Genomic DNA, 57671 nt, shown 5'->3' with positions numbered 1-57671 from the left:
TTCAATGTGGGAGATGATCACGTTGATTCGCCGGGAGCGGCCTGAGTTAGCGGCCAAGTTGCCTAAACATTTACTGCCTAGCATTTTAGTAAAGGCACTGGCACCGTTCAGTCGGTCTGTACGTGAGGCGGCGCTGACCCTGAAGTTGGGCCATCGGGTCAGCAATCAACGGGCACGTGACTTGCTGGGGTGGACGCCCGTGAGTGATAATCAGACGGCCGTTCTAGCAGCAGTCGACAGCTTGCACCACATTGGAACTGTCTAAAAAACAGCGGACCCGGAAATTTTCGAGTTCGCTGTTTTCATACTTCTATTAGATTAGTCGGCAAGGACGTGCGCAAATTCTGCGCCTAACTGTTGCGCAGAGAAGGCGTAGGGGGCTAAGGCGTCGTCCGTGTTTTTGAACTGACCGTTGTCGTCCAAGGCGTCCTTTTTCAAATCGATGCGGAGGTTGTTGGTCATGATGGGCATTTTCAATCCCCGGACCACCAGTTGCATGCCCAGGGCCGCTTGAAAGCCACCGTGACCGCCGTAAGAAACCAGGCTGACGGGCTTGCCGCGCCATTCCCAGTAGAGGGTGTCGAGGGCGTTTTTCAGTGGTGCCGGGTAACCCCAATTGTATTGTGGAAACAGCAGGATAAAGGCATCATAACCCTGAATCAACGCGCTCCATTGCTTGGTGTGCGCCAGTTCGTACTGGTTGTCGGAAGGCATGGCGGCCTCATCCAGGAAGGGCAGGTCGATGGTTGCTAGGTCAATGAGATCAATATTTAGGCCGTCGTGGGCCACGTTTTGTTGGAGCCAGGTCGCGATGCTGGGACTGATTCGACTGGGACGCGTGGAGCCAATGATTAAGCCAATTTTTTTCGTCATAAAGGGTCTCCTTAAAGTTAATGGTGCAATATGCACACATCTTAGCATGGTTCTGGTATAATGGCAACATGGATAATGAAATTTTTGAAGCACTCTTTGAAATCGTGACGTTTTTCAATCAGCCCCAGCAAGACCGGCGTCTGTTAAAGCAGGCCAACCTCTCGCTGGAACCGGCCGCCCTGCCAATCATTGTGCGGGTCGGTCGCCAACCGGGAATCAGTATTGGCGAACTGGCCAACCAGATTGGGCGGAATCATTCGTCCATCAGTCGCCAGGTCGATAAGCTAGTCACAGCGGGATGGCTCGTGGAGGTCGAGCGGCGTGACCAGCGGATTCGGCAAGTCACGCTGAGCCCCCAGGGTCAACGGGCACTGTTACAAATCAAAATTGCCAGAGAAGCTGCTTTACGCGATAAACTACAGGACTATTCAAACGCCGACAAGGTTGCGCTACTGCAGGTCTTGCAGCAACTGGCAACAACCTTGACGGGGCCCGGCGAGTATCGCGAATAAATGTAGATGAGATGAGTCGATCATGAAACAACAAATGTTGTGGCAACGGGGCGCCATCGTGCTCGGATTTTACGGTCTGTGGTGGTTGCGAACCGTGGGCTGGGTCGCCATTAACGGGAACAATAGTGAGTCGGGCTGGGCAATCGTATTTTTGGTTGGCGAGGGCCTGTTACTCTTAGCCCCTTGGGTCCTGATCCTGGGATCGTTCGCCTTTTTCTCAGGCGGATACGGACTGATCACGGCAACCTTATTACCCCTGACGGTTCTTTCCAGTCAGTGGTTGAGTGGCTACGCGGCGGTCATTCTCCCCGGACTCACGCTGTTGACGGGCTGGGTGTTGGCAACCGCTAAGCTGAAATTGGCCTTCGGACGGTCGACAAAATGGGTCGGCGGTATCGTGGCTGTTCTAACGTGCCTGTGCCTCTTGTCACCACAGGCCAGTGCGCGGCTATTCGTGGCAGGGTACCACTCCCCGTATCCGGCAATTGTCGGGACATACAGTGCTGACCGCAGTTCATTACGTGATGCTCACTACCTAGATTACACACCCGAACATCCGGCGGTGGCGGAACCGGGCCTATTGGGGATGATGGGCTATCCCGTGTCTGATCAAAACAGTTTGGGCATCAAGGTGTACCAGCTGGGATTTGTGCATTGGCCAGTGGAGGACCGCTGGTGGGTTATGTAAGCAAGTAAATGAAAAAGGGCGATCCAATCAGGACCGTCCTTTTTTGATGAAAAAATGGGCAAAAAAATTAACCTCATTGAATCGAACTGGGATTTAGTCTGATTCAATAAGGTTAATTATTCAATTGGGGACAGACAGAGTTAAGGCATTTTCCGGGTACCTTAATCGCTGTTACCAAAAAAGCTTTAGTTTGTCGTTAGTTTGTTAAGCAATTGTTTACGACATATTTACTATAACAGAGAAATCAAGGCTTGCGGGCGAATTTGACGATTTGTAATATTACAATTTCGGCGGCCTTATTTTGTAATAGGTTATATTGTAAACGAAAAGACTGGACTGTCGCCTTTCGTTTCAATTACCGGGGAGAATGAGTGAATACATATTCAGAAAAAGGTACATCAAAAAAATTTGAGATTTATTTTGCTGGCGGGCTGATTTGAAATCCGGTCATTTTTGAATGAAATTGCTAAATGAGTTCGGAAAAGGGTCGATGAATGTTCCTGTGTTACGAAATGTAGCGGCTATTAATCAGATTTTGCTGAATATAAAATAGTTAATAACGAACTATAAATAACATAATCGTTGCTTCGTTCGTATTTTATGCTACACTAGAACTTGCTAGAGAAAAACAATACATATTTGAGGAGTGAATGCGATGCATTTGAAGAGTAAGGGGAAATTGCTCTTAATTATGGCAACGCTATTGATCTTGCCAGCGACATTAGCCGCTTGTGGGAAGGCATCCAGTAGTGCAGGTTCCAAGTCAGAAGCTTACGCGCCAAAGAAGTTGACGGTTGAATTTGTGCCATCATCTAATGCGGGAACCATCGAAGCTAAGGCCAAGCCACTGGAAGGGTTATTAAAGAAACAACTGGGGATTCCCGTGACGGTCAGCGTCTCAACCGACTACAACACAATCGTTGAAGCTATGGGTTCTAAGAAGGTTGATATTGGTTTCCTGCCACCTGATGCTTACGTCTTAGCGCACAAGCAATACGGCGACAAGGTGCTGTTGCAAGCACAACGTTACGGCGTCAGTGAACCTAATGACAAGGCCACTAAGGAACTGGTGAACTTCTACCGGTCACAAATTCTGGTTCGTAAGGATAGTGGTATCAAGTCCATCAAGGATTTGAAGGGCAAAAAGATTGCCGTTCAAGATACGACGTCAACTGCCGGGTGGATCTATCCTGCCGTTGAAATGCTAGACCATGGGGTCAACATCAACAAGGATGGTATTCAGACCGTCACCGTTAAAGGTCATGACCAAGGGGTATTGTCCGTCTACAACAAGAACACTGATGCCGCCTTTGTCTTCCAAGGCGCCCGGAACATTGTGATGAAGGATGAGAAGGACATCATGAGCAAGGTTGTCCCAATCTACACCACGGGTAAGATTCCTAACGATACGATCACTGCACGTGGCGACATGAGTGAGAAGTGGCAGAAGAAGATTGCGACCGCCTTTAAGGAAATTGCCAAGACCAAGCAAGGTCATGACATTATTTCCAGTGTGTACTCACACCAAGGCTACGCCGATTCTAAGGACAGTAACTTTGATATTATTCGCCAATACGATAAAAAGGCTAAGAGCTTAGATAAGTAGGCGGCTTCAAGTAGCTAAATCTAAGCGTCTAGTCGTCAAGGATGGTAAAAAGTAGTGGGGTAGCGCGTTTCTGGCACCTTGCTACTTTTTTACGGGGGAACGAATAAATGGTAGAAGCACCCATTATTTCTTTTAAAAATGTGAATAAGATTTATAGCAACGGGACCGTTGGCTTGAAGGATATTAATCTTGAGATTCCACAAGGCCAGTTTTTGGTAGTCGTCGGGTTATCTGGTGCGGGAAAGAGTACCTTGTTACGTACGATTAATCGGATGCATGAGATTACTTCTGGAGAAATTAAGATTGACGGGGAACCCATTCAAACGTATAAGGGTCAAGCTTTACGTCTATTACGACGTAAGATTGGGATGATCTTTCAAGGGTTTAATCTGGTGAATCGTTCGAGTGTCGAACGCAATGTCCTATCCGGCCGCGTAAGCTATTACCCGACCTGGAAGACCCTCTGCGGGTTGTTTACCCAGGCGGACCGCGAGATGGCTGTCCGGTCCTTACAGCGGGTAAATTTAGCCGATAAACTCTATACGCGAGCGGACGAACTGTCCGGGGGCCAACAACAGCGCGTCGCCATTGCGCGGACGTTGATGCAGGAACCGAAGATCATTTTGGCGGATGAACCCGTGGCGTCGTTGGATCCCCTAACGACCAAGGCCGTGATGGATACCCTCCAACGGTTGAACCGGGAGGACAATATCACCGTCATCGTCAATCTGCATTCGGTTCCGTTGGCGCGGCAGTATGCGGATCGCATCATTGGGTTGCAGGCAGGCCAACTGGTCTATGACCGGCCAATCAGCGAGGTCACCGAGGCCGACCTGAACGAAATCTATGTGACGGAGGCGGTCCAGGCATGAGTATTCCAAAGGTTCCACGGCGTTCGTGGATTCAGCGGTGGCACGTGAAGGGGATTGTTGTGACCGGACTACTACTGATTCTATTGGTGACATCATCGCGGATGACCGGAGTCGACGTGGGGATGTTCTTCAGTAACTTCGGGCAGTTTCTGAATTTATTAGTGCGGATGTCACATCCAGACTGGCAGTATGCCAATGTGATTGTTCGGCCACTGTTGGAAACCATTCAAATGGCAATCCTGGGAACCACGATTGGGGCGGCGTTTGCCGTGCCATTCGCCGTCTTAAGTGCCAGTAATTTGATTCACAATCGGTTCTTGCGGGGATTGACCCGGTTATTTTTGGATTTGGTTCGGACGTTACCCGATCTCTTATTAGCGGCTATTTTTGTGGCTGTTTTTGGTATTGGCTCGACGGCGGGGGTCGTGACCTTAGCGATTTTCTCGTTTGGGATGGTGTCCAAACTCTTCTATGAAGTCATTGAAACCATTGATATGGGGCCCTTAGAGGCGTTGACTTCTGTGGGCGCCAGCAAGGTCACCATTATTTGGTACGCGGTGTTGCCACAAATCCTCAATCAGTTTGTGAGTTATTTTCTCTACACGCTGGAAATAAACGTGCGAGCATCGACCGTCTTGGGGTACTTGGGTGCCGGCGGGATTGGGGTCTTTCTCCAGCGCTCACTCAGTGAATTTAATTACAGTCAAACCGCTGTCATTATCCTGGCTACTCTGGCAGTGGTGTTAGTCATTGACGGCGTTAGTAATCACCTGAGGAGGGTCTTACTCTAATGATAACCACATTGATTGAAAAGCCGTCACGAAGCATCTGGCAACGGTGGCGCTGGCTTCTGTGGGTCGTCGTGATTGGTGCGCTGTATGATTGGACGATTAGTGGGTTGAAGTTCACCGGTCTCCAAGAATCAGCTGGTGTCGTCTCACGGTCCATTATGGCCGGTTTAGTTCACCCGCAGTGGTCATACGTGTATGACGGAAGTGGGGAGGATTTGGTTTCCTTGATCCTACAAACGTTAGCCATCGCCTTTCTGGGGACGATTGTCTCCGCGGTTATCAGTGTGCCCTTTGCCTTTTGGGCAGCTCGCGGGGACCATGAACGATTCTTCCTACGCTCAGGGAGCGGGAAAGTCGTTTTGACGTTGATCCGGACCTTTCCCGAAATTGTCTTGGCCATCATGTTCATCAAGGCCGTGGGGCCGGGATCTTACGCGGGTGTCTTAGCCGTTAGCATTCATTCGATTGGGATGCTGGGCAAGCTTTTTAGCGAGGCCATTGAGAACATGAATCGGGGGCCGGAGGAGGCCATCGTGAGTGCGGGTGGCCGTCCCGGTCAGGTATTTGGCCTAGCAACGCTGCCGACCATTATGCCGGAATTCTTTTCCTATACGTTGTATCGTTTTGAAATTGCTGTCCGGTCTGCCTCCATCCTGGGAATGGTGGGCGCTGGGGGAATTGGGACGCCCATGATTTTTGCCATTCAAACGCGGAACTGGCCCAAGGTCGGGATTATCCTGTTAGGCATCGTCATCATGGTGCTCTTGATTGACTCACTATCCGAACAGTTACGAAAGCGGCTGATTTAATGAAAGTCAAAATTTTATCAACGAGTGATGTTCACGGTTATGTGTTGCCAACGAACTATAGCCGGCGGGATGATCACCAGGACTATGGGTGGTTAAAGGCGGCGACCATCATCCAAGAGGCCCAACAACAGGCGACGTCGGATGAAATTGTGATCACGATTGAGAATGGAGATTGGATTCAAGGGTCCGCATTTGCCAGTTATTTGGCCCAGCAGCCGGCCGACCAGCAAGCGTTGTTTACCCAACTGACGGGATCAATTCACTATGATGCGGGGGTTCTGGGCAATCATGAATTCAATTATGGCTTAGATTACCTGCGAAATTGTGAGCGTCAACGGAACTATCCGTTGTTGGGCGCCAACGTTCAGGGCGGCGTTGCGCAGGAAATTTTGGACGGCCCGTACACGATTGTTGAAGAACGGGGCATTAAGATTGCCATCTTGGGGTTGACCACCGCCTACGTCCCCGTTTGGGAAAGAGCGGACCATCTAACCGGGTTAACCTTTACATCCGCATTGGCCACGGCCAAGCGCTTTGTCCCGCAACTGCGGGCACTGGCCGATGTTGTCATTGTGGCCTACCATGGTGGCTTTGAGGCCGACCTGGAGACGGGGCAGCCAACGGAACGACTGACGGGAGAAAATGAGGGCTATCAGCTATTAGCAGATGTGCCAGGGATTGACGCGTTAGTGACGGGCCACCAGCACCGCCAACTAGCAGGCGTCTACCAGGGTGTTCCGACGACGCAGCCCGGTGAAAAAGGCGTCGCGATGGGTGAAATTACGCTAACACTGAATCAGGAAAAGCAGGTAGTCGACCAGTCGGCAACCTTACTGACGACGGCGACAGCCCAACCAGATAGTACTTTGGCCGCGTTAGTCGCACCTATCCAAGAGAAAGTTGAAACCTGGCTAGATCAACCGGTCGGCCAACTCACTGGCGAGTCACTAGCAGTCACGGATCCAATGGCGGCACGACTGTGTGGCCACCCGTACCTCCAGTTTATCAACACGGTAGAAATGGCTGCCGGTCAGACGGATATTGCGGCGACAGCGTTGTTTAACGACGAGGTCCGGGGCCTGGGAGAACAGGTCTCGTTGCGCCAACTCCTCAATAGTTATCCGTATGCCAATACGTTGGTCGTCGAGCGGGTGACGGGAGCCGAGTTGCGCGCCGCATTGGAACGGTGTGCCAGTTTCTTTACCGTTACTGATGATGGTCAAGTCGGCGTGACACCGGCATTTACGACGCCTAAACTAGCACTTTATAACTATGATGTTTACAGCGGCATTGACTATCATTTCGACTTGACTCGGCCGGAGGGACAGCGCGTGACACAGCTGATGTACCACGGGCAACCGGTCGAAGCGACGCAGACGTTAGCCGTTGCGATGAATCAGTACCGCGGCAATGGCGGCGGGGATTACCCGATGTTTTCGCCAGACAAGGTCTGTCGCGAGGTCAATGTCGACATGGCGGAGCTGATCCGTCAGTACTTCGTGGCGCAGCCGGTCGTTGTTGGCCGGCCGCAGACGAACTTTACGGTCAACCTTACCGCTGAATAGCGCCTCATGAAAAGAGCTCACACCAGCAGAAAATGCGGGTGTGAGCTCTTTTGAGTTGTTGTAAATTAGGCAATTCGGACGACGAGCTTCCCCAGGTTGTCGCCACGCTGGAGTAATTTCAAACCCTCGGCTGCATCATCAAAGGCCAGGACGCGGTCAATGACTGGGTCGAATTCACCGGTCGCCAATTTTTGACCAACGATGCCCGCCATAAAGCCGAGGTCGGCAATTTCTTGGGGATTGTTCGACCGGTAGACGCCGCCAAGTGCGGACCGCGTTAGGCCCAATGCTTTGTCGTCTAAATTTAAGTGGGCCGGCATCCCGTCGCCGATGGCAATGATTTGGCCGTTGTAGGCCATGCGGTCGGTATCGGCTGTGAGCTCGTCGCCGCCAATAGTGTTGAGACTCAGGCCAACCCCAAGGCCGTTCGTGGCTTGTAGAACTGCCGTGGTCACGTCCGTTTCGTGGTAGTCAATGATGACGTCCGCACCAACGCGTTCGACCAGCGGCCGTTTTCTCGCAGACGTGGTGGCAATCGTTTTTAAGTGTAGGTCGTGGGCAAACTGTAGGGCGGCTAACCCGACGGCACCACCACCGGCGTGAATCAAGACGGTTGGCAGTTCGGAAAGGTTAGCCTTGCGGTAGAGTGCCTGGTAGGCGGTCAAGGTGCCACAAAGACTGGCCGCCGCCTGTTCAAAGCTGACGTTGCTGGGAATCGGCGCCAGACTCAGGGACGTGGTCACGGTAAATTCAGCCAAACTACCAGCTCGGCGCAAATCTCCGTGGTACATCACGCGGTCACCCACGGACCAGTCCGTCACGTTGGCGCCGACCGTGACAATCTCGCCGGCGCAATCCATGCCAACCACACGGGGGTCAGTCGTATCGCTGCTTTCGATAACCTTGTAGTCGGCCGGGTTGAGGCCCACGGCGCGCACGTAAACCTTGACTTCATCGTCTTGGGGCGTTGGTTCGGGCACTTCCGTGAATTTTAAATCATCTAATGTGTGGGGCGCGGGCCCCGTAATCGTCCAAGCTTTCATAGTGGTCATCCTTTTTTAAACTTGTGTAAATTTCAGACGTTAATCATGACTGGTCAGAACCAGTCTCCCTAGTCAGTATACTACATCGATTAGGGGAGCCAATCTTAGGGCCTGAAACAGGTCGCGTTTTGATTGTGACCGTTATCAATTCATCCTATTATTAAAAGTATGTTGCAATCGACTCTAATGGGATGCAATTTTCATGAAAACTTGGTAAAATTAATTAACTAAAAATGAGATTTGGAGGTGGACGCCTTGCACCAACCGTACGCTGCATTCCCGATTCCCGACCGCTAAACTGAATTTTCAAGAATAGAAAGGAAGACCTATTTACATGTCGAAAGACCCTAAAGAAACAGTTACCACGCCAACCGAAGCAGAAACCACTGACCCTGGACCCAGCCAGCAGTCGCCCCTATGGCAACGCTCGACTGAGTCCTTACTCGTCGACTTTGCCACCAACGAAGATGAGGGATTGACCACCGCCGAAGCCGAAAAGCGGCTCAAGCAAAATGGCCCCAACGAGTTAACTGCCAAGAAGCAATCCAATTTACTGCGCTTCTTGAAGCAATTTAACAACTCCATCATCTACATCCTAGCGGCGGCCGCCCTGATGACGTTCTTCATGCACCATTACTCCGACTCCATTGTTATCGGGCTAGTGATTGTTGCGAACGCCTTTATTGGTTATTTCCAGGAACGCTCAGCGGATAATGCTTTGGACCGCATCAAGGCCCTACTGGTCTCCGAGGCCGTCGTGATTCGTGACGGTCAGAAAATTACGTTGCCGGCGCGTGAGCTGGTAACCGGGGACATCGTTCAACTGGAAGCCGGGGATACCGTCCCCGCCGACTTACGGTTGATCGACGCGGATAACTTAAAAATCCAAGAGTCGGCCTTGACCGGTGAAACGGACTCCGTGGAAAAGGGCGAAGACCCCTTGGACGTGGCAGAACTCGCGTTAGCCGAACGGCGCAACCAAGCCTTTGCCTCAACCGCCGTGACCAACGGATCTGGGCGAGGAATCGTGACCGTGACCGGGACGCAAACCGAAATTGGTCATATCCAACAAAATGTTGCCGAAGTTAAGCAACAGACCACGCCATTGATGAAAAACTTAAACAGTTTAGGTTTAGGTTTATCCATCGCGATTTTAATTGCGGCCGTCCTGCTGTTCGTCCTGGGGATGATCACCCACGTCTACAGTTTGCCGACGTTATTAATCGCCGTGATTACGATGGTCGTGGGGTCCATGCCTGAAGGGCTACCGGCCAGCACGTCGGTGGTCCTCGCCATGGGGACCCAGGCCATGACCAAGCAAAACGTCATCGTGAAGACGCTGCCCGCCGTGGAAACACTGGGGGCCGTCGACATCGTTAACACCGATAAGACCGGGACGTTGACCAAAAACGAAATGACCGTGACCGACATTTTAACGCCACAAGATACCTACACCGTGTCCGGGGTGGGCTACGATGCCGCGGGTCAGATTCAAAATGACGAGGGCCAAGACGTCGACTGGCAAGCCGACACTGATCTGGAGTGGTTGGTTCAAATTGCCGGGCAGACCTCCGATGCCGAATTCCATGAGGAAGACGGCCAATGGGTGCTGACCGGGGAACCGACCGACGGGGCCTTAACCGCGCTCTACCACAAGATGGTCGGCGCCGACCCAGATCCAGCCGAAATTGATTCCCTGCCATTCGACTCCGCCATCCGGTACTCCGCGCGGCTGGTCGACCACCGCGGCCAACGCTACCTGTTGGTCAAGGGGGCCCCACAAACGCTGATTCGCTTAATGCAAGAACAGGGCGGGACCGTCGACGAAAACGCTTGGCAAGAACGCTTATCCCAGTTAACGCAACAGGGTAAACGGGTGGTGGCCTTAGGGTATCAACCGGTTGCCGCCGATGCCGACGAGGTCGATGACCTGCCAGTTGGGCAGAACTTCCATTTGGCCGGAATGGCTGGTATCATTGATCCCCCACGTCCTGGGGTAGCCGATGCCGTGCGGCAATTACGTTACGCCGGCATCAAGGTTAAGATGATCACCGGGGATGACCCGGAAACGGCCGCCGCCATCGCCGAACAGTTAAACCTGTCCGAGCAGGCACGCGCCATTACCGGACCAGAACTGGCCCAGATGAGCGATGCCGAGTTGGCGTCGCAGATTGATAAATACACCGTGTTTGCCCGGACGACGCCAGCCGATAAGCTGCGAATCGTGAAGGCCCAACAATCCCGTGGCCACGTGGTCTCCATGACCGGTGACGGGGTCAACGATGCGCCCGCCTTGAAGCAGGCCGACATCGGGGTTGCCATGGGGATTCGGGGGACCGACGTTGCCAAGGACTCCGCTGATATGGTGCTGGCCGATGACGACTTCACCTCGATCCTGGGCGCGGTTCGGGAAGGGCGCCACGTCTTCGATAACATTCGGAAGACGATTCGCTTCCTCCTCCCAACCAGTTTTGCCGAAGGATTGATCGTGGTCCTGAGTATCCTGATGGATCAGGAATTACCGTTATTCCCAACGCAACTGTTGTGGATCAACATGGTGTCAGCGCTGACGATTCAGTTTGCTTTCATCTTTGAACCGGCCGAGAGCGGCATCATGAAACGGGGACCACGAGACGTGACGCGCGGGATTCTTTCCAAGCTGGACGTCTTCGAGGTGACCTACGTGTCGCTGCTGATCTCCGGGCTGGGGATGTTTGCCTACGACCTCTTAACGGGCCAAGGCCTCTCCGCTGTTATCGGCAGTACCATGACGCTAAACGTGATTATTTTCGGGAAGATTTTCTACCTGTTCAACCTGCAAAATGACCACCCCGTTCTGTCGAAGTACTTCTTCAGAAATAAGATGAGTTTCGTTATCGTCGGCATCCTGCTGTTGCTGCAAGCGATGATTATTTACTGGCCAGCGATGCAGGGTGTCTTCCACACCACGTCCGTCAATTTCTTCTACGGTTGGGGGATTCCAATCATGGCCGGGGTCGTCGTTCTGGTGGTCACGGAAATTGCCAAGGCCATTCGCCATCGCCTCGACGCCAACACAATCACCCGCGAGCAACGGAATTTCTAATCAGTCCCTAGTGGATGAGACGTTGTGATAAAAATAGGTGCGCAAATGAAACGAAAAATTAGGTGGGTGCCCATCGGCATCATGGTACTGGCGGCGGTGATCGTTGACCTCAGCCGCCGCAGCCTACCGGACTGGTTGGTGACGGGATTCACGGTTGTGTGGATCCTGATTGTCGCCATCGGCCTGTACCGAATGGTTACCCTTAAACGTTAATATAGAGGAGTTCGGTCATTGTGGCTGGGCTCCTTTTTCTATGGAATGGCGCGGATAATAGTGTTGATTGGGCTGGACGTACCGACTCGTGGTTGAAAATTTGCTGGAATTGGCAAAGGACAAAGAGCCGGTTGTGCGGTTAGGGCTAAACAAGTGTAGCCGCAGGGATGGTGAAAATAGGCTCAGCCGTAGGAATTGCCTTAGTGGCGGGCTGGGCCGCTTAGGCAATTGGTATCTTTGAGACGCGATTCTCAGCGGCTCAAAGTAAGGGGGAAGACCGCCCTTTGGCTTCCGCCGCCCGCCTATAGCGTCCCGGCCTATTTTCACCATCCCGGAGGCGGGGGCAATACGTTTAGCCCCAACCACACAATCTAGGAATATTTTGGGAAACCTCTGGCTCTAATCAAAACTTAATCCTATACTGGTAAGAAAGGGGGCGGAACAACAAAATGTTGAAGAAGAGTTCCGATTGTACCGAGATTTTAGTGGGTAAGGCCGCCAGTATTGACGGTTCTACCATTGTGGCGCGTAACGAGGACGGTTACGGCCCGATTAATCCAATTAAATTTGTGGTCCACCCAGCGACGGACCAACCGGGCGCATCGTTTACGTCAATCACCACTGGCGTTAACGTTCCCTTACCCGATCATGCTTTCCGCTACACAGGCACGCCACAAGCCGACCAGAGTGATGGCCAGTACGAAGAATCTGGCATCAACGAGTTTAACGTTGGGATGAGTGCCACCGAAACCACGGCCACGAACGCCCGCGTCTTGGGCTACGACCCACTGGTTGACGATGGCATCAACGAAGAAGCCATGGTTACGTTGGTTTTGCCGTACATTAAGAGCGCCAAAGAAGGGGCCCAACGCTTGGGTGCCCTGCTCGAAAAGTACGGGACTGGCGAAAGCAACAGTATCGCCTTTAACGATAACGATGAAATTTGGTATCTCGAAACGGCCGGTGGTCACCACTGGGCCGCGATGCGGTTGCCAGAAGACAGCTATGCCATCGCGCCTAACCAGACGTTGATGCAAGAGGTCGACCTCAATGATACCGACAACTTCTTGGTTGCCACGGACCTAGTTGACTTCGTGGAAAAGAATCACTTGAACCCGACACCGGGGAGCTTTAATTTCCGCGAAATCTTTGGGACCCACGGCGAAGACGATGCTTACTACAACACGCCCCGGACCTGGTACGGCCAAAAGTTGTTCAATCCAGAAATTACGGACCAACAACCCACCGACCAAGACATGCCATTTACCCGGGTACCCGCTAAGAAATTAGCGATTGAAGACGTGCAGTTCTTCTTGAGTTCTCACTACAATGGCACACCTTACGATCCATTTGGCACTTACGCTTCCGGCTCGGCTGACGACCAGAAGAAGTACCGGCCAATCGCCATGGACCGGAACCAATGTTCATCCATTTTACAAATTAGAAATGATGTTCCTGCCGATCACGCGGCGATTCAATGGATTGCCATGGGCTTCTTCGCCTATGCACCCTATGTACCATTCTTTACCAACATCAAGGATACGCCGGTGGACTACCAAAACACCACTACTGACGTCGATGTTGAGAATGTTTACTGGCTAAATAAGACGTTATCTGTTATCATTGAACCACATTTCCACGAATATGTGGAAGCCGTCAATGCCTTCCGTGAAGGTTGCCAGTCCTACGCCCGTTCCCGGGTTGCAGCGACCGACGCAGCCATCACGGGCGACGCGACGGACTTCTTGACGCAGAGTAACGCTGAAACGGCCGGTGAAATTTCTAAACGGACGCATCAATTGTTCGATGACCTGGTCAAGCACGGCTTGTTATTATCCAAGACGGCTTGGGAAAAGGGTCAGAACCTGTAATTTCTGTTTAGCTTCACTAGTCTATCCTCTGACTAAGGAAAATTTGGCGTTACTCACAAACAATAGTTAGTTCCAGCAATGGATTTTGACATAAAAGGGTGGTGGATAAATCTTTATCCACGCCCGACGGAGTAAGGACTTAAAAGTTGAGGATAGATATAGGAGGAGACAACCATGAAATGGGCGAAGTTAATCCTGGCTAGTGTGGCAGGTCTGAGTTTATGGGGTGGCGTGACGACTGCGAATGCGGCCAAAAAGGTCACGTTACCCGCGTACCCGAAGCAGCGGGTGTTTACGTTTAAAGCGAAGGGGACTAAGGTCTACAGTTACCCCCGCGCGGCGTACAAGCACAGTAGTGTCTTGGGCACGGATCAGAGCACCACGAAGCAGTGGACGGTCGACAAGGTGATCACCGTCAAGGGTCAGCGCTACGTGCGGCTGGCGCGGGTGAGCGCCAAGTCCTTGCCGCACGGGACGATTGTGCCGAATGCCTCTAAGGCCAATGTGAAATTGGTTGGGGGTTACGTGGCGCTCAATAAGCTGAAATTTCACCAGCAGATTGCTAGCATGAAGTCGGTGAAGAAGGCCGCCTACTGGACGCCAACCACCAAGCATGACTTCTGGAACATGCCCGCCCATTCCTTAGGGAAAACGGCGGCCAGCCACTACGGGCACACGTATGGCTACCGGACGTTGTACGCGGTTGAATCGTTAACGACCACCAGCAAGAAGTCCTACTTGTACTTCGAAACGGCTGATGGCAAGGCGATTGGCTGGTTACCTAAGAGCGCAGTAATCAAGGGGCAATACCCCGACTTACTGAAGCGGGAACTGGGCCGGAACTTGTCCGCGGACTCGACGGCGTTAACTACCGTTGATAAGGCGGGCCACGTGAAGGTCGGTGTTGCCCTGAAGGCTGGTCAAGTCCAACGGGTTGCCCTCCTGAAGCAAAACAGTGAAACGGCGGTTTACGATTTTACTGCCGGCAAGGCTGTTAAGCTCACGACGCGGACGTCAACGGGCAAGGTCAAGCAGACCACAGCCGTGACGCAAACCACGAAGAACCTGAAGTTCAAGGCCCAATCGGACTTTGATATTCAGGGGTACACCTACAACGTGAAGGTCACGCCAGCCGGCAAGGTCAGCGTGCTGAGCGTCGGCGGGTGGATGGCTTAAAGTCGAATTAACTGAAATTAAAAAGTGGTCAGAGTGTTTGAGAGAAATTCTCAAATACCCTGACCTTTTTGTATCCTAATCCTATTTTTATTTATCCTTAAATGATGTGTTACCAAGTTAATTTTCGGCCGTTCTTACGAACCTCAGAAGGCGTGGTTTGCGTCCAGCGCTTAAATTGACGGCTGAAGTTTGCAACATTTTTATATCCCAGGGCATTGCCAATCTCATTGATGGAATACTGTGGTTTGGCCAGCATTTTTTTGGCTTCGTTAATTTTTAATTTGGTGAGGTATTCTCTTGGGGAGATACCGTACGTTTTCTTGAAAATTCGGAAGCCGTAGCCGTCACTGAAGCCGACCTTTTCAATAGCTGCAGACACTTCGACCAGGCTGCCGTCAGCCATATAGCCATTCTTTAAATAGTCTAAGACCTGTGTTGTGAGCTTATCCTTCAAGTAATCAGCCATAATTCTAGCGTACTCAGTTGTACTAGTTTCACTATTTTGTCGGACCTTCTTACTATCTTGAAAAAAGATTTGGAGCATTTTAGATAGCTCGATTTGAATGATCATCTTGGTGTCGAAGTCGTAGGACTGATCAGAAATAAGGCCATCCAGCTTGGATAAGTGTGGCTTTAAGAGACCAGTAAACTGGCTATCTTTCGGGTAATGATAGTCGAGACCTTCGATGAGTTGGGCCTTAAGAGTGGGGTCATCTAAGTCGAAATGAAAGCAGAAGTATTTTAATGACTTGCCAGCCCAAACGCGATGCAAGACTTCGGGTGGTATCAAAGCAAAATCACCGGAATTAAGCGGATATGTTTTCCCATAAACATTCAAAAACTCCGTGCCCTCAAGAATGTAGATACATTCGAAAGCATAATGTTTTTCAACCGGAACAGCCCAGTCGTCACGTACTTTTTGCTCGTGAGCACCGAAGAAGGTTAAATTCCAGTCCAGTACTGGGAGTTTTTTAGCGTTTTCCAAGAAGTCCATAACTAGTCCTCTTTCTTAAGACGTTCTGTACTTAGCAAAGTTATTATATCATATTTGGATAAATTCAAGACAAATTACCATCTATACAAGTTTGGCTAAACCTGTGATACTTAGTTCAACAATTAAGAAAGCGTTTTCTTAAACGATGACGCTGAGAAAGGGCGATTTAAGTTGAAATTCAAAAAAATTTTGTATGGTGCTGCTTACTATTACGAGTACCTGCCATTTGACCGCTTAGATAAAGATATTGAAATGATGAAGGCTGCCAACATTAACGTTGTCCGGATTGGTGAAAGTACTTGGGGAACTTACGAACCACAAGAAGGCGTTTTTGATTTTAGTAAGTTAGACAAAGTCGTTGATGCGATGGCCAAGGCTGGCATTCAAGTCATCATTGGAACTCCTACCTATGCGATTCCAACCTGGTTAGCTAAGAAGTATCCAGAAGTCATGCTGACGAATAAGGCTGGCAAACAAGTTTATGGTGCTCGTCAAATCTTTGATATTACCAATCCGACTTTCAGAATGCATGCTGAGAAAATTATTCGGCAGATTATCAGTCGGACCGCAGATAAGCCCAATGTTATTGGATTTCAGGTTGATAATGAGACGAAACACTTTGATACCAGCAGTGATAACGTCTATATTGCTTTTCAAAAGTGGCTTAAAAAGAAATTTAATGGGAATTTGGACGCGTTGAACCTCGCCTATGGGTTAGATTACTGGAGTAACCGGATCAATGCTTGGGAAGATTTTCCACCAATTAATTCAACGATTAATGGGAGCTTGGGTGCAGCGTTTGATGAGTTTAAGCGCACCTTGTCAACTGACTATCTGCAGTGGCAGGTGAACTTAGTTAATGAGTATAAGCATGATGATCAGTTTGTGACTAATAACTTTGATTTGGAATGGCGGGGGTACTCTTACGGACTGCAACCCGATGCCAATCATTTTGATGAGGCTAAAGCAATGGATGTTACGGCAGTCGATATTTATCATCCGACGCAAGATAATCTGACTGGAATTGAAATCGCTTTCGCAGGGGACTTTTCTCGCTCAACTAAAGATGCCAATTACATCGTCATGGAAACCGAAGCGCAAGCCTTTAAACACTGGGTACCATATCCAGGACAGCTTAAATTGCAAGCGTATTCACACATTGCTTCAGGGGCAAACATGATTAGTTATTGGCACTGGCATTCAACACACAATGGGTATGAAACCTATTGGAAAGGTTTGTTGAGTCAGGACTTCAAACCTAATCCAGTTTACAACGAAGCAAAAACGATTGGTAAAGATTTAGCTGACAATGGCTTATTGTTTGTCAATTCTCATAAAAATAATCGTGTTGCCTTCGTTGTCAGCAATCAAGCGTTAAGTGCTGTTGACTGGTTCCCATACAAGAACACAGCTTTTGACCGTACCAACGAGCATCAATACAATGATGTTTTACATTCTTACTACGATGCGTTGTATAAGATGAATGTTGAGGCAGATATTTTAGAAGTTGGCGATGCAAGAATTACCAATGACAATTATGATTTGCTGGTCGTCCCGATGCTGTATTCCGCTTCTGATAGTCAGTTAGAACAGCTCAAACATTTTGAAGAACAAGGTGGGACGGTACTTTACTCTTTCCGTTCTGGGTTTACGAATCAGGATGTTAAGGTTCGGACTGATACGCAACCGGCTAAGATTTCTGAGGCGGTTGGAACGACGTATGAATTATTTGTTGAACCTGATCAAAACTTTTCGACTGGCAAGCCAGAACGAGACATGACAATTTCTGGGGTTGCTGGGTTATCTGATTTAAAAGAGCAGCCGGTCAAGTATTGGGCGGAACTGTTAACGCCAACTACTGGTAAGCCACTTGCTATGTACGATCACCCGTACTGGGGGAAGTATGCCGCAATTACTGAGAATGCGTTTGGAAAAGGGCATGCCTTCTACGTTGGCACTTATTTAAATGATGAGTCTATGCGTGTGTTATATCAATATATCTTGAAGCAAAGTGGGCTGTGGACCAGTCGACAAGAGCAGCGTTTTCCAATTATCAATAAACAATTAATCGAAGAAAATGGCAACGTTCTTGATTTCTACTTTAATTACTCAAATGACAATCAGCAGGTGACATTTGAGTCTCAGGCTGGAACCGAAATTCACGATGAATCAAAGCAGACGAAGGATGGTCAATTTACGCTAGCACCTTGGACGGTTAAAGTTTTTGAAGTGAAACGATAACAAGGGAGATTTTTAAGTTGGAAAATAAGCAGATGAGCCAGGAATGGCATGCAAGCTATACCGATAAGCAACAACCCAAAGTTCCAGTTCGGGTTGGGGTGGCCGTAGCTATTGGTGTATTACTGTGGTTGGGACCATTTAATGGTGTGAGCTCGATTCTTAATCCAGCCAAGTTGGCTAATATTATGGGTGGTGCTGGTTCGAGAGTCAACAGTTTTCTAGCGGTTCTTGGAACGATTGGTGCCGTTGTTTCAACGCTAACAACAATTATTATTGGGGCTTTGTCTGATCGAACCCATTCGAGATGGGGACGGCGGACACCTTGGATTGTTGTGGGTTCTGTTTTAACGGCTGCAGTGATGGTCGGTCTGGGAATGATCAAGACGGAACAACAATTACCAATCTTCATTCTGCTGTGGTGTGGGATTCAAACCTTTATTAACATGATTGTTGCCCCATTATTGGCAGTGATTGCAGATCAAGTTGCCCCGATGCATCGGGGAACGATTTCATCCATCTATGCAGTGGGATTTGTGATTGGCCAATATGGTGGTCCCGTTGTCGGTGGGCAATTTTTAAGCAATACGAATACTGGTCTGATTAATACTGGTTATTATATCTTCGCTGCTTTGATTTTATTGTCAGGTCCAGTAGCGGCGATTCTGTTAAAAGAAAAGTCCAGCTTGGGGATGCCTAAGGAAAAACTTGATTTGAGTGGTTTTGTTAAGGCATTTATCTTCCCTATCCATAAGGTGCGTAACTTCTATCTGGCTTTATTCGGTAAGATGTTGATTGTGATTACTACGACTGCGTTCGCTACTTACCAAGTTTTCTTCCTGACTAGTGGGATGAATCTTGGAAGTTCTGAGGCAGGGAAGTATATTTCCTTGATGGGGACTGCCACAATGGTTACGGCGATTATCTTCTCATCGACGGCCGGCCCCGTTTCAGATAAATTAAAGACTCGGAAATGGGTTGTTGCGTTTGCCGCCTTGCTGATTTCGATTGGGACGGTACTCCCATTTATCTTTAAGAGTCCTGCAACGATGATTTGGTATGGGGTCATTGCTGGTACCGGTTCAGGAATCTTTAGTTCAGTCGATCAAGCATTGAACCTAGAAGTCTTACCTGATCCTGAAACTGCAGCTAAAGACTTGGGAATTCTGAACTTAGCTAACACTGGGGCACAAATTTTGGCACCAGTATTGGGCGCAATTCTCTTTGACATGGTTGGCAAGAACTATATGCCAATTTTACCGGTACTTGCGGTAGTTGCCCTATTAGGTGCTGGGATGGTCTTGATGATTAATGAACATAAGACGGTTTAGATGATTAGAATAATATTTATAGTAGCAAATTACGGTGTATCGATATAGACGATAAAACGGTCAGGGTATCTGAGATGAAATTCTCAAATACTCTGACCTTTTTCGTAACGCTCAATGATGAATCACAGGTGTTCTCCCGCCGCCAGACAATCCGCGCGCAACAGTTCGTAAATTTCCGCCTTCAACGGGGCCTGCGTCGCCAGCCAAGCACGGTCGCGGGTGACCGGCGTCAGGGCGATGTCTTGGACCACGTGGGCCGGCCGCGCCGACAACACGAGAATCCGGTCGGACAGGTAGATGGCCTCCTCGATATCGTGGGTGACCAGTAAGGTTGTGCGTTTCAACTCGGCCGGCAGTCCCAGCAGCCAGTCCTGCATCAGGCCGCGCGTCATCGCATCCAGTGCTCCGAACGGCTCGTCTAACAGGCGGTAGTCGGCCTGGTTGAGCATGGTGCGCAACAGGGCGACCCGTTGTCGCATCCCGCCGGACAGCTGGTGGGGGAGAAACTTGCGGTAGGGCAACAGCCCACAGAGCGTGAGCAATTCGGTGACGCGTTCCTGATCCACGGGTTGGTGGTTGATGCGCTGATACAACGTGATATTTTGGTCGATGGTGTACCACGGGAACAGCATGTCTTCCTGCGGCAGGTAACTGAACGTGGTGTTGAGCCCCGTAATCGGCTGGCCATCGACCGCCAGACTACCCATGGACGGCGTCAGTAGTCCGGTCAGTAATTTCAAAATGGTGGACTTGCCCGCACCACTGGGGGCAATCAGCGACACGAAGCTGCCGTCCGCAATCGTCGCGGTCACGTCATTTAAAATGTCCAGCTTATCTAGCGTGAGGCTGACATTTTGCAAGGTAATCGGCATGGCTAGTCCCCGACGTACTGGTTGGTGTACAGGGTGTCGGCCGGGATGGTCTTCTTGATCAGACCGTAGTCCTTCATGAAACCGGTGTAGTTGTCCCAAACCTTGGCGTCCATCTGGCCCCATTTGGCCGCGTCATCCGTGTAGTTAGCGGAGAGGAAGGCTTGCGATTCCTCCAGGAAACTCAGGTCGGCATCCTTGGCGTACTTGTGTAAGATCTTGGCGTCGGCCTTAGGATGGGCCATGGCGTCTTGGTACCCCTTTTTGGTGGCGCTCATGAAGGCCTTGACCAGCTTCGGGTCCTTCTTTAATTGGGTGTTGTTGGTGATAATCACGGGCGTATAGTAGTCCAGCCGCTTATCCAATTTGCGAAGGGGCATGTAGTTGACCTTGATGCCGTCATCCTTGGCGCGAATCACGTCCCAGCCTTGGAACCACCACTGCAGGTCGTTCTTCTTGCCCAGACTCTTGGGACCATCGCCGGTCGCGCCGACAATCTTCAGGGATTTGGGGTCGACCTTAGCCTTGCTCATGACGGCCTTCAACACGGCCTCTTCACTAGGCGTTTGCCAACCGGCGTAGGTCTTGCCCGCAAAATCCTTGGGCGAGGTGATGCCGCTGGACTTGAGCGAGACGAACCCGGACGTGTTGTGCTTGATGACGGTCCCAATCGCCTTGACCGGGATATTCTTGCCATCGGCGTGGGCGAACGTCACGTCTTCTTGGTAGCTGACCCCGAATTGGGCCTTGTTGGCGCCGACCATGCCGATACTGGTAGCGTTGTCGCCGGGTTCAATGATTTTAACATTTAGGCCGGCCTGCTTGAAGTAGCCCTTATCCTTTGCCACGTACAGCCCCGTATGATTGGTATTGGGCACGTAGTCGAGAACGATTGAAACGTCGGTCAATTTTTTAGCAGATTTAGAATCGGATGATTGATTTTTAGCGTTGCCACAGGCTGTCAGTGAGAGTAAGAGTGGCACCAGGAACCAAAGCTTCGTTAATTTCATAATAATCTCCCTTGAATAAACATTTTATAATATAATTTTTGAAAAATGCGCGTCACGATGTTTAACCCTAAACTCAGCACAATCACGCAGAGAATGGCGGCGAAGACCTTGTCGATTTGGTAGCCGTTTTTCACGCGGATCATGTAGTAACCCAGTCCGGCCTCGGCGCTCAACCATTCCCCGATGATGGCGCCGCTGACGCAGTAGGTGGCGGCGATTCGTAGGCCGGCGAAGAATCCCTGCATGCCTTGCGGAATCTTCAGGAGCCGGTAGACCTGCCAGCTTTTGGCCCCCATGGTCTGGAGAAAGCGAATCTGCTCACCGGAGACCTTTCCCAGCGCCTCCGAAAAGGCCACGATGATGGGAAAGTAACTCATGAGGACGACCAGAATGATCTTGGGCGCCATGCCAAAGCCAAACCACAGGCTCAGCAGGGGACCCAACACCATGACGGGCAGGGTTTGTGAGATGACCAGCAACGGGTAAAATGACTGGTACAGCAGCTGCCAGCGGTCCATGACCAGCGCCGTACAGAAGGCTAACAGGCAGGCGATACCCAGGCCAATCAGGGATTCGTACAGCGTCACCCACGAATTTTGCAGGAGGCCGGGTCCGTCCGCCACCAGCGCCTGACTCACGGCCACCGGACTGGGTAAAATGAACGCCGGCGCGTGGAGGAGGGTGACCGCGAGTTGCCAAGCAGCCAGCAGCAGGACCAGGCTGCCCAGCGGGTATAACTTGTGTTTCATGTAAAACCACCTTTCTTCACGAAAAAAGCTCCATCCGGGGGAGTAAGTCCGCCTGGATAGAGCATCCGCGCGTTTCTCCCTGCGCCAGTGTTAGCTGACAGGTTCAATGGGTCAAAGTTCACAACTTACTCTCGTGCCGTTTAAACGGTATCCCCAGAAACTTTTTTAATTGGATTTAGTATAGCATGGCAATTCTACCGGAACAACTCAATTTACTTGTCTCAAAGTGAATCCTTCGAAATTTGATTGTGGTGATTTTTAGGTGTCAATTCCTTGGTATGACAGGCTTTGTCTTGGAGTAAATAAAGACAATTCGCCAATTTTGGCGGGATAATGGGCCTAATCTTTCGTAGCGATGGGGCAAAAGGTCCGAGACTAAAATCGTTTGACGCTTAACCAGTCGTTCCCCTTAATTTGCTGGCCAAGCTAACCGAATGACTCTACGGGAGTGCTGGCGGCGAGTATCGTAAAATGAATCCAAAGTCATGGCTAAAGTTATGACGTGACTTGGTTACTCAGCTTTATCAGAGAAATTGTGGACCGTGTCTAGTGACTACCATCAACGTGACTGACGGGTTCTGAGCTGAGATTGGGGGGCTTCGCGCATGCGAGGTTCCTTTTTGGTTTGGGGTCTAAACTAGTCTTTGGTTTTGCCTCCGGGCTGGGGAAAATTGAGCCGTGACGCTGTGGGCGCACGTCTGGAGCCGAAGGGCGGTCTCCAGACTTACTTTGAGCCACTGAGAAGCGTGTCTCAAAGATAGCAGTTACCTAAGCGGGAAACCCGCTAAGGTAACTCCCACGGCTGAGCTCATTTTCCCCAGCCCTGCGGCTAAGACTGGTTTAGCCCCAAAAGCCAGTCGAACTCTTTGGTCTTTCTGTTGGCTGAGTGAATTTACTGGTGCGCACTCAAGGTACCCTGTTGTGGAGCCGGTTCCCGCCTGAGGAGCGGGCTTCCACCTCACCTTTGAGCCTGAAAGGCGGTCTCAAAGGTTGTCCCATGCTCTAAGCTGAGAAAATCGCTCAGCTAAGACCATCGACACAGCTGGTCACCTTGGCGCACCTCTGGTCACTCCCACGACTGGCTCATTTTCCCCAGCGCTGCGGCTAAGACTGATTTAGCTCCAAGCCAGCTGGACTCTTTGATTTTGTTGTTGGCTGAGAGTGTTACCGGTGTACATACACTCAAGGCGCCCTGCTGTGGGGCCGGTTTAGCTCCAAGCCAGCTGGACTCCTTAGCTTTGTCGTAATTGACCGCGATTGTGCGACCTGGAAATAGGTTTGCTTTACACGAGGCTAACCGTCAAAGGTGGCCTCGTTTTTGTTTGCCAAAAGAGAAAACGCTTAACAATAAGAATCTCGTGAAAATTTTCAAAAATGGGCGGGACTTTTCGTCATTTTTGTTATACTGGTCTTTGCTCGTTAATTTTAGAACGCAAGAACGGCGATGGTTGGCATAGCCTTGCCGTTATAAAATAATGCATAAATCGGCACAGAGAGAGGGAGACTGATTATGAAATTTGGACTGACACGGGTGGGGCAACTATGACTCCACAACATCATTTACGCGGCGTGTTACTGGCGAGTGTGGCCTGCATCTTGTGGGGCATCTCAGGGGTTGCGGCGAGCACGCTGTTTACGATGAGCCCCGAGGTGACGGCACTGTGGCTGACCCAGGTCCGCATGATTAGCGCTGGGATTATTTTATTAGTCTTTGGCCAAGTGATTGGCATCAAGCCGTTTGAAATTTGGCGCCAGCGGGGCACGGCCCTACGCGTCGTCAGCTACGGCCTATTGGGATTGGTGCCGGTTCAGCTGTGCTATTTCGAGGCCGTTAAATTCGGCAATGCGCCGGTCGCCACAATTATTCAGTTCCTCGGACCGTTCATCATTAGTATTTATTTCTTAGTATTCAAACACGTGACGCCGACCCGGCCCGAAGCCATGGGGATGGCGATTGCCTTCATCGGTACCCTGTTGATTGTGACACACGGGCACCTCAACAGCCTGGCCATTTCACCGGTCGTCCTGTTCTGGGGCGGGCTGTCAGCCATCGGGGTTGCGACGAACACGCTGATTCCACGGCCACTGTTGCCCAAGTTTGGCGCCGTTTCCGTGACCGGCTGGGGCCTGCTAGTTGCCGGTATCTGTTTAAATGCTTTCGGACCCGTTTGGCAGGAACACGTCACGCTGTCCTGGGCCGGCTGGAGCATGATTGGCATCATTATTGTCTTCGGGACGGTCATTCCGTTCCTGATGTTTGCCCACGCGCTGGGCTACATCTTGCCAACCACGGCCAGCTTGCTGGACGCCTTCGAACCCCTGTCCGCCACGGTATTTTCCGTGATGTTCCTCAACGTTCAGCTGACCAAGTTCGACTTGATTGGCGGCGCGCTGGTGATCTTAGCGGTGATGGTGCTGTCGTTAAATGGGCGCCAGATGATTCGGCTAATCCGCCGCTTCCGCACCAACCCGGACTAAACGGGTCTGGATTCGCCTTACCGGGCGGTGAAAATAGGCCGGAACGCGGTGGGGAGGACGCCCAGAGCCAAAGGGCGGTCTCTGGACTTGTTTTGAGCCTCTGAGAAATGAGTCTCAAAATCACCATTTACTCCGCTACGCTCCGTAAATCCCACGACTGGGCTCATTTTTTATGCCCTCACGGCTTAGACTGGTTTAGTGCGGGTGGTGAGTCCACTTGGTTCCTGGTGTTTTGTGTTTTCTGAAGTGTTAAGCAATTCAATGATGTACAAAAATAGCGTAAGACTTGTCGACAAGACTAGTCTTACGCTATTTTACGTTGTTGCAGCCTTTCATCCTTTTGTAATAGCCGTAATGATTCTTGAATAAACTCGTTGCTCTTATTGCTATCTAAAACTATACTTAAAGTGTAAAAAGTTTTAACAGAAAGGAGAATTAGTGTTTTATGAAATTAAATAAAATTGTTTTGTCTACTTTACTGTTCTCAGTAGCATTAGTAACTGGTAGTGTTATCGTTCAGTCAAACGTAAGCGCTTCATCTTCAGATACATTGTCGACGCCGTTAACGAGGGATATCAGTAGCTTTAATTTTTCACATGATATTTTAAATGATAGTCCTGGCGTTTGGGCTCAACTTCCAGATGCAGGCAGTACTTCGAAAGTTCAATTGAAAAACTTTAGTGATTATACGTTGTACAACCAGATTGGTGACAAGCTGACAGATCACATATTGAGCGACAATCCAACTGATGCAGATTGCTTTACGCTCTTACTAACACCAAATCATAATGCCAACTTTCTCGTCCGTGTGGGTGAAGACGATTGGCTCAAGATTGATTCTAATGTTACCTTGAATATTGGTACCAGTGGTGACAAGCTAACTGACAATGGTGGTCTCACACCTACTAATTTTGTCGTGAACTTCGTTGATCAGAATGGGCAAACGGTTCAGAGTCCCATTGTATTACCAATCAGTTCAGTACATAGTGATGGCACTAGCTATATGAACGCTGATGTTGCTAATGATATGACTGCTATGCGTGATGATCTCACCCGTGTGACCTATAATATTGATGGTTATACACCACGGGCAACTGATCCCGTCACTACGGATGGTGATTATACGACTACTTTCCATTATGTTAAAAAGAGCACACCCGTTACTCCCAGTGGAACCGTCACCCCAGCTGCTGATACGATTAGTTCCAGTAGCGATTCTTCTTCGAAAAACAATCAAGATCCGCAAAATGTTCAAGTCAAAGGTTTGGCAGTTTACGCCACAAAGGCTATTGGTCTCTACAAAACACCTAACTTTAGTAAAATGAGTCGGCGGTACTTGTATGATAGGCAATCGCGAACGAGCCGGCCACAATTTGTAGTCACAAATTATGCCCGTTCTAAGAAGGGCACGCTGCGATATAAAGTACGTGACGTTCGCAATCCACAGCGAGAAGGATTTATCACGGCTAATAGTAATTATGTGACGAATACTTACTATCAGACCAAGCCTAAGGCTATTAAGGTTCTGAGTCGGCATGGTATCAACGCCTATGATCAAGTCAGTCTCAGTGGTAAGCACTTGAAGCATTATGCGCAAGGAACTAGTCTGAAGGTTAAGGCTATTAAGTCGTATCATCTAACGAATCGTTTTGTCTTATCGAATGGCCATTATATCTCAGCCAATAAAGTGTTGGTCATTAAAAAGTGATGTTAGCACGTTTTCAGTAACTTCAAGTATGTACAAAGATAGCGTAAGACTTGTCGACAATGGCAGGTCTTACGCTATTTTGAATTGTATGGGATGAAATTAAAGACTAGTTGATGCCAACGTTAAGGAGCAAGCGGACCCGCGAATTAACGCTGTGTGAGCCGTGAGGTTGGAAAAAATGGACTCAGCCGTGGGATTTACCTATTAGCGTGCAACGCTGGTAGGTAAATGGCGACTTTGAAACGCGTTCTTGGCGGTTCAAAGCGAGGCAGAAGACCGCTCTTTGGCTTCGGGCGTCCTGCCCACCGTGTTCCAGTCCATTTTTTTCAGCCGGTAAGGCGCGGCAAAACCAATCTATGCGGTCGGGACCGCTTTGATCTTTAACGTCATGGCGTTGATGGCGACGATGATGGTGCTCAATGACATCACCACTGCCCCCACCATGGGGTTCAACATGAAGCCAATCGGTGCCAACACGCCGGCGGCCAGTGGAATGGCAATCAGGTTGTAGCCAGCGCCCCACCAGAGATTTTCGGTCATCTTGCGGTGGGTGGCTCTTGCCAAATCTAAGAACTGGATGACGTCGGCTGGGTCGCTGGAGACCAGGATGATGTCGGCGGATTCAATCGCCACATCGGTCCCGGACCCAATGGCCATCCCGATGTCCGCGCGGGCTAGGCTTGGCGCATCGTTCACGCCATCCCCAATGAAGAGGACCTTACCTTTTTGTTGGTATTCCTGGACCAAACGTTCCTTGTCTTCCGGCAGGAGGCGCGCTTGGACTTCAGTGATACCCACGCTGGCAGCGACCTTGTTCGCCGTTTCCTGGTTGTCACCGGTCAACATAACCGGCGTAATGCCTTGGCGTTTCAATGAGGCGACCAGCGTCTTGGCAGCTGGCTTGATCTGGTCACCCTGTGCGACGAGGCCAAGGACTTGGTCGCCAGCAACCAGGTAGCTGATGGAGTTTCCTTCGGCAGCGAACTGCGTGAATTGGTCGTGGTCGTAGGTCAGGTGTTTCTGGTCCAAATAGTTGACGGAAACGACGCCGTACGTGGTGCCGTCGATGGTGCCAAATTGGCCGAGCCCGGTTTCTTGGTGGGTATCGCTAGCGGCGGTGACCGTCAGACCCTTTGCCTTGGCGGCCGTTAAGATCCCGGTTGCTAGGGGATGGCTGGAGCCACTTTCGAGGTTGGCTAAGTGTTGTAAGACAGCTTGTTCGTCTAAATCAGGGGTTAAACTAACCAGGTGGTTGACCTTGAATTCACCCATGGTTAACGTCCCGGTTTTGTCCATCAGGGCGAACTTTAATTGGTTAACCTGTTCCATGGCGTTCCGGTTACGAATCAGTAAGCCGTTCTGAGCGGCCAGTGCGGTACTCCGGGAAACAACCAGTGGAACGGCCAGGCCCAGTGCGTGGGGGCAGGCGATGACGAAGACGGCCACGGCGACGGGTAAGGCCACGGCTAAATTAGCCACGGTCAACCAAACGATGAAGGCCAGGATGCCGGCAAAGAGGGCGGCGTAGAAGAGCCAGCCCGCGACCCGGTCGGCCAGGTTTTCTGACTTGGACTTGGCATTCTTCGCGTCACTGATCAATTTCATGACTTGGGCCAAGTAACCGGAGTCCCCGGTCCCCGTGACGGTAGCGGTCAGGGTCCCGGTTCCGTTAACGGCGCCCCCAATCAGGGTGTCGTCCGTGGTCTTGTTGACGGCCTTGGATTCACCAGTGACCAGGGATTCGTTCACGTCTGAGGTCCCACTGAGAATCTTGGCGTCGGCGGGAATTTGTTCACCGGCCCGAATAACCACAGTTTCACCGATTTGTAGGTCACTTAACTTAACGTCGGTAATATTGCCTTGGGTGTCCTGAACGTGGGCTTCTTGGGGAAGTAATTTACCCAGCGCTTCCACGGCAGACCCGGCGTTCATGACGGTGTTCATTTCAATCCAGTGGCCCAATAACATGATGACAATCAGGGTCGAGAGCTCCCAGAAAAAGTTGTTCACGGTCGGCGTGACGTGGAAGAGATTGCTAGCAATGACGGCGTAGATGCTGTAAACGTAGGCCACGCCGATCCCCATGGCAATCAGGGTCATCATGGCGGGGCGCTTCATTTGGAGCTCGGCCTTGGCCCCACTGAAGAAGGGATAGCCACCGTAGAAGAAGAGAATCGTGCCTAAGACGGCGACAATCCAGTCACTCCCGGGGAAAATCAGCTGGAAGGGCAACGTCATGCCCATCATGGGCGACATCAGAACGACGGGAATCGTCAGGATGAGGGAGACCCAGAACTTGCGCTTCAGATTGCCCATGTGTATCATGTGGCCGTCGCCCATGTCCATATCCATGTGGGCCATGTCCATGTTGCTCATGTCTTGGTGTTCGTCAGTGGGGCCATCGCCCATGTTCATATCCATGTTAGCCATGTCCATCTTGTCCATGTCGTGGTGGTCGTGGCCGCCCTTCAGATCTTGTTGCATGTTCATATGAGACATGCCTAAATCGCGTTCATTTTTCATTCTGCACAACTCCCTTCGCAGCCGTCGGGGAGACAGTCGCAGTGGACTGACTCGGGGGCGGTTGGTAATTTCTTAGCGAGCACGTCGATTAAATTTTGCACGTCGGCGCGGCTCATCTCGGTGTCTTCCAACACGTGGGCAATCGCGGTCCCACGGTGCATCGCACACATCTGACTGATCTCATTGGTCAGCGCGGTGTCCATGGCGGCTTGTTCCGGAATCAGCGGGGTGTAGATGAACTGGCGGCCCTGCTTGGTGGTGGCCAGCGCGCCCTTCTTGACCAGCCGGCCGATTAAAGTCTTGATGGTGGCGGGCTTCCAATCGTGTTGTTGTTCGAGTAAGTCAATGATGGTGCGGCTGTCGGTCTCTTTTAACGTCCAGACGATGCGCATGACGCGCCATTCTGCGTCGGAAATGGTGACGGCTAATTCTGCTGTGGCCATGGTGAACACTCCTTTTTTAGTGGAACGGTTATTGGTTAGGGGAAATGGTGCGGGTCAGCCGCGGTAATAGTGAGCGGCTGAGGGAAAATCAAGGTGGTGGTTTGAGCCAACCTAACCTTGATTGGTGACTTGAGTTTACAACTGTAAACGTAACCTGTCAAGGGGGAAGTCTCGGGTGAGAATTTGGGGCCGGTCGACACGCAGATGAGCGCGTAGAGACCGGTAGTCTTTCTTAGGGTAGCACTCCGGGTGATGGCCGATAGGTGGTGCGACTTTTTCTGATGGAGTGGGTGCGGGGACTTAACAATCGGGTTAACTAGGTCAGTACACCCCGAAAAATAACACTATGGTAATAATATGACAAATAGATTTGTAAGAAGTTAAAATTTTAGCAAGTTTGGATTTTAGCACGCCATCGGCCTCGTGGTTTTGTATAATAGAACGTACGAAATTGAAAGGAGCGTTGACGCTCGTGGTTCTATTTAAACATTGGCTTCGGCGGGGCGTGATTCTGGGCCTCATCGCGGTCATTTTAGGTGGCGGGTCCACAACGACCGCGGCCGCTAAAACCGTCACGAAGGTTGCGGCGCGGTCCGCTTACGTGATGGACGCGCAGAGTGGGCAGGTGCTGTACCAGCAAAACGCAGACAAGCGCTACCCCATCGCGTCGTTATCAAAATTGTTGACCGTCTATTTAACGGTCAACGCCATCAATCAAGGCAAAATTAATTGGGATGATCAGGTACCCATGAGTCACGATCTGTTGAAACTCAGTCACAGCTATGCGTACTCGTCTCTCCGTATGAAAAAGGGCGAGACGTTCACGGTTCGACAGTTAGTGGCGGCGGCAATGATTGCCTCCTCCAACAGTGCGGCGACCGCGTTAGGTGAGTACGTTGCCGGCAACAACGCCAAGTTTATTCAGCTCATGAATCAACAAAGCACGGACTGGGGTATCGAGGCCCATTTCATCAGTTCATCCGGTCTCGACAACACCGACCTGAAGGACTACAATCTCGTCTTGCCAGGCACCGGGAAAAAGGAAGAAAATCTGGTTTCGGCCAAGGCCATTACGATTGTGGCCCAGCATCTGATTCAGGCCGACCCCAGCATCGTCCAGGTTTCTGGGAAAAAGGAAGCCAGCATCAACGGCACTAAAATTTATAACGAAAACTCCTGCTTGAAGGGCCAATCGCATTACGATAAGAAGGCCAATATTGATGGCTTGAAGACCGGGTACACGGAAAACGCCAAGCTGTGTTTTACCGCGACTTACACGGTCAACGGCCAACGGATGATCGCCACGATTCTGGGTGGGGATACCACGTTTACCGCAATGAATAAGCTCATTAAGCAGTTGAAAAAGCAGTACCAATTGGAAACGACCGCGTTAACGGACCGGCGAATCTCCCTGGCCACCGGGCTGGCCACGACCGTCACGGCGGCGCCCACCAGCAGTCAGGCGGGCGTGTGGTACCAAGATAAAACGGCCGGGTTGACCACCACGGTCGCTACCAAGCTGACCCCCGCGCAAATGAGTTCCGGAACCGTCAATGCTGGCGAGCCCGTTGCCCAAGCGACGGTGACGGATACGCAGACCGGAGCCAAGCAACAGGTCACGTACCATTCACAACAATCGGCCACGCTTTTTGCTGAACGCGTCGTGTTCAAGACCCAGCCACAGGTGGACCAACTGTTACAGACGCTGATTAAACCGATGGGCTCGGCGTTTGAAGGTTAAATTAAAAGTAGTTCGATGTAAATCAAACAGGTTTCACCCGTAACTTTGGGGTGAAACCTGTTTTTTGTATAATATTGATTGTCGGTTTAACGAGATTATTCACGGAAGCTTGAGAAAACTAATGTCATCAATACGAAGAATTGTCGAGATTAATTGGTGCATGATGACCGGAAAATTGGTGGTATTGCTGATAACTTGAAGGGTGTCTTCATTTTGCGTGATTGCAGAATTTTGACAGGTCTCCTGGATAATCCTCATTGGCAGAGGTGCACTTAGATTGATTCCTGATAACTCGAGGTTAGTTAAGGTTTCACCGTCGTCATCAAGCTGTATTTTGTCGTTATTTAAAATTGAGACGTATAGCCGAATATTATCGTTGAGGTGGTTAAGAAAAGGGGTGGAAATCTCATCACTGTTACTGTCAGGTAGATGCGTAATCTGATACTGTTGACGGAGCCAATTGGTGTAGCTGCGTAGTCGTGCTTCCGTGTCCAAGGTGGGCCTCCAGGTATAAGATATTTTGGTGTCAAATTGATTATACGTCTAAATATCTAGAGAAGATGATTTTAGGTCTTCTATGACAAATTAAAAAGAATCAGAACAATTAAGTCCTGATCCCATTTCAAACAAATTTTCTAATCCACCGAAGCCAACGCATCCAACATATTAATATGCTTCAACTTGCGGTGCATGATGGCCATGACCAGTAAACTGAACGCCAGCGTTAACAGGGCCGCGTAGACGTAGCTAACCCAGTGAATGCCCGGCGAGAACATGAGGCTGTCGGTCTCGGCGGTATTTAAAATGTAGCTGTGTAGCCAGTTTCCCAGAAAACAGCCGAAGAAGATGCCTAGTCCGGTTAGGATTAAATTCTCGCGGAAGATGTACATCGTGACCTCGCCGTCGTAGAAGCCCAGCACCTTGATGGTCGACAGCTCACGAATCCGTTCGGAAACGTTGATGTTGGTCAGGTTGTAGAGCACGACCAGGGCCAGTGCGCCGGCCGCGACCACGAAGATGACGACGACCAGGTCCATGGTATCGAGCATCTGGAAGTTATTTTTCTTCTCGGTGCTCAGTAGGGTCACGTTCAACATGCCCGGCGTCTTCAAGAGGTCGTTGGCAAAGGCATTCTGCCGCTTCTGACTGTGGTGGGTGAACTGGACCAGGTTGCCATTATAAACGGGGGTCGTCGCAAACAGCTGGTGGTAATAGCTGGGTGAGACATAAATGAAGTGATTGACGTAGTTTTCTGCAATCGCGGCCACCCGCACCCGCTTCACTTGGCGGTTGCCGAGCTTCACGGGAAGGGTGTCACCGACCCGAACGTCATAGAGCTTGGCCATTTTTTCATCGATGATGGCGCCGCGATTGTTCAGGTGGTAGGTCGCGTGGGTCTGTCGATTGCGCAGGACGACGAATTGCGTGAGGTTCTGGGGATGCTGCGGCACGCTCAACGTGGCCGTTTGATTGGCGACGTCCGCCCGTTCCACGGTGACCTGCGCCTGTTTTACAACCAGGTCCTTCTTCACCAGGGATTGGCGGTGGAGGGCTCGGCGTTGTTGAGCGGTCTGTGAGCCATTCCGCACCACGATGGCGTCGTAGTGCCAGAGCTGATCAAATTGTTTCACACTGATATCGCCGATGGAATCCTTCAGGCCAAAGCCCGTGATCATCATGGCCATACACCCCGCGATGCCCAGCACCGTCATGAGGAGGCGCTGTTTGTAACGAAAGAGGTTGCGCAGCGTGACCTTGTGATTGAAATTCAGACGGTTCCAGAGGCCGTGCCAGTGTTCCAACCACAGCGTTTTACCAGCCTTGGGCGCCTTCGGTTGCATTAACGTGGCCGGTAGACTAGTGAGGTCGACCCGCAAAACGAGCAGGGCGCTGCCAATCGTGCAGGCCAACGCAATCACGAGCGCAATTAGAATGTCGGCCCAGATGACCTGCACGCTGATGGCCGGCAGATTGTACATGCTGCCATAGGCTTGGGCAATGAACCGAGGGAAGAAGTTGACGCCAAAGCCCACGCCCAGCACCGTTCCTAGCAGGCTGGCGAGGCCACCGTACAGGAGAAATTCACTGCCGATGGCGGCATTGCTGTAGCCCAGGGCCTTGAGTGTGCCCATCTGGACCCGGAGCTCGGCCACCATCCGCGTCATGGTCGTCAGACAGATCAGCGCGGCAATCGCGATGAAAAATAGGGGAAAGACCGTCGACAAGGCGACGACCCGCTGCGTGTTCTCGTGGTATTCGCTGTAGCCAGGGTTGGGGGCGCGGCCGGTCACCAAGTAGGTCGGTCGCCCAATCGCGGCAATCTTGGCCTGAGCCTGTTTGATCTGAGCTTGGGCCTTCGTCAGAATGGGCGAGTTAGCCGGTAGTTGTTGGGCTAACGCCTGGACCTTGGCGACCTGGGGCGCCAGTTGCGCGCGGGCCTGCCGTTGTAATTGGGTCTGGCGTTTAGCTGCCTGCGGTTTTAGCCAACGCTTGAGTTTGGCCGTATTGGCCCGATTCAACCGCTTGTATTTGGCGGTGTAGGGGGTCACGCCCCGCAGGTTTTTAAAGCCCACGTCGATGCGACTGGCAACGGTCTGCGTCAGCGTTCCCGGCTTGACCAGCGCAAAGTAATCCAGCGTGCCCTTGCCCACGGTCGTCACGCCGCGGGTGGTCTTCTCGATGTAGCGCGGTGAGTTGACGAAGCCCACGATTTTAAACGTTCGCCGATTGAACTGGCGGTTCAGCGCGCTGGTCGTGGCAATCCGGTAGGTCGATCCCAGCTTGAGTTTCGGCTGAAGCGTCCGCGCCTGTTGATCCAAAACAATTTCATTGGCCTGGCGGGGCAGATGGCCACTCGCGACGGTCACCCGATTGAGGGACCCGCTGGGCATTTCCGCGACCCGCACGACCTGATTATTGTTTAGTTGATTAATATCTAAGTATTTTACGGCTTGATAGTGCAATTGCTCTCGGTGTTGATGTAAGACGGCCAGGTCCTTTTTCGTCAGCCCCGCCGTGGATTGCACGCTGTTGGTCGCCAGATTCTGGTTGGCATAGTAATCCGTTGCCGCCTGCAGCATGTCCGGCCCGGTTGCCCGAATCCCGGTGTAGAAGGCCACACCCAGAAAAATAATCAGCATGATCGAGATGAAACGGGCCTTGGAGTGGCCAATTTCACGCCATAAAACGCGCCAATAACTCTTTGTCATGGTCATCACCTACCATTCAATGTCGGCAATCGGTGTCGGCTGGGGATTCTGCTGAATCGACTGGACCTGGGCGTCGTTGATGTGAATGATCTGGTCGCCCATCTTGGCAATCGCCCCGTTGTGGGTCACGATGATGACGGTCATGTTGGTCTGACGGGCGCCGTCTTGAATGACCTGCAGCACCTGTTTACCCGTTTGGTAATCCAGGGCGCCGGTGGGTTCGTCACACAGGAGGAGCTTGGGGTTCTTGGCGATGGCCCGGGCAATGGCGACCCGTTGCTGCTCACCGCCGGACAATTGTGCCGGGAAGTTCTTGGCCCGGTCGGTCAGGCCGACCAGTCCCAGCGTCTCGTCCACGTCGCGGGCATCACTGGTAATCTGCGACGCCAGTTCGACGTTTTCCTTAGCGGTCAGGTTGGGGACCAGGTTATAAAATTGAAAGACAAACCCCACGTCCTGGCGGCGGTAGGTGGTCAGCTGTTTGGCGGTAAATTGGGCGATGTCGGTCCCGTCGATCAAGACTTGCCCGTCCGTGGGGCTGTCCATGCCACCGAGAATGTTGAGCAGGGTGGATTTGCCGGCGCCACTGGGTCCGAGAATCGTGACGACCTGGCCGCGTTCCACGCTAAAGGAAATGTCGTGGTTGGCGGTGGTGAGTTGGTCGCCTTGGGTGAATTGTCTGGTTTCGTGTTTGACTTCTATGTAGGCCATAATCAGGTCTCTCTTTCTAAATTGATTTTGGGTTAAAACTAGCTGGTTGCAGTGCCTCCGGGTCGGTGAAAATGAGCCGTGACGCTGTGGCATTCGTTCCCGGCGGCGGATTCAAAGCGCCCTGCTGTGGGGCCGCTTCCAGCCTGAGAAGCGGGCTTCCACCTCGACTTTGAGCCAAAGTGCGGTCTCAAAGGTCGTCCCATGCTCTAAGCTGAGAAAAATCACTCAGCTAAGACCATCGACACAGCTGGTCACTTTGATCCGCCTCTGGTCACTAGCACTGATTGGGTTGGCTCATTTTAACCAACCCTGCGGCTGACATTGGTTTAGCCTGATGGTATGGGGGACAGGTTTTTGTTTTGAAATTAAGTTTAGCAATAAGTTAATTGTAGGCTGAAACCGGGACTAGCACAACGGAAAACGGTTACAAAAGATGATAAAAACAAGCAAACCCCAGTTATGAAGGATTGCTTGTTTTGCGTGAATCTATTTAGAGTGTTACACATATCAAAGTTGATTAGTTGCCTCGTTGGGCTAAGTGGCCGTTAGCCGGAGGGCGGGTGAAAATGTGGCCAGCCGTGGGAATTGCCTTAGTGGCGGTCTTGGCCGCTTAGGCAATTGGTATCTTTGAGACACGACTCTCAGTGACTCAAAGTAAGTCCGAAGACCGCACTTTGGCTTCGGGCGTCCGCCCACAGCGTTCCGCTCTCATTTTCACCCGACCGGAGGCGCTGAACGTCACTTGTCCTAGCGAGGTAAGACGTGGAGGGTGGCGTAGGTAGGGCCTGCCGAAATCATCTTAGGCAGCGAGTTCTGCCCGTCATACTTGGCCTTGTAGGCCGCAGTGATTTTAGCGTCCAGCTCAGCGGAGTGGTCAATGGTTTCAAATTGGGCCGCAAAGTCGTGGTCGCCGACACAGATTTCGCCAGCGTTTTGGGCAGTGGCTGCCATGAACCACTTGGTCTGGTCGCCGTTCCAGCCGCGGGAGTAGACGTTGCCATCGACAACGACTTCCCAGACGGGGGATTCTTCTTCAAAGGTGGTCATGTCGGGGTTAAACGGCTTCATCGTTAATGTTTTGTTGTTTAAAAAGATGTCTAATTGTTCAGTGGTCCATTGTGTAGTAGTCATATCCATGATTAAATTCCTCCATTTATATGCGAGTTCGAGTCAACGGTTATCATCCGTGTCTGCGAGAACACGGGAAGGTTTTTCTGTTTGTCACTTACAATTCGTAAGTATATGCCATTTAAATATAATTGCAAATGCCCATATTGATTATATTGGCAAATATGAATGGAATATTAAGGGCGATTCAGTGGTGGTATGTGCTTAAAAATACCGCCATTAAAGGAATCTTGACGATTTAGTACGTGATTAGTGAATAGGACGAAAAATCATTTAAATAAATTAACTGATTGGGTGATAAATCACAAAAAAGTTGCTGATTCCCCTTGCCTTAGACCAACACGAAGGTACTATACTCAGAAATATAAGCGATAGGCTTGGCTGTTAGTTCGTGAAAATAAGTGATCCATGTGAGTGATCAGAGGCAGGCCGTCTTGAGCCCGGCGCCGAGAACGGCAACATACCACTCTTTATTTTCACGAAAACCAAGCTTATTAGCGTTGAAGGAGGAACTAAAAATGCCAACAATTACGGATACGTTTGATTTAAACAACGGTTTGAAGATGCCTAAGGTTGGATTCGGGACCTGGCAAACCAAGCCTGGCAAGGAAACGGTCGATGCCGTCAGCAATGCGCTGCAGGCTGGCTACCGGTTTATTGATACCGCTAAGGCTTACCAAAATGAACAGAGTGTTGGCGAGGCCATTGCCGCTAGCGACGTGGCGCGTGAGGCTATTTTCGTTCAAACTAAGCTGCCCGCTGAATCCAAGACCTACGACGAAGCTATCGCCGATTTTAACAGCAGTTTGGCTGCACTGAACCTGGACTACGTGGACTCTTATATTATCCATGCGCCATGGCCATGGGCCCAAATGGGTTCCAACCATGATGCCGAGAACCGCGACGTTTGGCGGGCCATGCAAGACATTTACAACAGCGGTCGGGCCAAGTCGGTTGGGGTGTCCAACTTTAATTCACACGACCTGGAAAACCTGTTGACTTGGGATGGTCTGACAGTCAAGCCGGCCGTTGATCAAATTCAATACTTCGTCGGCCACACGCAGGACAGTATCGTTAAGACCGCTGAAGCCAACGACATCGTGGTTCAAGCTTATTCACCACTGGCTACCGGTGGCTTGGTCGACAGTCCAGAACTGGAACGGGTCGCTGGCAACTACGGCGTCTCAATTCCACAACTGGCCTTACGTTTCGTCATCCAAAATGGCGTCGCACCACTTCCAAAGGCCCGGGCAATGGCCCACGTCGAAGCCAACGCCCAACTCGACTTCGAAATCAACGACAAGGACATGGCGTTCTTGAACCGGTTGACGGACGAAAACAGCTGGCACCCGGTTGGTGATTAGAAGAAAGAGCGTGGAACAGGGCGGTTAGCTGGCGAGCATTAACGGCGCTAAGTGAATAACCCCGGTTTTGGGTTATTTGCTTAGCGTTGTTAAGCGGAACCAGCTGCCCTGTGGAACGCGTTTCGGAGGCTGCCAGGACCGGAATAGTTCCGCGAAGAACCAGTCAAATGCCCTAAAGCAAGGTAGAATTTAAGGTCTACCTTGAACCAGGGTTAAGCGCAGGAACCTGCCCCGCGTAGCACGTTTCGGAGACTGCCAGATTCGGGATAAAAAGGCGAGAACAAGATTAACGCCTCAAACCAGAGTCATGGTTAAGCAAAAAAAGGGGTTCAAATCACTTAGCGTTATTAAGCGAAACAATCCCCCAACGCTCAACTACCAACCACGCACCCTCAGCCTCCAATTCACCAAAGCCACAAACAAAAGGAAGCCCTCAACAATTATGCAATACACCAAACTAGGACACACGGGTCTGGACGTTTCCAGGCTCTGTCTAGGCACCATGGGTTTCGGCAACGCGTCCACGGGGATGTTTCCCTGGGCCGTTGACGAGGAACAGAGTGAGGCGGTCATTCGCCAAGCCCTTGACCTAGGCATTAACTTTTTTGACACGGCCAACATCTATTCCCACGGGGATAGCGAGCGGTTCGTGGGTCACGCCTTAAACAAGCTGGCCGATCGCGACAAAATCGTGTTGGCCACGAAGGTCTTTTTCACGCCCGAAGCTGGTCCAAACTTAGCTGGACTTTCGCGCAAGGCTATTCTGTCACAGATCGACCAGAGTCTCGAACGCCTGCAAACGGACTACGTGGACCTCTACATCATTCACCGGTGGGATTACAACACGCCCATCGAGGAGACGATGGAAGCCCTGAACGACGTGGTCAAATCCGGTAAGGCCCGCTACATTGGCGCCTCCGCGATGTTTGCTTGGCAGTTTGAAAAGGCCCAGGCCATTGCCGAAGCTCACGGCTGGACCAAGTTCGTGTCCATGCAGAACCATTTGAATTTGTTATACCGCGAAGAAGAACGGGAAATGCTGCCACTGTGTGCCGACCAAGGTATCGCGGTGACGCCTTACAGTCCGTTGGCTTCCGGCCGGTTGACCCGTGACTGGGCCGGCGACTCCAAGCGCTACAAGACGGACAAGGTTGCCCGGTCGAAGTATGACGACAGCAAGCCATTAGACCTGCCAATCATCAAGCGCGTCGGTGAAATTGCCGACGAGTACGGTGTCGAACGGGTCCAGGTCGCTTTAGCCTGGCTGTTACAGAAGCCAACCGTCACGGCGCCCATCATTGGGGCCACGAAGAGCAGTCATTTAACGGGCGCGGTCAAGGCGCTGGACTTAACGCTCAGTCCCGAGGACGTCCAGTACCTGGAGGAACCCTATGTACCCCACGAATTAGTTGGGCCCTTAGCTTCCGATGACATTAATTATCAACGTTAATTTTTAAAGAACGAACGCAACAGGTTTCCCATCAAGCAACCAGCAATAACGACTAACATAACAACCACAACAGCCGTCCCGACACTCCCCCGTGTTGGAACGGTTTTTGTGTGAAATTAAAAAATCCCTCCTCTGGACAAAGCCAGGGAAGGGATTTTCGATTGCGACTATTGATACCAAACGACGTAATTTTTATTTAATAAGTTCGGCGCGAACCCAGGTCCAGCCGCCCAGCGTCAACAGGATCAGGTCGATGACGACGGAACCAATAGCTGCTGGAACCCACATCATAAGTAGGGTCCCGGCGATGCCCACACAGAGCCAAGTGACCTGCCTAGACGCGATGGGCGTGACGTTGTATAGCTTGGGTGCGGTCAACGCCAATAACGCACAGAGAATCAGGACGGTCACAATGATCAGTCCGCGGTAGTAAACTGGGTCGCTGGACTCCACCGTTTGGGCAATGAAGAAGGACTGCAGCGTCAGGCAGGCAATCAGAAAGCGGTGCACGCCCCGGAACAGGGAAATTGGCCAGTAGCGGTGGGCGGTGATTTCGCGTTCGTCCATCAACGTGTAGTAGAGCAGCCAGGTGCCGATGATACAGACCATGGCGATGACAAAGTGGGTGTAGTCGGTCAGGTGGGTGTGCTCCTCGGACATGTGCTCGATGATGCCGGCGAGCGATTCACCCAGCACAATCATGGTGAACAATCCGTAGCGTTCCAGCACGGCCGAGTTGAGTTCAAACGGAATGTCTCGCAGTTTAAATTCACGGTCAAAATTACCGCTCTCGGCCATGACCGTGCTGATGAAAATGACCAAGCTCAGGATGACGACTCCCTGTTGGACGGCCAGGCTAGGTGCCCAGATACTGCCGATGAACAGCGCCTCGCCAATGACATAGGCGATTAGGAAGGGTCGCGTCGTCGTGGCGTGGAGCGGGTCGGCAATCATGGTTTTTAAGTACAGGTACATATAGATGAGCTGGTTAAACGAGTACGCCAGGATAAACCCGGTGTAGTGCCCCGCGAAGACGTCCGGCGTGAAGGTGGCGGTGATGGCCACGGCCACGATTTGCAGCAGGGCGAAGCAAACGTTTCGCAGGTTATTTTCCCCGTGCAGGTCGAAGTACAGCACCATGTTGGTCCAGGTGTTGAAGAAGAACAGGAACAGCACCCAGAATGTCACGAAGCCGTAGAGGTTGAAATGAGCGGAGAGATTCTCCACGAAACTGTGAATGATGACGACGTAGACCAGGTCCGAAAAGAGTTCGAGCCAGGAGATTTTTCGGTTTTCAATGGTATTGGTGATGGTCCGCGGTGCACCCCACCAGGATCGATGATTGGTTGTCAAATGAAGGCCCCCAAAAGTTTTTAGGATATACCAGATATTATACACGTTCCGCTGGGGGAGGATAGACATGAAGATTGACTACTTTTAGCTGGTCCCAGGTGTAGTCGAAAATCTATGCAATTTAGGCATAGGAGGCGATTTAATTTAAGTATTGGATATAGATGGTGCGAGCTTCTATACTGAGGGACATTCAAAACAAATGGAGGAATCGTGATATGCCAGAACCCGCAATTTTTCAACAAGCCCTAGCCGGCGAGCCGTTAGACTTCAACGGTGAAGACTTTCAGATCATCAACCAGACTGTGCAACGGACGCAGGAACTGTTAAAGAAGTTCAACCACATTGACCAAACGCCGGAACAACGCCGCGCAACGCTAAGTCAGGTCGTGGGCTACTCTGTCCCAGAGTCGGCGGAGATCAACGCGCCGGTCCACAGTGACTTCGGTCCGCACATCTTCATCAAGGACAACGTCTACGTCAATCAGGGCGTGATGTTCGTGGACCTCGGCGGTATTTATCTGGACGAGGGGGCCTTGATTGGGCCCGGTGCCATGCTGATCACGGTCAACCACCTGGAGGACCCGGCGAAGCGCCGCAACGTTCAGGCCAGGGCCGTTCACATCAACCGCAACGCTTGGATCGGCGCAAGCGCCATGATTCTCCCGGGCGTCACGGTCGGCGAAAACGCCATCGTGGGCGCGGGGTCAGTCGTCACCAAGGATGTCCCAGCCAACATGGTGGTCGTCGGTTCCCCGGCCAGGGTGTTGCGCCGGGTGAAGGGGACGTCGCAGGAATAAGGCTGTGTTAGCAGAATAGAATGAATTGATTGTTGGAAAGCGAATGCAGTCTGTGGAATCCAATTGGTTTTTTAGAAGTAATCGCGGCTTGTAGGCAATTGAAGACAATCATCACAGAAATCTGGAATCATTTGCACAGAAAATTAAACCAGTGTCAGCCGCAGGAGTGGTGAAAATGGGTCACGCGTGGCAAGTGTTAGTGACCAGAGGCGGGCCAAAGCGACCAGCTGTGTCAATGCTCTAAGCTGAGGTTTCTCACTCAGCTTAGAGCATGGGACGACCTTTGAGACCGCCCTTTGGCTCAAAGTCGAGGTGGAAGCCCGTTTCTCAGGCTGGAACCGGCCCCACAGCAGGGCGCTTTGAGCCCGCCGCCGGGAACGGCAGACGTGCGCCCACAGCGTCACGGCCCATTTTCACCGCCCCGGAGGCGCCCACCAACGACCAGTCTAATTTTCAGTTGGCGTTAGTTCGGCGCGGATCTGCGTCAGCAGCGCCCGTGCCGCCAACGACAGCCGCGCCCCCTTCAGCCAAACCAAGCTAGCCCCAGAAGACGTCCGTGGCGCCAACGGCACGAATGTCAAATCGGACTGGTTGGTATTGACGATGCCATCAAGACCCAGCGCATTACCGACGCCAGCGGAGACCAGCAAAGAGGCATTGTACAACAGATTGTAGGTGGCGGCGACGTCGAGGTCGTCCTGGGTGAGACCGAAGACCGCGTGAATCCGGCGACTTCCCCCCTGTTGCGGCAAGATCAGTTTGGTATGGGCGACATCGTCGAGGCTGACGGTGGCCTGTTGGGCCAGGGGCGAGCTATTTTGGACCAGCAAGCCCCAACGACTCTCGCCGGGCAGCCGGAGAAAGTCATAATCGGACTTGTCGAGGGGTTCCATCACCACGCCAAAGTCAAAGACGCCGGAGGTCAGGTGCTGGTGAATCTCGGCGGCATCGGTGCTGACGACATTGATTTGAATGTGGGGATACTGCTGGTTCAGCCGGCCAATGGCCTGGGCGACCGTCAACATGCTGCGGGCCTCGGCGCTGCCGATGAAGACGGCGCCGCGGATATCGTTTTCCTGATGAATATTGGCCACCGTCTTGTCCGTCAATGAGAGAATCTGACGGGCCTGGTTGGCAAAATACTCGCCGTCGGGGGTGAGCTGAATAGTCCGACTTCCCCGTTCAAAGAGGGTCGTGCCCAGTTCATCTTCTAAGTCCTTGAGCTGGCGCGACACGGTCGGCTGCGAGACGTGCAGCCGTTCCGAGGCCTTGGAAATATTTTTTTCCTGAACAACCATTAAAAAGTAGCGGAGAACACGCAATTCCATGAGACACAACTCCTTAGTGTGGTGGGGTGACGAAGCAAGCTTGCTATTGTCATTAGTATACCTCAAAAGCATGGAAAACGATTTAGATTAAGTATTAGTCATGAGTCTAGACAAGTCTTATGATAGTCCCAGTAGAGAACAACGAAAGGAGGTCAGCCCATTGGAACCACAGAAAAAACAGACGTCAGCCATTTGCCACTGGACACCGGCTCGCGCCCAAGCATTCGCGGTCGCCGATGACCTGCGGGTGTCGCCCTTTTACAGCGACGGCCGAACGTACGGTACGCCGACCTGGATCTGGTCCGTAGTGGTCGCAGGAAGGTTGTACGCCCGGGCCTGGCACGGTCGACAGTCATCCTGGTACCAAGCCGCCGTTCAGCAACGCGGCGGACGGATTCATTTAAGCGGTCATAATTTCAAAGTGGCCTTCGTCCCGGTTACGGACGACGCCCAGCTGCTGGCCCGAATCGATGTGGCTTACCGCGAAAAATATGCGGCGAGCGCCTACCTGTTGCCGATGCTTCAGGACCGACCGCGGTCAGCAACGGTCGAAATTTTACCCACGAATTAGCGTTAACTCAGGATGAGAAGGAGGACTTCACGTGAAAATCAACGAAGCGGCAAAGGCGTTGCACACGAGTGCGTGGACGCTGCGATACTACGAACAGATTGGCGTGGTTGCGCCGGTAGCCCGCGTCAGTGGGATGCGCGACTACAGCGCGGCTGATTTGAAACAGCTGCGAGACATTTTAGACTTGCGGGACTGTGGCGTCACGTTGGCCGAAATCAAACGGCTGATGACGCTACGAGATAGTGAAGATAATCTGCTGGCGCAACGGGAAATCCTGACGACCCAGGCCGACGTCCTCCACGACCAAATCGATCAGCTGCAGGAAACCTTGGGACGGCTGGAAGATAAGCTGGCTACATTGCCAGTCGCGATGGCGGCGGGCAACCATTAACGATTGTAAAATGAACATGAAGTTTACTCAAAAGGAGCGCTTTAAATATGTTAACTGACAATCAACCGAAAATTGCTTTAGGAACTTGGGCTTGGGGCGACACGCCGGATGGCCAAGTCTTTGGAAATCATTTGACGGCTACGGACCTGAAACCGGTCGTTACGGCGGCGATGGGGGCGGGCTTAACCCTCTGGGATACGGCTTACGCTTACGGTTCCGGGGCCTCCGAGGATAAATTGGGCGAGCTGCTCCAGGACTATCCGCGTGAGAGCTACCAACTGTCCACCAAGTTCACGCCACAGATGGCCGCGGGCGACAGTGATCACGAGGTCGCCGACATGCTGGCGGGCAGCCTCAAGCGCCTGCACACGGATTACATCGACATTTACTGGATTCACAACCCGGCCGACGTGGAAAAATGGACGCCCCAACTGATTCCGCTGGTGAAGAGCGGCAAGATCAAGCGCGTCGGGGTCTCCAACCACAATTTAGCCCAAATCAAGCGGGCCAACGAGATTTTAGACGAGGCCGGTATTCAGGTGTCCGCCGTGCAAAACCATTTCAGCCTGTTGTACCGTTCCTCAGAAGAGGCGGGCATCATTGACTACTGCCGCGAACATGACATCACGTTCTTTGCCTACATGGTGCTCGAACAGGGCCTGCTGAGTGGCCGCTACAACGTGGCCAATCCGCTGCCAGCCGACAGTATGCGCGGGAGCATTTACAACCAGGTTCTACCACAGGTGAGCGCCTTAACGGCCGGCCTGCAGGCAATTGGTGCGAAGCAAGGGGCCTCGGCTGCCGAAGTGGCTACGGCCTACGCGATTGCCAAGGGGACCACGCCAATCATCGGGGTCACCAAGGACAAGTACATTCCGAGCGAGGCCAAGGCCATGTCTCTGACGTTGACGGATGCAGAAATTACCCAATTAGAAACACTGGCCCAAGCCGCTAATGTTGATACCAAGGGCTCCTGGGAAGCACCTATGGTCTAATTAGAGTACAATGAAGCTATTGCGAAATTGAATAAATCAGTCACACACTAAAAGACATGTTAAATCAAAAATAGTTGGAGGAATTTCAGATGACAAAAGTAATGATTATTGGTGCCCATGGTGCTATGGCACAGCTGTTGACCCAACGCTTATTAGATGAAACGGACGTCACGCTGACGCTGTTCTTGCGTAACGCTTCGCGGTTGTTACCATTGGCTGCCAATCCTCGAGTAACGTTGATTGACGGCGACGTAAATGTTACTGAGGTTGTGGCCCATGCCATGGCTGACGCCGACATCATCTATTCCAATTTGGGTGGCGCGGACCTCGATGTCCAAACCCAAAGTGTGGTTGACGCGATGAAAGCAACCGGCAAGCAACGTCTGATCTACATCAGTTCCTTGGGCGCCCACCGTGAAGTTCCCGGCAAATTTGGCGAGTGGAACGAACAGATGATTGGCGCCTACCTGCCAGCCTTCCGTCGGACCAGCGACCTGGTTGAAAAGTCCGGCGTGACCTACACGGAAATTCGGCCAGCCTGGTTGACCGACAACGATGAAGTGGCCTATGAAGTCACGACCTTGGCCGATGGTTTCAAGGGCACCGAGGTTTCCCGGCAGAGTGTCGCGGACTTCGCGCTGAAAGTCATCGCCGACCCAAGCACGTATCAAAACGCTAGCGTGGGTCTGGACAAGCCCGGTACTGACGGCGACAAGCCCAGCTGGTACTAAGGAGGCTTCACGATGACGGTCATCGATGTCTTTGCACACGTCTTACCCGCGAACTTTTTAGCCAAAATGAATGCGATCCACCCGAATATTTTAGACAACTTTCCGTATATGAAAAACGATCTATTGACGGATGTGGCGCAACACCGGGCCAGTCTGCCAGCGGATCATCAACAGATTATTTCCGCGGTCAATTTGAACCCGGAAGACTTCGTGGGTCCGGATCAGGCGGCCGAACTCTGCCGCCAGGCCAACGCGGAAATCGCTGATTTAGTGCGGGCCAACCGTGAGTTTTTCCCGGCTGGCGTGGCCATGTTGCCACTGAACAACGTGCCCGCCGCCTTGCAGCTGATTGACGACCAGGTGGCCGGCAGCGATGCCTTGGTTGGGGTGCAACTATTTACCCAGGCATTGGGTAAGCCCATCACGGACACGGCCTACGAACCGATCTTTGCCAAATTGGCGGCGGTCGGCGCGCCCATCTGGCTCCATCCCGTTTTCGATACGCACAAGACCGATAACGAGCTGACCTTTAGCTGGGAGTACGAGCTGACGCAGGCCATGAACGGCATTGTGGCGGCCAAATACTTCCGCAAATATCCTGGCTTGAAGGTCATCGTGCACCACGCCGGGGCCATGGTCCCGTACTTCAGCCAACGCATCAAGTACATCCAGTCGGCTGAAAACTACGCGGACTTTAAGAAGTTCTACGTGGACACGGCCATCCTGGGCAATCCCAAGGCGCTGGCACTTGCGGTCGACTTCTTTGGGCTGGATCACGTGCTGTTTGGCACGGACTCACCGTTTGGAATTCCACCGGTGGGACCGACGGCGGTGATTGAACAGGCGGTGCGGAATATGGACCTGACGGCGCCGCAGCAGCAAGCCATCTTCACCACCAACTGGCAAGCACTCATGGGCTAAACTGGTCGTTGTCAGTGCCTCCGGGCTGGTGAAAACTGGGCCGGAACGCGGTGCTGGTCGTTCCCGGCGGCGGCCTCAAGGTCCCCTGCTGTGGGGCCGGTTCCAGACTGAGAGGCGGTCTTCCACCTCAACTTTGAGCCTGGGGGCGGTCTCAAAGGTTGTCCCATGGGCTAAGCTGAGTGGGAAACCTCAGCTAAGGCCATCGACACAGCCGGGAACCTTGGTCCGCCTCTGGTCACTGACACTGTCCTAGTCAGCCCAGTTTTCCCCAGCCCTGCGGCTGACACAGGTTTAGCCCGTGGGCTGGCCGGTTAGGTGTGGGCGTGTTGGGGATGTTTATAAATTTGTTTATTGATGCCGACTGGTTTTGATCTAGTCGGCATTTGTTGGTTGATTGTTTATGTTAGAGATGAATTGAGTTAGAAGAGTAGAATTGATAGATAAAAATTGACTAGGGTTAAACAGAATTGAAGAGTTGGTAATCAGTACCAACTAGCTATTAACAAGGAATACATTTATGGGTTAAACACTTACTTATTAGTGGCCTAAGAGTGTGATAATGACTTGGTCGATGTGAGTGACCAGAGGTGGGCCAAGGTGCCCAGCTGTGTCGGCAGTCTTGGCTGGGGGACTTTCTCAGCCTAGTCCGCGGGACGACCTTTGAGACCGATTTTTGGCTCAAAGTCGAGGTGGAAGCCCGTTTCTCAGGCTGAAACCGACCCCATAGCAGGGGACCTTGAGCCCACCGCCGGGAACGGAATTGTTCTTGTATTCTCACTACTCCGGAAACATTAGCCAAAGTATCTTTAACCCGAAAAGGAGTCCAGCTATTTTGAAGACGGAACACGAAAAACTATTAGCCGGTGAAGCTTACGATTACCGGGATCTCGAACTGCAGGGAATGATTGCCAAGGGGAAGCGTCTGCTTTCAGTGATCAATACCAGTCAGGACACCGCCAAACGGGCTGATGCCATGCAACAATTCTTTGCCAAAACCGGGCAACGCTTCGTAATCAATGGGGCGTTTAGCGCGGTCTATGGGGCCCACATTTCGGTTGGCGATGATGTATTTATCAACGGTAACTGTACGTTTCAGGATTCCAACCGTATCACCCTGGGCGACCGGGTCGTTATTGCGCCGGACGTGAAGCTGTACTGTGGCGCTCACTCGTTGGACGCGACGCAGCGGTTCGGCGTGCGGCCGGATGGCAGTCGCTACCTGATTACGACGACCAAGCCGATTACGATTGGCAGCGACGTGTGGATTGGTGGCAACGTGACCGTGATTGGTGGCGTGCACATCGGTGACAACGTCGTAGTTGGTGCCGGGGCGGTCGTGACCAAAGATGTGCCGGCCAACACGGTGGTGGCTGGTGTGCCCGCGCGCGTCATCAAGCCGTTGCCCGCACTCAAGTCGCTGTAGAAAGGGAGCAAGCAGATGACCAAGCAATCAGTCGTACCCCTGTTTCGCTTATTCAAGTTAGAAATTACCGCGGTGGAACGGGAAAACTTTGTCGCAGTGGGCACCCAAAATTTAACGACGTCGATTCAAAATGAACCGGGGACGTTGGCGATGTACACGAGTCACGTGGACCCGGCCGGACTGCACAACCGGGTGATTGAGGTGTATCGCGATGCTGCCAGTTATGAAATCCATGCGCACTCACCGCAGTTCGCCGCGTTTCAGACGGTAGCTAAACGGGCTGTGACCCAGCAAACGGTCGTGAACCTGACGCCCAAATTGCTGCTGGAACAGTCGCAACCGCTATACCGTAATCCGGCGAATGAAGCCTTTATTCAGCTGATGGCATTAACCGTACAGCCAGGACAGACGGCGGCCTATCAGGCAGTGGTGGTGCCGTATTTACAGGCGGCCATGGCGGCCGAACCGGGTCTGCAGGTCGGTGCCGTGGGGCAGGTTGTGGATGCGCCAGATCAGTGGGTGATTTTCACGGTTTACCAGGATTTGGCGGCGTTCAAGGCCCATTGCCAAACGGCTGGATTCAAGCAGTATCAAGCGGCGGCCCAGCCGCTGATTCAGACGGCGGATGCGACCGTTTTGACGGGCGACACCTTGGTCAATCACGGTGGCCTAGCATTTACGGCGGAGTAAACCGCGTACTTGCCTCTGGGCTGGTGAAAACTGGGCCTGGCCGTTTCCGTTCCCGGCGGCGGATTCAAAGTGCCCTGCTGTGGGGTCGGTTCCAGCCGAAGGGCGGGCTTCCACCTCAACTTTGAGCCAAAGGGCGGTCTCAAAGGTTGTCCCGTGGGCTAGGCTGAGAAAATACCTCAGCCAAGCCCACCGACACAGCCAGGCACTTTGATTCGCCTCTGGTCACTGACACTGCCCTAGTCAGTCCAGTTTTCCCAGCTCTGCGGCTGATACGGGTTTAGCCCACCGTGACTTGACCACATGAATGATTTAATTGGTGTGAATATTAACGTAAAAATGGTGTCACCCGATTTTTGTGGGTGACACCATTTTGAATACTCAGATAATTTGTTAATCAGATAGCTCATGACCGTAATTTTTCCCGTCATCGGCTAAACCAATGCTTTGGTTAAAGGTAGCAATTTCTCGTGGATCATCATGCCAAATAGTCGGAAAGCCTGGTCCGGTTGGGTTGAAAGGCAACCGGTTGGTGCGCACAAGCTCGGCTAAAAATAAGTTGATGACCGTGTCTATGTCGAGTCCCATATCAGCCACAACTTTGAGAGCTGCTTTTTTGACATCCTGGTTGAGACGAATGGTTAGGGTTGTTTGCTTATCCATGATTACTCACCTCATTGCGTCTTCCTGTCAATCGATAAAACAATTGACGTTAATCCGATTCAGATTATTGAGAAAGGGCCTATTTAAACGTCTCATTCTTAAACGACTGCACGGTCCCGGTCTTGGCCTGCTTGTTGACGTTGGCGGTCAGTTTGACCTGGTCGCCGGCCTTGAGGAGTGCCGCTTTGGGGTAGTCGCCGGTGCCGACCGACCAGAGGTAATCGTTGCCCTTGATGGCGAACAGCACGCTTTGGGTACTGCCGTTGGGCACGATGGCGACTCGGGTGACAATCCCGTTGACCTTGGTCAGCTTGGTGGCGGTGGAACTGGCCGTTGAGCCGGCCGCAGCGAGTTGCACGCGGTATTGGTCCAGCGCCTGGGCCGCCGTAGTGGCATAGGCCTTGACGCTCTGGTCGGCCGCCTTGATGTAGGCGTAGCTCCGGAAGGCCCCGGTGGAGTCTAGCAGGGAAACAACCCAGGTCGGCGTGCCGTCGATGTTGTACATAATTGGCATCGTGGCCGACCATTTCTGGGCGACATATTCCTTTTCCGCAATCTTTTTGGCCCCATCACTGTCCATGACCCCGATATTTTTACCGGTGTAGTAGGTCAGTGTCCCGGTCCGTGCGTCGATCATGGAGTAACCCATGGTCGAGTCGGCGCTGGTCTTGGGCGAGGTGAAGTCGTTGAAGTAGGAAATGTTGCCGTGCTTGTCGGCGACGGGGGTGACACCATCCTCGGTCCCGTTGCTGTTGGGGAGCTTGACGCCGGTCTTGTTGAAGTAGGCGTTGAAGAACCCGTTGCCGTAACGACCGAAAATCTGGTTCATTTCCGCGGCCGTCGAGGAGGCAATCGATTCGTTGATAAATGCGGGCGCACCGGCCGCCGTGTAGAGGTGGGTGGCGCCGGTCTTGGCGTTTAACACGACCACGTGGAGGCTGCGGTAGTTGATTCGCCGGGAAACGCCGCGGGCCTTGTAGACGGTTTGGATGAAGAAGGGTTCACCCTGGTCATTGACCTCGAGTTGGGGTTGGCCTTCCTGAACCCAGCTGGGGAAGCGGTTGTAAATGACCCGTTGCGCGTCGTCGAAGAGGTAGGCGCTCGGGGTGTATTTCATGGATTGCTTAACGAAGTGGGGTTCGGCGTTAACGTTGGTGGCGTCGATGATGAAGTATCCTGGCGTGTTGCGGGCCCGTTGCCAGCGCCAGAAGCCATCGAACTCGACCGGCGCGATGTAGACGGTCTTGCCCTTCACGACTTGCGTTTGCAGGTCGCCCAGCTTGTAGTAGGAGGTGTTGGGCACGGTGCTCATCGCCTTGTTCATCTTGTTACGAACGGTCTTGGGCGAAATGGCAATCGGCGTGGCGTTCTTGTCCAGCAGGGGCGCCGTTTTCACCGTCTTGATGCGCAGAGAATTGTAGACGGCCTTGACGCCAAAGCGGGTTTGTAAGGATCCGAACAGGCCGAGGACGACTAAAACAGCCAGCACACCAGCGGCCAGTTTTGTGCCAAAATTGATGCGTGGCAGGCGAAAATTAAAATTCTGTTCAAAAAGATTACGCGGGCGTTTGGCCTTCCGCTCGACTTCCACCTTGGCCTGGGGACTGCTGATGAGGAGCAGGGGCAGGTAGAGGATGCCGTAGATCAGGTTCATGCCAATCAGGCTGGCGGGCGTCTTGCTGGGAAGTGAGCTGAAGACGATGCCTAGCGCGACCAGGTAAAAGATCACGTAGGTGCTGACCAGTAACTGCCAGCGGGTGGGCCGCTGAATGCAGGCCAGAATGGTCATGCCCAGTGCGGTCAGGGTACCAAATAGTGCAACTAAAAGCATAGATAAACTCCTTTGTGAGTGACTGTGGTGAGGCAATTACCTCTAGTTTACCGTAGTTAGGGGGTGGGGGATAGGGGAACGAGTTGGATTGTGGGGATGAGGAGATCATTGAAGCGGAGCAAAGCGCTGTGAATACCCCAAACTCAAGTCAAACCCAACTGCCGTGTTGATCCTGAAGAATTATCGATTTAGTAGAACTCACCCTGATTACCATCGGCCTTAATTAAATCACCATCAGGGTCGGTTGAATCGGTGTAAGGGTTAGGGTCGGTGCCTTGCTTAGCGTGACCAACTTGATGGTACCACTTAGTTCTGTAGTACCAGTAGTGGATTTGCTTGTCATTACCATTGGGGAACGACTGAGATGAAACGTATCGGTAAGTTTCTGTAATTGGTTTACCCTTTTTGGTATACCCGATAGTTCTAACACCAGTTGAATAGTTGTTAACAATCTTGATTCTAGCTGAAGTCCACTTCATTTCTGATGGGGTTGCGTATGTCCCATCCTTAGGACCATGAACAAGTTTGTATAACTTACCATTATCTGGCGCTACTACTTCTGCTTTTGGTACAATCGTCTTTTGACCTGACGTTACACCTGAATTATAAATTTGTTTAGGTGTGAAGATGTCATAACCCTTAGCAACGGCATAGTCGTGATGGTCAAAATCAATGAAATACCCCTTGATTTCTTCGTTCTTCAACGTCCACTTTGCTGTGTTTGAGTTTTTTGTCTGCCACTTAGATTTTGAGATTTTACGCCGTGATGTGACATGGTTGTTGAAACTAGTATGATGCATAGCTTGAGACTTTGTAGTTGTTGTTGTCACTATAAAACTATAAGTCTTAGCATTAGACTTCTTATAAACGTTCTTGGTTGCCTTAAATGTAATCTTATTACCTGATACAGACTTGGACCAACCAGAAGGTGCTGTAGCTGATGAAATTGTAGTTCCGCCTGGTAATGTATCGGTGATGGTATACCCTTTACCAGAGAATTTAGCAGCTTTTGTTTTTTGTACAATTCTCCAAGAGAAGGACTTTGTATAATCAGCTAGAGCTGATGATGTTGCTTTGTAAGTTTTTGGATTTGAAGATTGAGGACCAACGTACTTCTTGGGAGCAGGTTGCTTGGGAGCTTTCTTTTGAGGTAGCTTCATACCGCTAATATCAAGCAAATCTGTCCACGGCGCATGACCACGCCAACTTACACCAATCTCTGATGTTTTATATACAGCTAATGCTGAATTACGAGTCTTTGGTCCGTCAAAGTCGGTATAGTCATGGTTGAAATAGTTTTCAGGAAAGTGGGTGTCATCTTTAAGTTTCAATACCCCAAACTCACCAAACTCACGGTCAATGTTAGACTTACCAGCTTTTGTTGTATAATTACCAACTTCAGTTGGATTTGAATAAGTCATTACTCGTTGTCCCAATGTGTAATGACGACCGCCAGCTGCCTTAAGGTATGCTGGTTCCATTTCCATAAATCCTAGTCCAATAGTATGGTCGGCATCCGCTTTAACATTTGTATTAGTACCATGATTAACAATACGGATAGTAATGTCAGCATGAGAAGCTGAATCATTCATACTAATATTCTTATAAATCTTACCATTTCTATATGCCTTACCTTGAGTATTTCGTGACTTAGGTGTAGCTATACCAAATTTATTCGTCATAAATACAATAGCTTGATTTTTGTATGAAACATGAGTACCACCAACTGTTTTCTTTAGCGGTTCGCCTTTATACCCACCCATCTGAATAATCATATCGACTTTCTTACCACGGAAAGTACCAACATATGTATAACGAATTGCAGGGTTACTACTTAACCGGTAGAAAGTACCTTGATTTCCGTTAGCACTAAATCCAGGACCACCATCATAGTACGTACTCATTGTAGTACCACGTACTTTATACGCTTTTGTCTTACCTTTTTTCCATACTGGATTAAAATATGGGTCGGGAGCCTTTGCAAAATCAATATGACGTGAATGACGTGTAGCAAAACCATTTTTCGCTAGTTCTGAATAAAATGTTGTATATGTCGAATTACCTTTTCTTACATCATTAAAAGAACTTGCATTTGCTTGAACTGATGATTGCATCATTGATAACCCAGTAACTCCTAATGTTGCTAAGGTTATGGCTAACACTGGTAGTTTATGTGACATACCTAAAACCTCTCTTCTCTGTTATTTTGTTTATATTTATTTATCATAAGTACACCTCAACATTCTGTATTGATTGGTTTAATACCCCAATCGGTCCAATATCAAAGCCCATCAATGTACATTGTGTTAGTTCTTCGTTACTTAGAACGCATAAAAAAGAGTCTGCAAAATATTTGCAGGCTCTTCGGTAACATGATGGTGACTATTAATTTGTGTCGGTATTACTTGTAAGCCTTAACGCTTACCTTCTTAGAGGCTGAGAGTAAGTGGAAAGTGTAGACAATCTTACCATGCTTCTTAACGACCTTACCGTGCTTCATGTTCTTGGTGTAATACCCTGCTTTGGCCCAAGTATTCTTAGCTTTTGGAGCCTTGATAGTAGCCTTGAAGTTGTTGTGCTTGTTGAGACGTACATACTTGTAACCCTTGTAGGTAGTAATACGAGCCCATTTTGCGTGATGCTTTGCTGCTAACGCTTTAGTGCTTACGCTTACTTTACCGGTAACCTTGACGTACTTGTTAGACTTGGTCTTCTTCGAAGTTAACTTAGAAACCTTGTAAGCGTACTTCTTAGTTGCTTTCTTCTTATTGGTCTTCTTGACTACCTTCTTAGTTACCTTCTTTTTAGAAGTAGTCTTCTTTGCTGGTGCGTTATACGTTGCTGAAGCAGTTGCTTTTTTATTAGCTTCTTTATTATAAGCGTCATCATCTTTCTTATCTTGAGCAATCGTCTTTTTAACTGATGCTGGGTCATCAGCATCGGCAGCTGCAAACATCGCTTTTTCAGTTTTATAAGTCTTACCGTTATATACATACTTACCAGCAGCCGACGCGGTTACATCGTTGTTAGAACCAGTAAACGTTGGAACAACTAGCGCTAAGCCTAACGTTGCTGACGCTACCATAACTGACATAATTAACTTGTGCTTCATCGATTTACTCTTAAACATTTTAAATCATCCTTTCGATTTTTGTTTCACTATTATCAAATTTTGTTTTGGTGTTTGATTCATTGGTTCGTTGCTCCGTTTGATGTTGTTCTCATTTAGCAACAAAGTTATCATACCGCGTGTTGGTTCTGTTGCAAACCCATTGTTGATTATTTATGTAGTAAAGATAGTCATGAACGTGATGGTGTTCGTGAGAACTTTACATGTCACTAATTTGGAGTGGGTGACGCAGTGCATAGGGTGATGATTGAAGAAATGACACGAAGGTGTCGGGTGTAATACCCCTGTGGTTTGTCAGGGACGTTAGATGACGACATCTTTAATTTGCAAACTGTCAGTTTCGTCGATGTCTAACTCGTCATTCTTTAATTCTATTTCGGATTGTTGATTTGTCGAGTCGACATCATCGTCGGTTAACTCCTCGCGCTCGTTTGTCGCAAATGAATCTGTTAGGTCTTCGACCGTTAAGTTGAAGTCATTGTCATGTCCCAAGAGGTTCAACAGAAGACGCTTACGATTATGATTTGGGTCATGCCCAAAGAGAGTGGTGACTAACTCGTTCACCGTTTGTGTCGTTGGGTCAAACTTGATTTGGACTAGGTTCTTTCGGTGGGTGTAGATTGGATTGACCGTGGTAACCGGGAGATCATTAAGGTCAATTGCTCAGATTGGACGATTGTAAAAAACAGATTGATTTTAGTTAAGTACAAGATCAAGATATTGGCCTTCTGAGAGCGAAAATTAAGGAAGATTAGCTAATCTAATAGATGTATTTAATGATAATGTCTATTATCTAAAAATTAGGCTCCTCAGATTACTAAAATTCTTAATTCAAATCGTCATGCAAACGAGGATCTTTCAGATATTGGGCGGCATTGGATAAATCGGGGTAGATAAATGCCAGATTGATGCCAATCACATCCAGGTCCTTTAGCACTTGCGCTTTCTTCTTGCCTGGAATACTGATCCGTAACTGAATCAGGTGTTGAATCTTATCTTGCACGGTTGCCGGATCTGAGAGAAGTATCGGCATTAAGAAGGCCCCAGATTGGTTACGAATCCGCTTATCTACAGTATAAAGATTTTCGAGTTCGAATGAATTTCTAAAGTTATTATATTGTGTGCGCAACTCCCTTCAATGATGGGACGCAAACGGGTCCTATCAGTAATTTTAGACTAGAATAAGTTCAGTATACCATATTATAATGCGGTTAAAGGTGCGTCTGTCGTCGCAAAACAGGATTCAAAAATAAAAGAGTTTAGCCAGTGTGAGGTGGGCTAAACTCTTTTGATTTGGTTCTTAGCGAATAACAACCTTTATCCCAGCAGGCACATGGCTGTAGATCCAGTGGGCATCGGCAACGCTCAGGCGCACGCAGCCATGACTGGCGCGTTTGCCCAGCTTGTGGGCCTCGCTGACGACGTACTTGCCGTGCACGTTGACGGGAACGGAGTGGAACAGGTAGGTCCCCCAGTCCTTGAAGGACGTCCAGTAGTTGGCGCCTTCCTTAGAGCTGGCGTTGTAGAAGTGCTTGCCGCGGTTCTGGATGTGAAAGGTGCCGGTCGGGGTCGGGGATGATTTCTTCCCGGTCGAGCAGACCATGGTGTAGAGCACCCGGTGCTTGCTGGTCTTCACGTAGACGCGTTGCTTGGCGATGGAGACCTTGAGGTAGGCGTGCTTATATTTCTTCAAATTGGGGTACGCCTTGCTCTCGGATGGCTGTTTCCAGCTGGGAGTGGTGCTGGCCGTGGCAGTGACAGCGTTGGTCCCAACGCCACCCAGCAGACCAACAATGGCCAAAAGGGTCGTGATGATAATTTTTACCTTGTTCAATGGAATTCCTCCTTGTAGAATACATTATCATTCTATTAGGAGGTGACAAGCCTGTCAACGCGACAAATTAAAGAGGTTGCCAACTATTTTTGAGTTGAATGGCTGATGGGGCAGGTGTAGTAAGGAATCAGGATGCTTTACTTTGCCACGCGGATTCGGTATTCTACAGATAGTTAAAATTGGAGAGTTGCTGCCGCAAGTGCAAGCTATAAAAATGGTGAGCCACTACCGTAAGTGTGGGCGATAAAAATGGAGAGTTGCTACCGTAAGTGCAAGCTATAAGGATTGACGCTAGTTAGCGTTGATCACAAAAAAAGGAAGAGGCCGACTTGGCTTCTTCCTTTTGACTTAACTTCAATTTAAGTTACCCACGAAACATAAAAATTCCCCGAACAATCTCGGCACCAATCAAAACAATCATTGCGGACCAGGTTAATAATGTGGCTAAGCTCCCCATAATGTTGACCTCCTTGTGCACGTTTTAACTAACTTCATTGTACGCCGAAGTGATAAAGCTGACAATGGGTACGCTTACATTTTATCAAACATCTGAACGGACAATTGAACCCCGTTCGGAAGAAACACAATATTTAGGAAAAAAGTGATCCGTGTAAGTGACCAGAGGTGGGCCAAAGTGTCCAGCTGTGTCGATGGTCTTAGCTGAGCGGCTTTTCTCAGCTTAGCCCATGGGACGACCTTTGAGACCGTCCTTTGGCTCAAAGTCGAGGTGGAAGCCCGCTCCACAGGCTGGAACCGACCCCACAGCAGGGCGCTTTGAGCCCACCGCCGGGAACGAAAAGGCTCATCTATTTGCCTTAAGAGTTCGTGACCTGAATCAAGTCGGCAAACGTGGCCGTCGTCATGCCCGGCGAGATTCGCAGCCGTGACAGGTTGTAGCGGCCCTCGGACATCTGGGCGAATCCCTCCTGGGTGGTCAATGCGAGCTTATATCCCGCCTGCTTAGCCAAACGGTGCGTGATCTTGTTGGCACGGCCAGCCGGGTAGCACAGCATTTGCGTATCCTGATTGAGTTCGCGGTCGAGCCAACGCTTAGAATTCACCAGCTCTTGTCGTTGTTGCGTGGCTGATAAACTATTCAGGTTCAGGTGCTGGACCGTGTGGCTGGCAAAGTCCACGCGGCCGGTCGCCTTGAGCGCCTTCATTTGCGCCAGGGACAGGTGGTTGGCCTTGTGGGTGAAGCCCGTGATGGCGTTGATGGTTACGTGTTGATGGTACTTTTTCAACGTTGGCAAAATTTTCTGATTATCCTTGTAGGCGTCGTCCAGCGTAATCCAGACGACTTTTTTCTGCGGCACGGTATTCGTGGTCAACGCGCGAATGGCTTGCGCCGTGGTCAGCGTTTCATAGTGGTGCTTTTCCAAATAGGTCAGCTCCGCCACGACCTGTTTCTTGGGCACCCGTAGTTGATTGCCGGTTGCCACGCTATGGTACATCAGGATTGGCAATTTCAAAGGATGCTTGAGTTTGATCCAGGGTTCGGGCTTTTTTACCGTGACCTCAGTTGCGGAAACATCTTCCTGCGGTACCCGGTTGTGCGTCGCCGGTGCCGTTTGAACGTTTGTCTTGCGAAACTGGGTGAGCGTGACCGTCCCCAAAATTACGGCCACTAACGCCAGACAGCTCCCCAGTAGCCACCATTTCTTTTTCATCAGTGATTCCCCCAAAATCTAGTCTTACCTCTATTATAAATAGTTTAATGAAAAAATCTTGGGCTAATCAGCCCGTTGGCTCAATCGGCGGTAATAATCGATGGAGTCCGGTGGCAGGTTCAACGCCGCGGTGACCTCTCTGTCGGTCTTTTGCGGGTGGCGCCGGAGATAGTTAACTAAGTAACCTTGATAGAGGACGGTAGGGCTGAGGGCAAAGCCAATGACCGCTTCGTCCGGTTTCAAATACTTGTGGAGGCCCGGCAACGTCAAATGGGGGTCGGCCGCGGCCCGTTGCT

Annotated in this window: 50 protein-coding genes (2 of these 50 running past the window's edge); 27 read left to right on the top strand and 23 right to left on the bottom strand. The window is 51.0% G+C overall.

Annotation, left to right across the window (positions count from 1 at the left end):
- On the top strand, positions 1-265 hold the 3' end of the coding sequence (locus JUF13_RS03110) for an NAD-dependent epimerase/dehydratase family protein (protein WP_203637666.1). It extends 755 nt beyond the left edge of the window; the window shows 265 of its 1020 coding nt (coding positions 756-1020); its start codon lies off the left edge, out of view; its stop codon occupies positions 263-265.
- Between the two features lie 53 nt (positions 266-318).
- Here JUF13_RS03110 and JUF13_RS03105 read toward each other — a convergent pair whose 3' ends face one another.
- Entirely contained in the window at positions 319-873 is a 555-nt protein-coding gene (locus JUF13_RS03105; protein ID WP_203637665.1) for an NADPH-dependent FMN reductase, read from the bottom strand.
- A gap of 20 nt (positions 874-893) precedes the next feature.
- Between JUF13_RS03105 and JUF13_RS03100 the strand changes: the two genes are divergently transcribed.
- The 7 genes from JUF13_RS03100 to JUF13_RS03070 all read left to right on the top strand — a co-directional run bounded on the left by JUF13_RS03100 (position 894) and on the right by JUF13_RS03070 (position 7716).
- Positions 894-1385 (top strand): MarR family winged helix-turn-helix transcriptional regulator, encoded by a 492-nt coding sequence (locus tag JUF13_RS03100; RefSeq protein ID WP_236002661.1) that lies wholly within the window; start codon positions 894-896, stop codon positions 1383-1385.
- Positions 1386-1407: 22 nt separating this feature from the next.
- Positions 1408-2073 (top strand): hypothetical protein, encoded by a 666-nt coding sequence (locus tag JUF13_RS03095; RefSeq protein ID WP_203637664.1) that lies wholly within the window; start codon positions 1408-1410, stop codon positions 2071-2073.
- A 655-nt stretch (positions 2074-2728) separates the two neighbouring features.
- Positions 2729-3679: a phosphate/phosphite/phosphonate ABC transporter substrate-binding protein gene (locus tag JUF13_RS03090; protein WP_203637663.1), complete on the top strand. Its 951-nt coding sequence runs from the start codon at positions 2729-2731 to the stop codon at positions 3677-3679.
- 107 nt (positions 3680-3786) lie between these two features.
- Positions 3787-4551: a phosphonate ABC transporter ATP-binding protein gene (phnC, locus tag JUF13_RS03085; RefSeq protein WP_203637662.1), complete on the top strand. Its 765-nt coding sequence runs from the start codon at positions 3787-3789 to the stop codon at positions 4549-4551.
- Entirely contained in the window at positions 4548-5342 is a 795-nt protein-coding gene (gene phnE, locus JUF13_RS03080; protein ID WP_203637661.1) for a phosphonate ABC transporter, permease protein PhnE, read from the top strand. Before phnC ends, phnE (JUF13_RS03080) begins: the two co-directional genes overlap by 4 nt.
- Positions 5342-6151, top strand: a complete 810-nt coding sequence (gene phnE, locus JUF13_RS03075; protein WP_203637660.1) for a phosphonate ABC transporter, permease protein PhnE — start codon at positions 5342-5344, stop codon at positions 6149-6151. The genes phnE (JUF13_RS03080) and phnE (JUF13_RS03075) overlap by 1 nt, the downstream gene beginning before the upstream one ends.
- Entirely contained in the window at positions 6151-7716 is a 1566-nt protein-coding gene (locus JUF13_RS03070; protein ID WP_203637659.1) for a bifunctional metallophosphatase/5'-nucleotidase, read from the top strand. The genes phnE (JUF13_RS03075) and JUF13_RS03070 overlap by 1 nt, the downstream gene beginning before the upstream one ends.
- A 65-nt stretch (positions 7717-7781) precedes the next feature.
- Here the strand turns inward: JUF13_RS03070 and JUF13_RS03065 are convergent, their stop codons facing one another.
- Complete coding sequence (locus JUF13_RS03065; protein ID WP_203637658.1) at positions 7782-8759, bottom strand: zinc-binding dehydrogenase; 978 nt, start codon at positions 8757-8759, stop codon at positions 7782-7784.
- 334 nt (positions 8760-9093) lie between these two features.
- Between JUF13_RS03065 and JUF13_RS03060 the strand changes: the two genes are divergently transcribed.
- From JUF13_RS03060 to JUF13_RS03045, 4 genes are all read left to right on the top strand, one after another.
- The gene (locus JUF13_RS03060) at positions 9094-11844 is read left to right on the top strand and encodes an HAD-IC family P-type ATPase (protein ID WP_203637657.1); all 2751 of its coding nucleotides are present in this window, start codon (positions 9094-9096) and stop codon (positions 11842-11844) included.
- 45 nt (positions 11845-11889) lie between these two features.
- A complete protein-coding gene (locus JUF13_RS03055; protein ID WP_203637656.1) occupies positions 11890-12057 on the top strand; it encodes a hypothetical protein in 168 nt (55 codons plus the stop codon).
- Positions 12058-12509: 452 nt separating this feature from the next.
- The gene (locus JUF13_RS03050) at positions 12510-13928 is read left to right on the top strand and encodes a C69 family dipeptidase (protein ID WP_203637744.1); all 1419 of its coding nucleotides are present in this window, start codon (positions 12510-12512) and stop codon (positions 13926-13928) included.
- Positions 13929-14102: 174 nt separating this feature from the next.
- On the top strand, positions 14103-15104 hold the full coding sequence (locus JUF13_RS03045) for a GW dipeptide domain-containing protein (protein ID WP_203637655.1): 1002 nt from the start codon (positions 14103-14105) through the stop codon (positions 15102-15104).
- Between the two features lie 109 nt (positions 15105-15213).
- Here the strand turns inward: JUF13_RS03045 and JUF13_RS03040 are convergent, their stop codons facing one another.
- Positions 15214-16098: an AraC family transcriptional regulator gene (locus tag JUF13_RS03040; protein WP_203637654.1), complete on the bottom strand. Its 885-nt coding sequence runs from the start codon at positions 16096-16098 to the stop codon at positions 15214-15216.
- A 171-nt stretch (positions 16099-16269) separates the two neighbouring features.
- Here JUF13_RS03040 and JUF13_RS03035 point away from each other — a divergent pair, with 171 nt between their 5' ends.
- A complete protein-coding gene (locus JUF13_RS03035) occupies positions 16270-18339 on the top strand; it encodes a beta-galactosidase (RefSeq protein ID WP_203637653.1) in 2070 nt (689 codons plus the stop codon).
- Positions 18340-18356: 17 nt separating this feature from the next.
- A complete protein-coding gene (locus tag JUF13_RS03030) occupies positions 18357-19667 on the top strand; it encodes an MFS transporter (protein ID WP_308439864.1) in 1311 nt (436 codons plus the stop codon).
- 122 nt (positions 19668-19789) lie between these two features.
- Here the strand turns inward: JUF13_RS03030 and JUF13_RS03025 are convergent, their stop codons facing one another.
- Genes JUF13_RS03025 through JUF13_RS03015 form a run of 3 tightly spaced genes read right to left on the bottom strand, consistent with a single transcriptional unit; the run spans position 19790 to position 22295 of the window.
- Positions 19790-20539 (bottom strand): ABC transporter ATP-binding protein, encoded by a 750-nt coding sequence (locus JUF13_RS03025; RefSeq protein ID WP_203637652.1) that lies wholly within the window; start codon positions 20537-20539, stop codon positions 19790-19792.
- A gap of 2 nt (positions 20540-20541) precedes the next feature.
- On the bottom strand, positions 20542-21546 hold the full coding sequence (locus JUF13_RS03020; RefSeq protein ID WP_203637651.1) for an ABC transporter substrate-binding protein: 1005 nt from the start codon (positions 21544-21546) through the stop codon (positions 20542-20544).
- Positions 21543-22295: an ABC transporter permease gene (locus JUF13_RS03015; RefSeq protein WP_203637650.1), complete on the bottom strand. Its 753-nt coding sequence runs from the start codon at positions 22293-22295 to the stop codon at positions 21543-21545. Before JUF13_RS03015 ends, JUF13_RS03020 begins: the two co-directional genes overlap by 4 nt.
- A gap of 1542 nt (positions 22296-23837) precedes the next feature.
- On the opposite strand from JUF13_RS03015, the gene JUF13_RS03010 reads away from it, so the two are divergent.
- On the top strand, positions 23838-24773 hold the full coding sequence (locus JUF13_RS03010) for a DMT family transporter (RefSeq protein WP_203637649.1): 936 nt from the start codon (positions 23838-23840) through the stop codon (positions 24771-24773).
- A gap of 445 nt (positions 24774-25218) precedes the next feature.
- Entirely contained in the window at positions 25219-26481 is a 1263-nt protein-coding gene (locus tag JUF13_RS03005; RefSeq protein WP_203637648.1) for a DUF5776 domain-containing protein, read from the top strand.
- A gap of 354 nt (positions 26482-26835) precedes the next feature.
- Here the strand turns inward: JUF13_RS03005 and JUF13_RS03000 are convergent, their stop codons facing one another.
- Both JUF13_RS03000 and JUF13_RS02995 read right to left on the bottom strand, forming a co-directional pair.
- Positions 26836-28857 (bottom strand): heavy metal translocating P-type ATPase, encoded by a 2022-nt coding sequence (locus JUF13_RS03000; RefSeq protein WP_373301394.1) that lies wholly within the window; start codon positions 28855-28857, stop codon positions 26836-26838.
- A 143-nt stretch (positions 28858-29000) separates the two neighbouring features.
- Entirely contained in the window at positions 29001-29447 is a 447-nt protein-coding gene (locus tag JUF13_RS02995; RefSeq protein WP_125764310.1) for a CopY/TcrY family copper transport repressor, read from the bottom strand.
- Between the two features lie 472 nt (positions 29448-29919).
- On the opposite strand from JUF13_RS02995, the gene JUF13_RS02990 reads away from it, so the two are divergent.
- Complete coding sequence (locus JUF13_RS02990) at positions 29920-31188, top strand: D-alanyl-D-alanine carboxypeptidase family protein (RefSeq protein ID WP_203637647.1); 1269 nt, start codon at positions 29920-29922, stop codon at positions 31186-31188.
- A 99-nt stretch (positions 31189-31287) separates the two neighbouring features.
- Here JUF13_RS02990 and JUF13_RS02985 read toward each other — a convergent pair whose 3' ends face one another.
- From JUF13_RS02985 to JUF13_RS02970, 4 genes are all read right to left on the bottom strand, one after another.
- On the bottom strand, positions 31288-31683 hold the full coding sequence (locus JUF13_RS02985) for a DUF1828 domain-containing protein (protein WP_203637646.1): 396 nt from the start codon (positions 31681-31683) through the stop codon (positions 31288-31290).
- Positions 31684-31823: 140 nt separating this feature from the next.
- Positions 31824-34397: an ABC transporter permease gene (locus JUF13_RS02980; protein WP_203637645.1), complete on the bottom strand. Its 2574-nt coding sequence runs from the start codon at positions 34395-34397 to the stop codon at positions 31824-31826.
- A 9-nt stretch (positions 34398-34406) separates the two neighbouring features.
- The gene (locus JUF13_RS02975) at positions 34407-35108 is read right to left on the bottom strand and encodes an ABC transporter ATP-binding protein (protein ID WP_203637644.1); all 702 of its coding nucleotides are present in this window, start codon (positions 35106-35108) and stop codon (positions 34407-34409) included.
- Between the two features lie 747 nt (positions 35109-35855).
- A complete protein-coding gene (locus JUF13_RS02970) occupies positions 35856-36245 on the bottom strand; it encodes a DUF2255 family protein (RefSeq protein WP_203637643.1) in 390 nt (129 codons plus the stop codon).
- A 509-nt stretch (positions 36246-36754) separates the two neighbouring features.
- Between JUF13_RS02970 and JUF13_RS02965 the strand changes: the two genes are divergently transcribed.
- Both JUF13_RS02965 and JUF13_RS02960 read left to right on the top strand, forming a co-directional pair.
- Positions 36755-37600: an aldo/keto reductase gene (locus JUF13_RS02965; protein WP_203637642.1), complete on the top strand. Its 846-nt coding sequence runs from the start codon at positions 36755-36757 to the stop codon at positions 37598-37600.
- 442 nt (positions 37601-38042) lie between these two features.
- Entirely contained in the window at positions 38043-39050 is a 1008-nt protein-coding gene (locus JUF13_RS02960) for an aldo/keto reductase (RefSeq protein ID WP_203637641.1), read from the top strand.
- Positions 39051-39242: 192 nt separating this feature from the next.
- Here JUF13_RS02960 and JUF13_RS02955 read toward each other — a convergent pair whose 3' ends face one another.
- Positions 39243-40403 (bottom strand): low temperature requirement protein A, encoded by a 1161-nt coding sequence (locus tag JUF13_RS02955; protein ID WP_203637640.1) that lies wholly within the window; start codon positions 40401-40403, stop codon positions 39243-39245.
- Positions 40404-40618: 215 nt separating this feature from the next.
- On the opposite strand from JUF13_RS02955, the gene JUF13_RS02950 reads away from it, so the two are divergent.
- The gene (locus JUF13_RS02950; RefSeq protein WP_203637639.1) at positions 40619-41200 is read left to right on the top strand and encodes a DapH/DapD/GlmU-related protein; all 582 of its coding nucleotides are present in this window, start codon (positions 40619-40621) and stop codon (positions 41198-41200) included.
- 446 nt (positions 41201-41646) lie between these two features.
- On the opposite strand, the gene JUF13_RS02945 is transcribed toward JUF13_RS02950, so the two are convergent.
- Positions 41647-42528, bottom strand: coding sequence for a LysR family transcriptional regulator (locus JUF13_RS02945; protein WP_203637638.1), 882 nt, complete (start codon positions 42526-42528; stop codon positions 41647-41649).
- Between the two features lie 160 nt (positions 42529-42688).
- On the opposite strand from JUF13_RS02945, the gene JUF13_RS02940 reads away from it, so the two are divergent.
- The 7 genes from JUF13_RS02940 (at position 42689) to JUF13_RS02910 (ending at position 48250) form a co-directional block, all read left to right on the top strand.
- Positions 42689-43099: a DUF2255 family protein gene (locus JUF13_RS02940; RefSeq protein WP_225893648.1), complete on the top strand. Its 411-nt coding sequence runs from the start codon at positions 42689-42691 to the stop codon at positions 43097-43099.
- A gap of 31 nt (positions 43100-43130) precedes the next feature.
- Positions 43131-43490: a MerR family transcriptional regulator gene (locus tag JUF13_RS02935; RefSeq protein ID WP_203637636.1), complete on the top strand. Its 360-nt coding sequence runs from the start codon at positions 43131-43133 to the stop codon at positions 43488-43490.
- 47 nt (positions 43491-43537) lie between these two features.
- Positions 43538-44485, top strand: a complete 948-nt coding sequence (locus tag JUF13_RS02930; RefSeq protein ID WP_203637635.1) for an aldo/keto reductase — start codon at positions 43538-43540, stop codon at positions 44483-44485.
- An 89-nt stretch (positions 44486-44574) separates the two neighbouring features.
- Positions 44575-45216 carry an NAD(P)H-binding protein gene (locus JUF13_RS02925; RefSeq protein ID WP_203637634.1) on the top strand — a complete coding sequence of 214 codons (642 nt, stop codon included), beginning with the start codon at positions 44575-44577 and terminating at the stop codon, positions 45214-45216.
- A 12-nt stretch (positions 45217-45228) separates the two neighbouring features.
- Entirely contained in the window at positions 45229-46137 is a 909-nt protein-coding gene (locus JUF13_RS02920; RefSeq protein WP_203637633.1) for an amidohydrolase family protein, read from the top strand.
- Positions 46138-46969: 832 nt separating this feature from the next.
- On the top strand, positions 46970-47560 hold the full coding sequence (locus JUF13_RS02915) for a DapH/DapD/GlmU-related protein (RefSeq protein ID WP_225893649.1): 591 nt from the start codon (positions 46970-46972) through the stop codon (positions 47558-47560).
- Positions 47561-47575: 15 nt separating this feature from the next.
- The gene (locus JUF13_RS02910; RefSeq protein ID WP_203637632.1) at positions 47576-48250 is read left to right on the top strand and encodes a putative quinol monooxygenase; all 675 of its coding nucleotides are present in this window, start codon (positions 47576-47578) and stop codon (positions 48248-48250) included.
- Positions 48251-48640: 390 nt separating this feature from the next.
- Here JUF13_RS02910 and JUF13_RS02905 read toward each other — a convergent pair whose 3' ends face one another.
- From JUF13_RS02905 to JUF13_RS02865, 9 genes are all read right to left on the bottom strand, one after another.
- Positions 48641-48910, bottom strand: a complete 270-nt coding sequence (locus JUF13_RS02905; protein WP_203637631.1) for a type II toxin-antitoxin system RelB/DinJ family antitoxin — start codon at positions 48908-48910, stop codon at positions 48641-48643.
- 79 nt (positions 48911-48989) lie between these two features.
- Complete coding sequence (locus tag JUF13_RS02900) at positions 48990-50741, bottom strand: hypothetical protein (protein WP_203637630.1); 1752 nt, start codon at positions 50739-50741, stop codon at positions 48990-48992.
- A gap of 188 nt (positions 50742-50929) precedes the next feature.
- Complete coding sequence (locus tag JUF13_RS02895; protein WP_203637629.1) at positions 50930-52921, bottom strand: hypothetical protein; 1992 nt, start codon at positions 52919-52921, stop codon at positions 50930-50932.
- Between the two features lie 221 nt (positions 52922-53142).
- Positions 53143-53871 (bottom strand): hypothetical protein, encoded by a 729-nt coding sequence (locus tag JUF13_RS02890; protein ID WP_203637628.1) that lies wholly within the window; start codon positions 53869-53871, stop codon positions 53143-53145.
- Positions 53872-54174: 303 nt separating this feature from the next.
- Positions 54175-54435, bottom strand: a complete 261-nt coding sequence (locus JUF13_RS02885) for a hypothetical protein (protein WP_203637627.1) — start codon at positions 54433-54435, stop codon at positions 54175-54177.
- A gap of 262 nt (positions 54436-54697) precedes the next feature.
- Entirely contained in the window at positions 54698-54904 is a 207-nt protein-coding gene (locus tag JUF13_RS02880; RefSeq protein WP_203637626.1) for a hypothetical protein, read from the bottom strand.
- 267 nt (positions 54905-55171) lie between these two features.
- Complete coding sequence (locus JUF13_RS02875; protein ID WP_203637625.1) at positions 55172-55705, bottom strand: L,D-transpeptidase; 534 nt, start codon at positions 55703-55705, stop codon at positions 55172-55174.
- 815 nt (positions 55706-56520) lie between these two features.
- The gene (locus tag JUF13_RS02870) at positions 56521-57375 is read right to left on the bottom strand and encodes a polysaccharide deacetylase family protein (protein WP_203637624.1); all 855 of its coding nucleotides are present in this window, start codon (positions 57373-57375) and stop codon (positions 56521-56523) included.
- Between the two features lie 63 nt (positions 57376-57438).
- Positions 57439-57671: the 3' end of a phage integrase N-terminal SAM-like domain-containing protein gene (locus JUF13_RS02865; RefSeq protein ID WP_203637623.1), read on the bottom strand. The gene runs 592 nt beyond the window's last position; 233 of the gene's 825 nt are visible here — the last part of the coding sequence; its start codon lies off the right edge, out of view — the gene reads right to left on this strand; the stop codon is at positions 57439-57441.

The sequence above is a fragment of the Levilactobacillus wangkuiensis genome, assembly GCF_016861605.1.
In the GTDB taxonomy this organism is placed as follows: Bacteria; Bacillota; Bacilli; order Lactobacillales; family Lactobacillaceae; genus Levilactobacillus; species Levilactobacillus wangkuiensis.
This window is presented reverse-complemented; position numbering and strand designations above follow the sequence as displayed.

Coding starts and splice junctions, on each gene's coding strand:
- JUF13_RS03090 (WP_203637663.1), top strand. CDS start 2,729: ATGCATTTGAAGAGTAAGGGGAAATTGCTCTTAATTATGGCAACGCTA.
- JUF13_RS03105 (WP_203637665.1), bottom strand. CDS start 873: ATGACGAAAAAAATTGGCTTAATCATTGGCTCCACGCGTCCCAGTCGA.
- JUF13_RS02920 (WP_203637633.1), top strand. CDS start 45,229: ATGACGGTCATCGATGTCTTTGCACACGTCTTACCCGCGAACTTTTTA.
- JUF13_RS02890 (WP_203637628.1), bottom strand. CDS start 53,871: ATGTTTAAGAGTAAATCGATGAAGCACAAGTTAATTATGTCAGTTATG.
- JUF13_RS03015 (WP_203637650.1), bottom strand. CDS start 22,295: ATGAAACACAAGTTATACCCGCTGGGCAGCCTGGTCCTGCTGCTGGCT.
- JUF13_RS02910 (WP_203637632.1), top strand. CDS start 47,576: ATGACCAAGCAATCAGTCGTACCCCTGTTTCGCTTATTCAAGTTAGAA.
- JUF13_RS03055 (WP_203637656.1), top strand. CDS start 11,890: ATGAAACGAAAAATTAGGTGGGTGCCCATCGGCATCATGGTACTGGCG.
- JUF13_RS03010 (WP_203637649.1), top strand. CDS start 23,838: ATGACTCCACAACATCATTTACGCGGCGTGTTACTGGCGAGTGTGGCC.
- JUF13_RS02870 (WP_203637624.1), bottom strand. CDS start 57,375: ATGAAAAAGAAATGGTGGCTACTGGGGAGCTGTCTGGCGTTAGTGGCC.
- JUF13_RS03005 (WP_203637648.1), top strand. CDS start 25,219: ATGAAATTAAATAAAATTGTTTTGTCTACTTTACTGTTCTCAGTAGCA.
- JUF13_RS03045 (WP_203637655.1), top strand. CDS start 14,103: ATGAAATGGGCGAAGTTAATCCTGGCTAGTGTGGCAGGTCTGAGTTTA.
- JUF13_RS03100 (WP_236002661.1), top strand. CDS start 894: ATGGTGCAATATGCACACATCTTAGCATGGTTCTGGTATAATGGCAAC.
- JUF13_RS03065 (WP_203637658.1), bottom strand. CDS start 8,759: ATGAAAGCTTGGACGATTACGGGGCCCGCGCCCCACACATTAGATGAT.
- JUF13_RS02925 (WP_203637634.1), top strand. CDS start 44,575: ATGACAAAAGTAATGATTATTGGTGCCCATGGTGCTATGGCACAGCTG.
- JUF13_RS03000 (WP_373301394.1), bottom strand. CDS start 28,857: ATGAGCAACATGGACATGGCCCACATGGATATGGACATGGGCGACGGC.
- JUF13_RS02895 (WP_203637629.1), bottom strand. CDS start 52,921: ATGTCACATAAACTACCAGTGTTAGCCATAACCTTAGCAACATTAGGA.
- phnE (WP_203637661.1), top strand. CDS start 4,548: ATGAGTATTCCAAAGGTTCCACGGCGTTCGTGGATTCAGCGGTGGCAC.
- JUF13_RS03025 (WP_203637652.1), bottom strand. CDS start 20,539: ATGCCGATTACCTTGCAAAATGTCAGCCTCACGCTAGATAAGCTGGAC.
- JUF13_RS02965 (WP_203637642.1), top strand. CDS start 36,755: ATGCCAACAATTACGGATACGTTTGATTTAAACAACGGTTTGAAGATG.
- JUF13_RS02900 (WP_203637630.1), bottom strand. CDS start 50,741: ATGCTTTTAGTTGCACTATTTGGTACCCTGACCGCACTGGGCATGACC.
- JUF13_RS02975 (WP_203637644.1), bottom strand. CDS start 35,108: ATGGCCTACATAGAAGTCAAACACGAAACCAGACAATTCACCCAAGGC.
- JUF13_RS03095 (WP_203637664.1), top strand. CDS start 1,408: ATGAAACAACAAATGTTGTGGCAACGGGGCGCCATCGTGCTCGGATTT.
- JUF13_RS02960 (WP_203637641.1), top strand. CDS start 38,043: ATGCAATACACCAAACTAGGACACACGGGTCTGGACGTTTCCAGGCTC.
- JUF13_RS02950 (WP_203637639.1), top strand. CDS start 40,619: ATGCCAGAACCCGCAATTTTTCAACAAGCCCTAGCCGGCGAGCCGTTA.
- JUF13_RS02995 (WP_125764310.1), bottom strand. CDS start 29,447: ATGGCCACAGCAGAATTAGCCGTCACCATTTCCGACGCAGAATGGCGC.
- JUF13_RS02970 (WP_203637643.1), bottom strand. CDS start 36,245: ATGGATATGACTACTACACAATGGACCACTGAACAATTAGACATCTTT.
- JUF13_RS03020 (WP_203637651.1), bottom strand. CDS start 21,546: ATGAAATTAACGAAGCTTTGGTTCCTGGTGCCACTCTTACTCTCACTG.
- phnC (WP_203637662.1), top strand. CDS start 3,787: ATGGTAGAAGCACCCATTATTTCTTTTAAAAATGTGAATAAGATTTAT.
- JUF13_RS02905 (WP_203637631.1), bottom strand. CDS start 48,910: ATGGATAAGCAAACAACCCTAACCATTCGTCTCAACCAGGATGTCAAA.
- JUF13_RS02945 (WP_203637638.1), bottom strand. CDS start 42,528: ATGGAATTGCGTGTTCTCCGCTACTTTTTAATGGTTGTTCAGGAAAAA.
- JUF13_RS02980 (WP_203637645.1), bottom strand. CDS start 34,397: ATGACAAAGAGTTATTGGCGCGTTTTATGGCGTGAAATTGGCCACTCC.
- JUF13_RS03070 (WP_203637659.1), top strand. CDS start 6,151: ATGAAAGTCAAAATTTTATCAACGAGTGATGTTCACGGTTATGTGTTG.
- JUF13_RS03060 (WP_203637657.1), top strand. CDS start 9,094: ATGTCGAAAGACCCTAAAGAAACAGTTACCACGCCAACCGAAGCAGAA.
- JUF13_RS03040 (WP_203637654.1), bottom strand. CDS start 16,098: ATGGACTTCTTGGAAAACGCTAAAAAACTCCCAGTACTGGACTGGAAT.
- phnE (WP_203637660.1), top strand. CDS start 5,342: ATGATAACCACATTGATTGAAAAGCCGTCACGAAGCATCTGGCAACGG.
- JUF13_RS02930 (WP_203637635.1), top strand. CDS start 43,538: ATGTTAACTGACAATCAACCGAAAATTGCTTTAGGAACTTGGGCTTGG.
- JUF13_RS02880 (WP_203637626.1), bottom strand. CDS start 54,904: ATGCCGATACTTCTCTCAGATCCGGCAACCGTGCAAGATAAGATTCAA.